Below are 57,671 nucleotides of genomic sequence, written 5' to 3'. Positions count from 1 at the left end.
TTCTCAGCTCTTTTAGCTTGATTAACATATTCCTCTAGAAGTTCTTTTGTTTGTGGTGTTGGAATAACAGGTAATCCCCAGCAAAACTCAACTTTTGACGGAACTACTTCTTTATTAATCATGTTGTTCCCCTCCCTTTACTACTTTCTACTTTTTAAAGCAGATAATGTATTTTTCATAACCGATTTCGCTTTCAATAACTCTTTTTTATTTGTTAAATTGTTATTTACTTCTTGATTACTTAAATATTTAGCAAGAGATTTAATTGACGTATGCTCATAAAGAACAACTATAGGTAAGTCTCGTTTAAAGGCCTCTTTTAATTTCACATTAATACGAACAAGATCTAAAGAACTCATTCCTAGATCGAAGAAATTATCGTAAATTCCTATTTCTTCGATTCCAAACATATCTTTTAATAATTCGTATAATTGTTGTTCAATTTCATTAGTTGGTGGTCTATACGTTGTGGAAACATCTGAACGATTCTGCTTTAATCTATTCTTACTTCCTTTTTCCAATAGTTCATTATAATAGTTGGCACCATTTAAAAGTTTCCAATGTAAATCTATTGGAGAAACCACGACTTGTTGTTGATTTCTATTGATGATACTACGGAATACTTTTAAACCCTCTTCTACAGTTACACCATCATGTAATACACTTTCCATATCCATATTAAATTGCTTTGCCCATATTTCAGCCGACTTAAGTGACATACCCACCTCTTGCCAATCTGGCCAATTAATAGCTACAGTGAACACTCCATCATGAGCCCGCTTATAAAACGCAAATGCATCTAAAAATTCATTCGCTGCATTATAACCACTCTGACCAAATTTCATATGATACGCCACATTACCAATTGATGAACATAATACGAAGAAATCAATTGGTTCATCTTTTAATAAAGCATCGAGTACTAGTGTACCTTTAATTTTCGGAGCTAAAATTTTATTATTAGATTCTTTTTCACGATTCATCATAATACCTAGATAATCAGCGACACCTGCTGCATGAATTACGCCATTAATAGAACCAAAACGAGATTTAGCTTTATCAATTGCCTGTTTCATATCATCTTGATTGGAAACATCAGAACTTAGGATCATGTATTCTGCACCTTGAGACTCCATTGTCAACAAATCAGAAATAACTCGGCTTACACGCTCGTCTTTATTTTCTAAGTACTGTTCCCATTGATTACGAGGTGGGAACTCTGAGCGGCCAATCAATATAAGTTTGACATTTGGTACTCTATTAGCTAAATCTTTTGCAATTTCAAATCCAATTCCACCAAGTCCACCAGTAATTAAATAAACGCCACCCTCTCGTAATCTATCAATTTCTACATCTTCTTCCTCAAAAGGACTTTGAATAATCGTTTGCGCCCATCGATGACGTCCTCGATAAGCTACAACTATATCAGTAGAATCCACAAAACTCTCCATTAAACCCGCTTCTTCAAACATTTGTTGAGAATCTGTATCCATATCAATGGTACGACATTTTATATTTTGAAACTCAAGATTGCATATTTTTGAAAAGCCTAGAATTGTAGCTTGCTCTGGCTTTAAGTTCAGCTCTGTACCTGTAACTTCAAACATACGGTCAGTAAAAATGTTTAACTGTAATGCTCCCTCATAATTAATTTTCCCAATTGCTTGTGCAATATAAAGTAATGAATAATATCCTTCATCCATTGATCGTTCAATTCTCTCTTGATCGAGAATAACCTCATTAACTGGATTAAAGCTCCAAGCATGTATAATCTTATTTGGTAATAAATCTTTTTGTTCTAATTCTGAAAATAGCATTTCATAATGCATTTTTTGAGATGGACATATCGTATATAAACCGTCGGATTTTTCAGAGAAAATACCACCTGTTTTAACTTCAATTACATCATGACCTTCTCTTTTTAATTTTTCTATCAGTCGATTGAATCGATTTAGATGATCATTGAAAATAAGCCATTTATATTTTTGTTCTTTCTTTATTTGTATAGATTTTAATGTTTTGCGTTCCCAAGAAGGCAAATAAAACCAGTCTTTAATATTAGCCTGTTTATTATGGCCTCTTGTTTCCTGAGTTAAACTCTGAGATTGAGTATTAAAAAATGGATCAGCTTTAAATCGTTTTTTCATGAAAGGATACGTTGGTAAATCTAATAACCTTTTATTCTCACTGTTATTAAAAGTATTCCAATTTATAGTTCCACCTTGCATCCATAACCGTCCCATTTGCTTGCATAAATGCTCGAAGTCATTTGATTTATCCAGAGGATGACGTAACATGTTTAAAGCCAATTGATCTTTACTTCTATTTAAATGTTTTAATACAAAAGTTGATAATGCATTACCTGGGCCAATCTCAAGGCAAATTACATTTTTCAAATGAAAAATTTCAGATAATCCCTTTGAAAATTGAACAGTACTTCGTAGATGCTGTGCCCAATAAGAAGGTGATGTGGCTTGATTTACTGTAATCATTTCACCTGTAACATTAGATATATAAGGTATTTTAGGACTTGATAATTTTATATTTCCTACAGCTTGCTCAAATGCATCTAGAACTTCATCCATCATTCGAGAATGGAAAGCATGCGAAGTAAATAGACGCGTTGTCTTTACTCCATGATTTAAAAGTAATTCCTCAATCTTATTGATTGAAAGTACAGTACCAGAAATTACTGAATGTTGAGAGGAATTTACAGCTGCTATATCTACATCATCTGTTATATTGGTTTTTAATTCTTCAACAGATAAATTTACACTTAGCATAGCGCCTTCTGGTACGCTATTCATTAACTTCCCTCTAATCATTACTAAATGTAATGCATCTTCATAAGACATTACTTCTGCTAAACAAGCTGCTACAAACTCACCAATACTATGGCCAAACATGACCCTTGGATAAACTCCCCAATTCATTAGAAGCTTGGCTAATGCATATTCAATAGTGAATAGTAGAGGTTGCGTCATTGAAGTTCTATTTAACTGTTCAGTTGCTTTATCCTCTGTCTCCTTTGTAGGATACAAAATATTTTTCATGTCTATTTCTAACCAATTTGAGAGTAAGGCTAAACCTTGATCAACGTGTTCACGAAATACAGGTTCATTTTCATATAAATCTCTACCCATATTGATATACTGTGATCCTTGACCTGAAAAAAGAAAGGCTAAAGGTCTACTCTCCATTGCGTTTGTTTTCTCTAGTCCCGTATCACCAAGTTTTTCTATGGCATCCTCTATTCCATTAGCAACTACAGCAGTTCTATATGGAAATTCACGACGACCTTTTTGTAATGTATAAGCTGTATCAGATAGTGATATCTCTGGATTCTCCTTCAAATGCAATAATAGATCGTTAGTAGCTTTATCTAAGGATTCCTCTGTTTTTGCTGAAACAGTTAATAAGTTCCAAGATTGTTTTTCAAAATTCTTAGCATTGTCAGGAACAGACTCTAACACTATATGTGCATTAGTTCCACCCATCCCAAACGAACTAACACCCGCTCTTCTTACCTCTTCTTTCCATGGGATAAGTTCCGTATTTACACGAAACGGATTTTTTCCAAAATCAATGCTAGGGTTTGGGTTATTATAATGAAGGCTCGGCGGAATTTTCTTGTTTTTCAAAGCTAAGACCGTCTTTATAAATCCTCCAACCCCTGCTGCAGCATCTAAATGTCCAATGTTCGTCTTCACTGATCCAATTAAAACTCTACCTGGTTCTTGCTTACCAAAAGCTAACTTCAATGCTTCTACTTCTATAGGATCACCTAGTTGCGTACCAGTACCATGAGTTTCTATATATGAGATTTCTTCAGGCTTAACGCCAGCTATTTCATGAGCCGATTTTATAACAGCAGCTTGTCCATCAACCCCTGGCGCTGTAAATCCAGCCTTATTGGACCCATCATTGTTTACTGCAGCCCCCTTAATAACTCCATGTATTAAATTCCCATCTCGAAGAGCGTCCTCTAACCTTTTCAGTACTACAATACCAGCACCATTTCCACCCACTGTTCCTTGAGCATCCTTATCAAAAGCTCGACAATGACCATCTGGTGAGAAAATCATACCATCTTCATATAAATATCCTGTTTTTGTTGGATAAGTTATACTTACTCCCCCTGCCAAGGCTATGTCGCATCGTCCATCGATAAGATCTGCCCATGCGTTTTGAATAGCAACTAAGGAGGTAGAACAAGCTGTTTGTACTGTAATCGCTGGTCCTTTTAGATTTAATTTATAAGCCAATCGAGTAGCAAAGAAATCTTTTTCGTTTAACAACATTGCTTGGAAATCTTCTAATGTATTAGAAGATTCACTAGCAATAGAACGAAGCCAGTGGAAATTTGGTGATCCTCCAACATAAACTCCTGTATTCATATGAGAAGAATTAACCTCACCTGCTTGTTCTAGTGCTTCCCATGCGCATTCATGAAGTATTCGCAGTTGTGGATCCATCATTTCAGCTTCTTTTAGACTGTAATCAAAAAATTCATTATCAAATGCATCTACATCTTCTAAATACCCTTTAGATTTTATATAATTAGGTTTTTGAATCACTTCTTTTGGTATGCCCATCTCACTAAGTTCTTCATCTGTAAATGTACGAATGGATTCTATCCCTTGTTCTAAATTTGACCAGAATTGCTTAAGATTAGAAGCGCCTGGCATACGAACCGCCATACCAACCACTGCTACATCATTTTTATTCATAGATAAAAGATTTTCTTTCTTAACTTCTTCAGGTTGGTGTTCCATAGCATTATCATTTCTAAAGTAGGAAGCTTGATCATGAACCGTTGGGTATCGGAATAACATAGGCATTGTAAGTTCTTTTTCAAACTTGCTTCGTAAACGAGAGAACAATCGAACCATTTTTAAGGAGTTCCCTCCAACATCAAAGAAATTATCATACAACCCTACTTTTTCTACCCCCAAAACTTCCTTCCAAACATCAGCTACCGTTGTTTCAAGCTCATCTAGTAAATCATTTGGTTGTACTAACTTAGTAGGCTTAGGTAAAGCACGACGATTAACTTTTCCATTCGTAGTTAATGGCATTTCACTTAAAAGTACAAAATACATAGGTATCATATACGAAGGTATTTTGTCAGTAAGATAATAACGTAATTCATTTTGAGATATATCTTGATCAGTTAGTATATAAGCACACAGTTCTTGTTCCTCTCCAAAAGCAATAGATAAAACTACCGCTTCCTTCACATCCGCATGCTGTTGTAAATGATGTTCTATTTCTCCTGTTTCAATTCGATAACCACGTATCTTCACTTGATGATCACTACGACCTATATACTCCATTTCGCCATTTTCAAGAATACGGACTAAATCTCCTGATCTATATAATCTTTCACTTGGATTATAAGGATTCTGTATAAAACGTTCACTGTTTAGTTCAGGACGATTTAGATATCCCCGCGCAACTCCATATCCTCCAACATAAAGTTCCCCTTGCATTCCCTTAGGTGTAGGATTCATATGTTTGTCAAATACATAGCAGGAATACGTAGGAAGAGGCACGCCTATAGCACTAAGATTACTGTGCATTTCTTTTTCTCCAATTTCCTTATAAGTAACATGTACTGTCGTCTCAGTTATTCCATACATATTTACTATGACCGTATTAGGTGAACGCTTAAACCAACTTTGCAGTAAACCTGGCTTCAGCATTTCCCCTCCAAATGTTAGTAACCTGATTTTAAAAGCAAGTTTAGGCATCTCTTCAACTACTTGTTGAAAAACATAGAATGCAGATGGAGTTTGATTCAATACCGTTACTCCCTCATCTGCAATCAACTGAGCAAGTTTATACGTATCACGGATTGTTTCTTTTGTTGCCAGGACAAGACGTCCACCATAAGTAAGTGATCCAAATATCTCCCAAACTGACATATCAAAACAGAAAGAATGAAATAGTAACCACACATCGTTACTGGAGAATTTAAAACTATTTGGTTGATGCATGACAAGTTGTATTACATTACTATGTTCAATCATAACCCCTTTAGGACGTCCTGTTGTTCCAGAAGTATAAATGACATATGCTAAATTATTTGGGGCAACATCTACTCTCTCGAAATCTTGCATCGGTGTCTTATTAAGTTCTTCAATAAAAAGTATTGTGCTATCAAATTTAACTTTATCCTCAAATAAATTTGAGGTTATTATTACATTTGAACCACTATCTTGAAGAATAAAATCAATGCGTTCCTGCGGATAATCAGGATCAATTGGAACATAAGCCCCACCTGCTTTTAAAATACCAAGTAGAGAGATAATCATATTAAATGAGTAATCCAACATTACAGCTACTGGTGAATCTAAAGTTACACCTTCTTTTAGAAGAGCAAATGCCACTTTATCCGCACGCTCATTCAATTCTCCATAAGTCATTTCACTATTCTCAAATGTAAGTGCCACTCTCTGAGGATGCTTTTCAGCTTGCATCTCAATTAATTGATGAAGTGTTGTGTGTGGGAATGTAGCACTTTGATTTTGACCACCTTGAAGCAAAAACTTTTCTTCTGCCTCATCTAACATCTTAAGAGTTTGTATTGGTTGTCCTTCATCTAAAAGCATTGAATCTAATAGTTGTATAAAATGGTTAGTTATACTGGTAATAATGGATTCATCAAATATATCTTCAGGCCACATCATTGCAAGTTTAATAGAATCGAAACACTCTATTGAGACGGTTAAATCATAGTTGGTCATTTCATTTACTTCATAACCTGAAATTCTTACACTTTCATCAATTTCTTTCAGCTGTTCTATATCAAGAGGATAATTCTCAACTACCATAATAGTGTCAAATGACACGTTTAAATCAACAATTGGAGTCGTTTCATATTCAGTTCTTCTTTGGACATCACTTTGAATTCTTTGTAAAAGATCTGAAACAGTCATTCTCCCATCAGCACTTACACGAAGTGGTGGTGTATTTATAAATAAACCTACCATTTCACTCAGACCGTGCATTGGAATTGAACGCCCGGATACTGTTGTACCGAATATTACGTCCTCTGAATTTTTGTACCTTTGTAATAATAGACCCCAGGCTGTATAGAATAATGTAGCCAATGTTACACCTTGATTACTTGCAAAACTTCGAAATCTATCACTTTGCTCTTTATCTATCTCTTTTACATATGTTTTTGCTTTTTTTAGTTGATTAGAATTTTTATTGGATAAATTTATTTGTTCAGTTAATTCATTTAAATATTGTTCCCAAAAAAGCTTTTGTTTTAATTTATCTTGTTTTTGTTGCCATAGTATATATTCTTTAAATTTCTTTTTATTTATAGATGATGGTACATCTCCCTTTATTAACTCTCGATATACCTTAATAAACTCTTGTAAAATAATACTATTACTCCAACCATCAAACAAAATGTGATGATGACGTAAAACCATTTCATATTCGCCTTCGTTCAAATGGCACAGTTCGATAGAAAAGGGAACTGTTTGTAAATCAAAGCTTTCTGTATCATTAGATACTTTGCCATCACTATAAATAATGTTCGGAGTATGCTCTTTTAGTATAAGTTGTACAGGTTGTTTAACTTTTTCCCATCGAAAAATTGTACGCAGCATTTCATTTTCCCGCGTTACATAATTCCACGCCTCTTCAAATTTTGGAATATTAATTTTTCCAGTTAAGCAAAGTCGAAGTTCTTCATGATATAGCTTTCCTTCGGGTTCTTTCAAATAATGATAAAGAATACCTTCCTGCACTGGTGTAAGGGCGATTACATCTTCAATATCTTCTTTATGAATCTTTACTGCTTTCCTCATTAACAGAACCTCCTACAAGTGTGGTATGGTGTGAATATTTATCGGAACCTAATAAGGCAAGTGCTTTTCTATCTATCTTTCCGCTATCCGTTAATGGCATTTCATTTACACGTACAAAACTGTTAGGTATCATATAATCTGGTAAAAATAAGCGTAGATATTTTTTTAACCTCTCTAACTCAATATCATTTTCTGACTCATAGAAAGCTATTAACTTAACTACCATCTCAGATTCTTGTCTTACAATTACCGCACATTGTAAAACTCCTTCACAAGACATTAAACACGATTCTATTTCCCCTAACTCAATACGAAGGCCATTAACTTTAACTTGAAAATCAATTCTTCCATGAAACTCAATATTCCCATCCGATCTTATTAAAGCTAAGTCACCGGTTTTATATATACGGGTATCAAGGGAATATTGTACAAACTTTTCTGCCGTTAATTGCGGCCTATTTACATATCCACGTGCTAATCCTATACCTGAGATACATAATTCTCCTATATGGCCTTCCGGAAGTTTATTACCATGTTTATCAACAACAAACATCTCAATATTCCTAATTGGTCGCCCTATTGGAACGCTCCCTTCTGTAATCTCATGTGTCGGACAATCATAAGCAGTCACATCAATGGTTGCTTCAGTAGGTCCGTACAGATTAGTAAGAAGTGTACCATTAGAGAAATTTAGCAACTTGTTAAAACGGTTTACATGTTGAGACAGTAGTGCCTCACCACTAACAAATACTTGTTTCAACGATTTTATTCGGTTAGTTTCACCTGTCACATCAAGATAGTGTAAAAATGCACTTAACATAGATGGTACAAAATGCATAATTGTCACGTCATTACTTTCAGTTGTCTCAATAATAGCCTGTGGAAACTTCTCCATCCCCGGCGCAAGAATACATACTTTAGCTCCAACTATGGCCCACCAGAACATCTCCCATACGGATACATCAAATGTATAAGGGGTCTTTTGTAATATAGTATCCTTTGAACTAATTGGATAAGCCTCTTGCATCCACTCAATTCGATTTATTAAGGCCGAATGCTCAATCATAACACCCTTAGGTTTCCCGGTTGAACCGGAAGTGTATATTACGTACACAAGATCAGAGGGTTTGTTAATACACTCTAGATTTTCACCCTTTCCTTCGTAGGAAATCGAATCTAAAGCCAACATATCAGCTTTCAAACTATCTTGAAAACGATGTAGGATTTGCTTTTGCGTAAGTATTAATTTAGCACCGCTATCTTCTATAATGAATTGTAATCGTGATGGTGGATGATTCGGGGAAAGCGGAAGATATGCTCCGCCCGCTTTCAATATCCCGAAAATTCCGACAACCATTTCGATAGATCGCTCTACCATAATACCTACAACTGTATCTGGACCAACTCCATCTTCACGTAAAAGACGAGCTAATTGGTTACTTTTTTCATTTAATTCCTTATAGGTTAATGTTTCTTTTTTAAAGATAACAGCAACCTCATCTGGCGTACGGACTACTTGTTCTTCAAACAGCTTTTGTATACATGTACTCATCCGGGTTGTATCACTCCTTTAGTTACAGGTATTTTTTCAATGGCACGTTTCGCTTTTTTAGCAAATCCCTTACCAAGTAATAGCTGATGAATCTGATTACTCCCCTCAACGATCTCCATTGTTTTAGAATCTCTAAAGCACCTTGATATTGAATAATTATCATTACAACCAAGTGCTCCCATAATCTGTACAGCATTCGTTGAATGCCTTGTACCTGAGCGCGATGCAAAATATTTTGCAATCATAATCTTTTCAGTAGCATCAGCTCGATGTTCATTTTTGGCCTTACAAGCTTCTAAACTAAGGAGTATAGAAGCTTCTAAATCTACTCCCATATCCGTAACCATATGTGAAATCATGCCATGATCAATTAGAGAGTTACCAAATGCGCTTCTATGTAATACATGATTCCCACAGATTTCTAAACAAGTACGTAATACACCAAGAGCAGCAAAGGCAATTGAAATACGCCCAAATTCTAAAGCATACGGTGCAAGGTAAGTAAAAGCAAACCCTGGTCTACCAATGATATTTTCTAAAGGTATTTCTACATTATTGAATTCAATTTCTGCCAAATATGCAGCTTTAAATCCAAGCATGTCTCTTATATGAGTAACATTGACACCCATACTATCTTTTGGTACTAAACAGGCAATTGGTTGTTCACCATTAAGCTTTCCAAATACAAAAAACACATCAGCAGCTGCACCAAAAGTGATCCACTTTTTCACTCCGTTAAGTATTAATTTATCCCCGTGTTGATCGAAGTTCGTTTTAATCATATTTAAATCTGATCCTGCTCCAGGTTCAGTAAGAGCTAATGCAGCTATTTGATTACCAGATGCAAGTAATGGTAACCACTGATTTTTTTGATTTTCTGTTCCCCATTTTAAAATCGTTTCTGTTACCATCGTATGGACATTAAATAATCCCGAAAGAGAGACACTACCTCTTGCTATTGCTTCAGTAAATAACCCATACGTTACATAATCCCATTCTAATCCACCATACTCTGCTGGAAGTGTTCCACCTAAATAACCATTTTTAGCACAAGTCTTTATTATGTCTGATGGAATGCCCTGTTCAATCTCCCACCTATTAGCGTGAGGTTCTATATTTTCACAAACAAAATCCAAAAAATTCTGATACATTTTATATTGAGATGGCTCTAAGTATTGTTTCATGTCCATTACCGAACCATTTGCTTATTTCTTATAAAATTACCAATAGAATTTACAGACTTATAGTTATCCATATCTAAATCATCCATAGTTACCTTTATGGCAAATTCTTTTTCAAGAAAAGTCATCAATTGGATTGCAAATAAAGAATTAACTAGTCCTTCTTCAAAAATCTCAGTATCATCATTAAATTCAATACCTACATGATCTTGAATATACATATGAATAATTTGTTCTAAATTTTTATCTTGCATTTTATACACCCCTATTTGTAATTTTTAATTTTAATAAGCGTAAAAACCTTTACCACTCTTTCTACCACATTCACCTGCATCTACCATCTTTTTAAGTAATGGGCAACATCTAAACTTTGGATCTTGATATTCCTCATAAAGTACATTTAATGAATGTAATACTGTATCTAACCCAATTAAATCTGCTGTTTCTAATGGACCCATTGTGTGTCCGAAGCATTTTTTAAATATATCGTCTACCTGTTTAGGTGTTGCTACACCATCCATTACAACCCAAGCTGATTCATTCATGAATAAGTGGGAGATACGGTTAGAAACAAAACCAGTCTGATCATTAACAACAATTGCATCTTTATCTAATTGTTTGAGGAAAGATTGAGCTTTCTCGACCGTTTCATCTGAAGTTAAATGCCCTCTAATAACTTCTATAGATGGTTTCATATATACCGGATTCATAAAATGCATTCCTATTATTTTATCTGGACGCTTTGTTACTCCTCCTACTTTTGTTATTGAGATACAAGACGTATTGACTCCAAAAATTGTATCCTTTTTACATATCTCATCTAATCTTCTATAGATCGGCTCTTTAATTTGCCAGTTTTCTGGAACATTCTCTACTATATAATCACATTCAGCCACTTCATCAAGATTAGTCGAGCTACTTATTAACGAAAGTACTTCTTCCTTATGCATTCTAGGAAATGCTTTATTAATCAGGGGAGCAAAGCGAACTGTCTCTAATATTTTCTCTTCCGCTTTTTCTAACTGCTCTTCTGTAACATCAATTAATACCGTTTCTAGACCATGCAGCACTAAATCTACTGCCATGCCGATCCCCATTGTTCCAGCACCTACAATACCAATTTTCTTGAACATTTATCCATCATCGCTCCCTTAATATATTTGTAATTTATATCTAAAAACTTTTACATTGAAGAACTCTTTGCAGGTAACGTTTTTGTTCTCTCTCTTTAATCTGTTTTTCAGTAAGTGCTGTTTTCATCATTTGGATTGCTTCTTCTACATCACTTTTCTCCACTGAATACCCCGAATTAATTTTTTCTTCGAATTGACTCTGGACCTTTTGAAATGGGCGTACTACCTTTTTCTGATACTCACTTAAATCTGTATTATAATTTTTTGTACTTACAACTACAGTTAAACACCCTGATATTACTTCTTCATAATCAGATTCTTGTAATGTAAAAGAATTTTTTGTATTTAGGATATCTTTCTCCCTTTCATAATTACATGTCGATATAGCAGGGTTAATAGCTTGCAGAAGATACTTCAAGACTTCCTTTGGTCCCATTTCAATAGCTTTCATCGACCCTTGATTCATTAGATAGTGAATCATGTCCAACCATTTCACAGGCTTTATTAATTGTAAGTAAAGGTTTTCTCTAATATTTTCTACACCTTTATACATTGAACTATCATGATTCGCTATGACAGGTACTAATGGCTGTTTCATATCTATATTTTCTAGTACACTCTTATATTTTTCAGCAGCAGGTTGCATCATAGGAGAATGAAATGGCCCACTTAATTTAAGGGGGATTGCAATTCCCCCATGCTCTACTACCATTTCACAAGCTAACTGAACCGCAGAGTTTGTACCAGAAATTGATGTTTTATTTGGAGTGTCATAAGCCGATATATATACTTCCTGTCCCTTGGTTAACAATTCTGAACAAATACCTTCAACAATTTCTGGAGCAAGATTGTTAACCCATGCCATAGTTCCATCTATAGTCAATGCATAGCTACTCAAAATCGTACTACGTTCTTGTACTAATTTTAAGGTATCTGAAAATGCAATTGCTCCAGAAGCACATAGAGCTGTATATTCTCCCAAAGAATATCCAATCATTGCCTCTGGTTTATTGCCTATTTCTTGTTCAAAAACTCGAAAAGCTGCCATGCTAGTTGTTACTAAAGCAGTCTGTGAATTTTGTAACTTTTCAAGGTCAGCTTTGTATATCTTCTCCATACAAAGGGAAGCCATGTCTATTTTTAGAGTGTCACTTGCTTCTTCAAATATCTCACGTGCTACAGGGAAGTTTTCATAAAGGTACTTACCCATTCCAGAATAATGGGATCCTACGCCAGGAAACATAAATACAATATTCATCTTTTTATCTCCCTTATTTTCATCTTAAGCTATCTTCAACTCTATCTAATAAAGCTCGTCCCTTTTCAGTTTTTCTTAAATTCACTAAATCAACTACATAGCGAATATCTGATACATCATTCCATCCTAGATCTAGTGCAAGATTCATATGTTTTAACGAAAGATCGATTCTATCAATTAATGAATAACCACATGAAAGTAAAAAGTGATGCCATGCATTTAAATCTCCTATAGTACGAGCTTTTTGTACAAACTCACTAGCTTTATTAAAATTTGAATAGTATCTTAATTGATGGTACGCGGTAAAAATGAAATTATCTAATTCGTTATAAGGAAACACATAAGCTGTATAGGTTTGAAGATTTGTGAATCCAACTTTTCCCGCTAGTTTAATAGATGGAATACGAAAATCCTCCGTCTTCCAATGTGGTGTTCTTCCTTGTTTTAAACAGTCATCCAAAAATGCTCTTGCAGCCAACCAAGCATACCCTTTACCTCGCTGGAATAAATCATAAGTATTAATTCCAATTTCCACATCAGTATCTGTTGCAAAAACCGATAAGCAACTAGTTACAACTTGTTCATGTACCATTACTACATAACCAAATCCATTTTGGATGAAATCCTGAGTTGACTCCCAAAAATCAACAATATCATCCCGTACCATTGCGAACTTTTTATCTGATAGCATGTCGATTGTAATACGTTCCACCGTTACCTCTTCAGGTATATTAGGTTTAGATAACTTATTATAAGACTCCGGATCAAAAGTAAATGTTACTCGAGTGTAAGGTTTAGGAATAAACATTTGCAATTGTTCCTCGACAACCTGTTTCCATTTTGATTCGGGTAATAATTCAACCTGAAAAAAGTCATCCCCTATCTGCTCAGCCTCAGGTGCAATTACTTCTTTAATAAAAGTTGGCAGACTTGAAACAAAATTATTTGTAGGATCACCTAGTAAATAAAAAATTTCTTGTTCTGCCCATACAAGTGCACATCTAGGGTTATTAGGATTATCCACATAAATATGTCCCTTATTGTAACCATGAGCTATACCGTTAAGTATTGGATGGTTCTTATAATCAACGAGAAGTGGAGCTATTTGTTTGAATTCATCCTTTTCTTTTACCAATTCATAAATCATATTCTTAAAAGTCCTCCCTTTTGAGAACAAGTGTGAAGTGCATGCTGCGCAATAATTGGCTGAAGTACCTGCGAGGTACCTTCAATAATTTCTAAAACCTTTGCTTCCCTAAATAAACGCTCAACAGGATATTCTCTTGAAAATCCGTTTCCACCAAACACTTGGACAGCGTCTGTGGCTACCTTCATAGCCATCTTTGAGGCAAAATATTTTGCAATGGTTGTTTCAATTACAGCATCAGTATGTCTATCCTGACGCTTTTTCCCAGCCTCTTGGCATAACGAACGAGCTGCTTTTATATTTACACTTGCTTCTGCTAAAATTGTTTGAATTGCTTCATATTCACATATATATTTATTTCCTTGTTTTCTTCTTCTTGAATAAGCTACCATTGCTTCTAGTGCTTCTTGAGCAATGGCTACTCCCGCCCAGGCAATACTATATCTACCATGATCAAGAGCTGTGTTAACTACATAACTCCATCCACCCCCAATTGGTCCTAACAAATTTTCAGCTGGTACCTTTACATCTTGCAAATGAATCTCAGCTATATGAGAGGAATTACTTGCTAACAGTTTACTCATTTTATTTGTAGAAACACCCGTCATTGACCGTTCAACAATAAAGGCACTAACTTTTCCTTCACTGGACGCAAAAACCAAAAAACAATCTGCAATGTCTGCAAAAGAAATCCATTTTTTGTGCCCATTAAGAATAAAATGATCATCAACTTGTTTATAGGAAGTTCCAACGGCTTTTGCATCAGAACCAACCTCTGGCTCAGTTAAGGCAAATGAAAATAATAGGTTCCCCGTTGCCATCTCAGGTAACCATTTTCTCTTTTGCTCTTCAGTCCCCCACCTTTTAATTGACTCCCCTACTAAAGATACATGAACTGTAAGTAATTCACGAACCGAATTGCAAGCTTTACCAATGATTTCAGTAAGACGACCATAATCTAAAGAATCGAGAGAAAGTCCACCATATTCTGTTGGTATCGTTGCACCCAATACACCATAACTTGAGAGTTCTTGTATTACATCATAGGGAAGCTCTTCAGCACTTTCAAACTCACTTGCTCGAGGCCGAAGCTTCTTTTCCGCAAACTCATCAACTACTCCCAGAATCTCTTCTGCATTATTCATACTGTGAAATTCCCATTCTTCTTTTTGTTAATTAGATCAACCATATTATTAATAGTAGAAAAGTTAATAATATCAAGTTCATCATTATCTACTACTATATCAAACTCCGTTTCTATGAAATTTAACATTTGCATAGCAAAGAGCGAATTTACATAACCTTTTTCAAATATGTTGTCATCATTAGCAACAATAGTTTCCTCTGCATTAAAAATAATAAGATTTTTTTTAATGTATTGACGTATTTTTTCATGATTATCCATGTAATTACTCCTTCTGAGACCTGGGAAATTAATTAACCTATATCCCAATTAAAATCAGTCTCTATTTTTATTTTTTCTTTCTCCTGAGTCGCAGATAAAACAAGTTCTTTTTCCTCACTTGTTAACATTTGAATATCTTTTAGACTAACATTAGGATGAGTTGTTATTTCTTCTAATAGAAGGTTAAATCGCCGTCCAAATTCTACTATTGTTGATTTATCAAATAAAGATGTAGCATATTCAAAAGTGAATTCATATATATCTTTATTTTCTTCAGCAATAAGAGTTAAATCAAACTTACTTGTTAGTGTATCTGTGTTTGTTTCCGTGCTAATTTCTAATCCATCCACAACTGTATGTTTTTCATCCGAATTTTGTAATACAAACATGACATCAAATAAAGCACTTCGGCTTAAGTCTCTAGAAAGATCTAATTTTTCCACTAACTGATCAAATGGATACACCTGATGTTCGAAAGCTTCTAACGTATCGTTTTTCACTTTTTTCAAGTGATTAATAAAAGATTGATCTGGATTTATTTGATAACGTAATGCAATTGTATTTACAAACAACCCCATAAGAGGTAACAGATCAGCATGCGGCCTACCTGCAACTGGTGATCCTATAATGACATCCTTTTGTTCCCCATGCTTGTACAGAAAAATAGTGAAGGTAGCCATAAGTAACATAAAAGGTGTCGTATCAGTTTCTAGTGCTATTTTTTTTATTTTCCGAGTAATTTCCTTGTTTACTTGGAAATTATATTGTTCACCCTCAAAACTCTTTACAGGTGGCCGACCTCGATCATATGGTAATTCAAGAACTGGTATATCCCCTGAGAATAATTCTTCCCAGTATTTCTCATGGATCTCAAATTCTTTAGAAGATAATAATTTTTGTTCCCACACAGCATAATCTTTATATTGCAAACGATTTTCCGGCAATGTTTCCCCAGCATATAGGGCCTTAAATTCATGCATAAAGATACTTAAAGACACGCCATCTGTTATGATGTGATGAAGGTCAATTACAAGTAAATAACTATTATCTTTTAGCTCCTTTAGTCCAGCCCGCATTAACGGAACCTTAGAAAGATTAAATGGTTGCAACCATTCTTTATACTCTCCCTTTATCATTTCTAGCTCAAAAGTTACCTGTTCTAATACTCTCTGTACTAATTGATCTCCCTGCCACTCAAACTGTGTTCTTAGTATTTCATGGCGTTTAATAAGCTTTTCAAAGACTAATTCTATCCTTTTCCGGTCCACCGTTCCTTTAAGAATAAAACAACTTGGTACATTGTATGTCATTTGTACCCCATCCATCTCTTGTAATAACATCATTCTTTTTTGAGTCGATGAAACCGGGTATACCTCAGATTCCGGTACTATTTCTATCTCTTGCAACCTATTTTCTTTTGAATTTTTAATAAAATGACTTAAAGTTCTTATTGTTGGATACTCAAAAAGATTTGCTAATGATAATTGCACATTAAATTCTTTCCATATTTTAGCGTTGATTACAGTAGCATGAAGGGAATGACCACCAAGTGCAAAAAAATTATCTTCCACACCAATACAAGGATTACCTATAACTTCTTTCCATATTTCAACTAGCTTTCTTTCCATATTATCGAGCGGTTTTACATAATTAGTAGTCTCTTCTATCGATGGAGAAGAATCTATGATTACATTCTTTGTATTACCTTCTATAACAGAAATAAGAAATGTCATTATTTGTTCAGCTAAATTTTGCTCGTATTCTGCAGCATGGTGAATTTTATCTGAAATATTTACTATTCCTTCTTTAGTTACTGATTTTGTTAAGTGCATTTTTATCAATGATCCACGAATTACTCCCCAATTGGCAGCTGCTGCCTTCATAGATTCAGCGATAGTTTGGAATTCCGAGTGATAATGCTCACCAAGAAACGAAAGCATTTTTGAAAACTTTACTCGGCCATCTACAACTTGACCCAAATGTGAGAATAACGGAACATCATTAAAGTCTAAATATCCATCGGTCTCTTTATTCAAATCAAACTTACTTATTAGTTGCGTAGCAAAAAGGTGCATTTGTGAAAAAATATGTTTTTCATCTTTTATATGTTTTATCCAATTTGACAAATCGGTTGTAATCGATTGTATGTCTGTGATCTCATCTTCAGTAACTTTTAAAGTACTTACTTTTTGATAACCCTTATGAAAAAGTTCTGTTGAAAGTTGTGCATTTTTAACCATAAAATATGGATCGGTAATAATTAAACAGTCTTCTTCGGGCTCATATCCTACAATAACAAATGAATGAACAATATGATTTTTTAGATAATTCTCATCCCAAGGAAGCCAGTACGCATTCATGGTTACCACCACAGGAAATCCCGAGTATAATTGTTCTAATATAATTTCAAATCCTTCATCGGATGAATCTGTATCAAATATAGTACTTTTTATACCATGATATTTTTCTAAATCACTTACAAAATAACCAGACTCTGTATATAAACCATCCCCTAAATTTCCCTTATCCACAGGAGAAAAACCAAAACCCCATAATCTAGCGTACATTAAATAATGTTTACGCTTAAACCAATTAGCTAACGTAGCAATTACATCATCAATACAATTCTGTTCAGAACTCTTACAAGGCTCAACATCATATAAGATTGAAGAAGTATAATTTCCCATTTACTCACCTCTATATTTTTACCAACAGGAAAAACTATTGTAATTTGGTTATTTCTCTATACTAAGTTGACAGAGATATGTATATCTTCTTTAAAAAGCTATCAATTATTATTAATACATTTCATATGAAGAATCTTATTTCTCGAATCACTTTTTTTATTTTAATCATTCTAAAATAGGGAGGAGAATTCCCTAACTCATAGTCACCAGAATAAACACTAACATTCCAGAAAGCTAAGAGGGAAAGCTCCTTTAATCCCACAGTATAGCAAGTGTAAATTTAAACTCTTAAAAGTCGGGTTTACAATATAAAGTAATACTAATTATTTTTCTTTTCTGCTATATAAGCCGCTAGTTGTTTAATATTTCGCTTTGTATATGCGACTAAGTCATCCGTATTAAGATTCTCGTTTTCTAAAGCAAGATCAAGCTCAATAGCTAGTAGAGAATTTCCTCCTAAGTCAAAGAAATCATCCTCTACACCGACAACTTCAATCTTCAATATACTTTTCCATATTTCAACCAAACGAGATTCTAACTCATTACTAGGAGACATCATACTCTCCTCCTCATTCTTAGGTAAAGATCTAGGTGAAGGTAAGGAATGTCGATCAACCTTTCCACTTGGTGTTAATGGTATGTTTTCAACTTCAACAAAGAAAGTAGGTATCATATAACTCGGAACTAATTTCGCAAGATGCAATTTCAAATCAGAAATGGATACAAGTGATTTTGCTACGAAATAAGCTACAAGTTTTTTCTGCCCATCTTCATCTTGAATGTCTACTATCACTGCTTCTTTAATTGCATGGTGTGAAGATAAAGCATCTAAAATTTCACCTGGCTCAATTCGATATCCTCTAATTTTTAATTGTTCATCATTTCTACCGAGGAATTCTATATTCCCATCAGGTAACCAGCGTGAAAGATCTCCTGTCCTGTACATTTTCTCCCCTTTTACAAATGGGTCTGGTAAAAACTTTTCTTCAGTTAATCTCATTTGATTTACATATCCTCTTGCAAGCCCTTCCCCCGCAATATACAGCTCTCCTACCGCACCAATAGGCTGAAGTCTCTGTTTTTGATTAAGTATATAAAGCCTTACATTCGGAATAGGCTTTCCAATAGGAATAGTATTATAGTTTTCACTTTCTTGAAGTGAAAACGTACTTGCGATAACTGTCGCCTCAGTAGGACCATACATATTTTCTATTTGAGTCGATAGTCGATGCTTTTTAAACTTATTAACCACCTCATGTGTCAAAGCTTCACCCGCAAGTAATATATACTTTACTTTATTTAAAACCTGGCTATTTTCATTATTAAGTGTATTTACGAATGCTCTAAACATAGACGGTACAAAATTTAATAATTTTACATCATATTTATCTATAACTCTTAAAATTGCCCTTGGGTTTCGATGTTCCCCATTTTTCATTATTACTAATTTACTACCTACTATGGTCCACCCAAACAACTCTAGAACAGATACATCAAATATATAAGGTGTCTTCAGTAAATACGTATCTGATTCATCCATAGGATATAAATGAGACATTGAAAATAAGAAATTCACAATACTACAATGTTCAATCATGACTCCTTTTGGTCTACCTGTAGAACCGGAGGTGTATAAAATATAAGCTAAGTTATTTGGTTTTCCAGTAACCTCCAGGTTGCTTGTATCACCAACGTACAAATTTTCTTGCTTTAAATCAATAATCTCTCCTACAAATGGAATTTCACCTACGTATTTAGATTCTGTAAGTACCAATTGAGGATTACAATCCTCTAAAATATGTTCCATTCGACGCTTTGGATATTCAGGATCAATTGGTACATATGCAGCTCCAGATTTTAGCACAGCAAATATAGCTATAATCATTTCTACGGATCTTTCCACAACGATACCAATTCTAGTTTCCTGATCTACCCCTTTTTGTCTAAGAAAACGAGCAAGCTGATTTGCTCGATTATTGATATATGAATAACTGTACAATACATCATTTGAAATAACTGCGATTTCTTCTGGTTTATTTTCAACCTGATCCTCAAAAAATTGATGAACTAATTTACCCTGAATAAAATCTAATTTTGTATTATTAAGTTCATTTAACATCCTTGTGGATTCACTTTTACTTAAAACATTAACATCTTCAATTTTCGCTTCAGGATTAGCTACCATCCACTCTAGCGTATTTATAAAATGCATCATAAACCGCTCTATAGTTTGCTGATAATATAGTCCTGTCGCGTATTCCAATTCTAATCGTAGACCCTCTTCTTCCGGAAATACTTCTATACTCATATCTACCTTTGAAGCTTGGTGCTTAATTTCGTAAGATTTAAATGTAATATCTTTTATTTTTTCTGATGTTCTTCCGATATTCTGCATCACTAACATGACATCAAATACAGGATTCCGGTTAGTATGATAAGCCATGTCTAACTTATTTACTAACTCATCAAATGGGTATTCTTGATATTGAAATGCTTCTAGCGCATTTTCTTTTACTTCATTTAAGAATTGAATTATTGTCTTTTCCGCTTTAGGATGATTTCTCATAGGTAGTGTATTTACAAACATACCTATGATAGGCTCAAGATCATGATGAATTCTTCCTGCAATTGGAGAACCTACTATAATATCTTCCTGTTGTGTATACACATGCAATACTATATTTAGTGACGAAAGAAGTACCATATATAAAGTAGCTTCTCTTTCATCCGCAAAGGATTTTAATTTATTAGAAAGTTCAGGTGTTAGATGGAATACTAATCTATCACCTTCAAAAGTTTGATTTAGCCCACGTGGCTTATCGGTTGGGAACATAAGAATTGGTAACTCACCTTTAAACTTATCTACCCAATACTCTTCAATTTCTTTCAGCCCTTCATCGTGTAAACGATTGGTTTGCCAATTGGCATAATCTTTGTATTGTATTTTAATAGGCTCTAAGGCTTTGCCTGAATATAAATCTATAAACTCTTTTTCTAACTTCGCTAAAGATACTCCATCTGCTATTATGTGATGAAGATCAAATAGTAGCAGATATTGATTGAATTCTAATTTCATTAAACCGACGCGCATAAGTGGAGCTCTATCTAGCTGAAAAGGACGAACAAATTCCTGTATTAACTCTTCAATTGTTAATCTATCAGATTTATATAAATGTTCAATTCTAATATCTAAACTATCATGAATAAATTGAACTGGTTCACCTTTAATAAATTGGAATGAAGTTCTTAATGATTCATGACGTTCCACTAATTCTTTGACACATTGTTCTGCCTTTATAAAATCAAACTCACCTTCAATTAACATTGCACCTGGTATATTGTAGGCAGTTCCTATTCCAGCAAAGCGGTTTAATATATATAATCTTTTTTGTGAAGAAGAAGCTTGATAAAATTCTCTATCAGGTACAATCTCAATTTGAGAATAATTTTTCTTCCCTTCATATTTCTCTATATACTCCGCTAATAGCATAATTGTTGGCCTTTGAAACATTTCACGTATAGGTACATCTACACCTAAACGTTTATATATGTGAGAAACAACAGAAGTAATTTGTAAAGAATTACCTCCTAATTCAAAAAAGTTATCATTTACACCTATTTTCTCTATTCCAAGTACTACTTTCCATATCTCAGAGAGCATTTGTTCAATTTCATTGCGTGGTTCAATAAATAAAGCTGTGGATTGCTCCCAAATTGGATCTGGAAGAGCTTTCCGATCTATTTTACCGTTTGATGAGATTGGAAACTGCTCAATCGGGATGATGTATGCAGGAATCATATAAAAAGGTAAATACTCCCTAAGGAATTGGCGTACCTCTTCTACTTTAGCTGAAGAATTCATAACAACATATGCACATAAAACCGGAGCATCTTCTCCCTCTTTTTTACGTGTAATTACAATAGCTTCACCTATTTCAGGATATCGTAATAGTTGCTTTTCTATTTCTCCCAATTCAATTCGTAATCCACGAATTTTGACTTGATCATCCATACGGCCTAAATATTCAAGATTTCCATCTGGTAACCAGCGAGCCAAATCTCCAGTACGATATACCTTGTCATCTATAATAGAAGAACCCTCTTTGTTGATTTGTATAGGAACAAATTTGTCCATAGTTAACTTAGGTTGATTTAAATAACCTCTTGCTAATCCTTCTCCTGAAATACACAATTCCCCAGGAATTCCAACGGGTTGTAATTGTTGATTATCACCCATAATATAAACTTTTTGATTAGCTAGAGGTCTTCCTATTGGTAATTGATTCATAAATTCTAACTCAGCGTGCTGAACATGATAACATGTAGAATCTACAGTTGTCTCTGTAGGTCCATAAGCATTTGTTAAATTTGGTCGGCAGTTTTCATTAAATAAACCAAGGAATTTCCGTGCTAATTTCGGTGGTAATTCCTCTCCAGCAATAATAAAATGTTTAAATGCATATTCTATTTCTTCATCTATAAAATTAGTTAATAATCGAAGATGCATCGGCGTTCCATCCGCGATATTTATTTGCTTTTCTTGATAAAAATTAATTAGCTTCTGCCCATCAGTTCTTGCTTCCTCAGGTACTATAAATAAACTATTTCCTAATAGAAGCGCACCAAACATGTTTTGTACTGAAGCGTCAAACTCAAAAGGTGAAACTAACCCGATCCGCATAGAAGAACTATATTTATCATATATTTCATTTTTTAACCCAAATATTAAATTTACAACACTACGATTTTCAACCATAATTCCTTTAGGATTACCTGTAGTTCCAGAGGTGAAAATAACATATGCCAAATCGTAAGGTGTACTTACTGAAGGGAAACTAACCAACTCTGTTTCAAGTAGTTCATTAAAGCTCACCATACTACAATCCTGGATTTCTCTTGTAAAATCTTCACTAATAACCTCTGGTTTTACTATACAAAGTGGAGATTTACATTCTTTTAGCATCGCCTCTATCCGTTTATACGGCAAATATATGTTAATAGGTAAATAAGCAGCCCCACTTTTTAAAATACCTAGCATTGCAATGACTGCATCAATGGATCGATCCATCATAAGACCAACAATGTGTCCTTTTCCAATTCCTTTTTTATGTAGAGAACTGGCAACCAGATCTACCTTTTCTTTTAATTGAGCATATGTTATTTCTCTTTTGTCATCAGAAACAGCAAGTTTATTTGGATTATGCATGACTTGTTCTTCAAATAACTGTATCACCGTTAAATGATGCCGGTAATCTAACTCAGTTTGATTAAATGTGATTAACTCTCTTATATCATTATCACTAACCCAATCTAAATCTATATGCGGCGTATTCGGTTGTAGTAAAGCTTGCTCTAACAAGTCTATAAAATGATGACCAAATCGCGTAACAGTAGATGTTTTGTATAGATGTTCATTAAAATGCATATCACCTTCTATACACCCATTCACTTGACGGAAAGAGAATATAATCTCCGCATTGCTCTCACTTAAATAATTTAAATCTTGAATTTCCTCTAGCAAAATTGCAGTACGGAATGGATAATTACGCCCCTCTGGAAGGTAGTTACTCAAAACCGGTTGTAAACTTTCCAATGGGAAATTTTGATGTTCTAAAGCATTAACCATTACTGTACTAACTTGCTGGAGAATTTGTCTAAATGTCATATATTCCTCAAGACCATGTCTTAAAACTAACAAAGTATTAATAAGGTTAGTATCACTGTCTTGTTTTAAAACAGGTGTACCAATGCATATATCTTGCAATCTAGTATATTTATTTAACAGCAAAGTAAGTCCAGCAGTAAGAATCATGTGCAATTGAAGATCTGATCTATTTGCTAACTTTAAAATCTTCTCGGACAATTCCTCTTTTAGTTTTATGCTAACATTTGATAAATTCACCTGTTTATTTGATGTCCGGTAATCATAAGGGAAATGGCAGTCAGCCAGTTCCCCTGATAAGTTTTCTAACCAAAATTCTCTTTCCTTTATTCGTTCATTTGCGGCAATTACTTTATCTTTATTCGCTATTCGTTCAACCATAGTTACTCACTCCTGACAATAATCAATTAAAAGTTAAAATCCCCAAAATCTACTGATACCTTAACTGGTTGCAGTTCTTGAATTTCTTGTTTAAATGAAATATCTTTTAATAAAATTTCAGGATGATCTACAATTTGTTCAAAAATCTCAACATAACGCTCACATAACTTTTGAACCGTGTCCCTAGTATATAAAGAGGTTGCATATTCCATAGTCAGTTCAATTGTATCTTCCAATTCAACCACTCTTAGCAATAAATCCATTTGTGCGCGCTTAAAGTCGTGATCATATGTCTTTAGTTCTAAACCATCGATAAACATATGATCTGCATCCATATTTTGCATAACAAATGAAACATCGAAAAGTGGGTTCCTATTATACGTTCCTTGAAGTCCTAATTGATTAACCAGGTCCTCATATTGACATTTTTGATGTTCAAACGCTTGTAAGACCTGTTCTTTTACTTCAAATAGGAACTGAGTAAACCTTTGTTCAGCTCTTGGATAGTTCCTTATCCCTAACATGTTTACAAATACTCCTATAATATCTTGTAAATCCGCATGTGGGCGACCAGTAATTGGTGAACCAATTACAACATCCTCTTGGCCAGTATATTTACCTAGCAAAATATTATATACAGAGAGCATTAGCGTATATAATGTTGTTTCTTCTTTTGCTAATAAACGCTTAATTTTCTTGGTAACATTTGAATCAATAGTAAAGGATATTTTACTACCTTTCAGATCTATTATTTCAGGTCTTGTATAATCTGTAGGCATATTCAAGACAGGTACACCATCTTTAAACTGCTCTAGCCAATACTGTTCATGTTTGAGAGCAATTTCTTTTTCTTTTTCACTCTGCTGCCATTCTGAGTAATCCTTATACTGTATTTTTAAGCTTGGTAATTTCTCTCCAGAGTAAAGCGCAAATAGATCTCTAACGAAAATATCATAGGAAACTCCATCGGTTACTATATGATGTAAATCAATAATTAAAATATGTTTTTGTTCTTCCAATCTAATTAACCCTACACGGAAATATGGAGCATTATTAAAATTAAATGGGCGAATAAACTCATTAATTATTTGTTCCACTTCAGATTCAAAGCCCTCAATTTGAGTAATATGGAAATCAGCATGATCATGAATAATTTGTACCGGTTTATCATTTTTCATTTCAATAGTAGTTCTAAATATCTCATGACGCTTAATTAATTGAGTGAACGCCTTTTCTAAACGTTCAATGTTTAATTTTCCATTCAAAAGAATAACGGAAGTATCATTATAAGCTGTACTTTCTGGATACAATCGGTGTAATACATAAAATCTCTTCTGAGCTGAAGAAAGCTGATAATGAGATTTAGGTTCAGCTGGAACAATAACATCAAATTCACTCTTATCTGCCCTTGAAATATAATTTGCTAGTTTCTCAATATTTGATAGAGTAAAGAGTTCTTTAATAGGAACTTCAACATTAAACTCTTTATGAATTTTTGAAACAATAGTAATAGCCTTAAGTGAATCTCCACCTAGTTCCAGAAGATCATCATGAACACCAACTTCTGAAACTTTAAATATATTTCTCCAAATTTTTGAAAGCTTTTCTTCTACCTCATTGCGAGGTGCTACATATTCAGTCAAGAGTTGTGGTCTAGAATGGTATAACGTAGAATCTAATTCTTCTTCCTTCTCATCATTGAAAGAATTTAATAACACCCATTGATCAATACGCGCTTGCAGTTCTCCTGGAGAATGAATCAGTACTTCCCCTTGTTTCCATGACAGTGCTATATTAAAGGCCTGAACTCCTTCTTCAGGTGTCATAGATAATTCATGTACACTTGCACCTATCTGCATATCTTTTTCTTCATCTTCCCAGTATTTCCAATCACTCCAATTGACGCTTATCCAAGGCAGATTGGAATAACGATTTATATATTGTGCAAAAACATCCATGTATATATTTGAAGCAGCGTATGAAACATACCCTAATCCACCTAAGACCGCTGAAATAGAAGACATTAGAACACAAAAATCTAAGTCTTTATTTCGTAAGCATTCTTCTAAATTGAGAAGACCATAAACTTTTGCAGAAAATTGTTCCTCACAGTCCCCTTTTTCAAGTTCCTGAATTAAATTAAAAGTCTTTCCACCAAGAATACCTGCACCATGAATTACACCATTAATCTTTCCAAATTTTTGTTCTGCCTTATGAATTGCTTCGTATAGTTGTGATTGATCTGTAACATCAGCAGCAAGTACAGAAACTTTAGATCCCGTTTCTTCTATCTCTAAAACTTTACGAATTCTGTCCGAATACATCGTATTTTCCTTCAAATGCATATCCCACTCATCACGATTTGGCAAACCAGTACGTGTAAGAAGAACTAAGTTGGCTTGTACAGTTTGAGCTAAATGTTTCGCAAGAATTGTACCAATACCTCCGAGCCCTCCTGTAATAAGGTAAACTCCATTTTTTCGTAAAGGCAATTTCTCTTTAGCTGGCTGTTCTAGTTGTATAGGCTCATAAGTTTGAACAAATCTTTTATTTCCTCGATAAGCAATCATTTTATCATTCGTATTTGAAAGACATTCTTCTACTAATTGATTTATTAGCCTACTCTTCAATTCTTTGTTTAGAGGTAAAACAACATCAACACTTGAACAAGAAAGATAAGAATACTCTTGCGGAACAACTAATGACGTTCCAAGTACAGTTGATTTTTCTGGAATTAATTCTTCATCACCAAACACTTGTTGAACACCATTTGTAATGATTCGAATTGAGATTGAATCAGAGATATTCTTGTCTCCTAGTGCCTGAGTTAAGTAAAAAATTGAATAGAATCCTAAGTTTTGTTTACAATTTACATATTCAATTGAGGCTTGTCTTTCCTCATCCGTAATTCCCCACATATGAACTATTCTTGTAGGTAAACCACATATTTCTTGTACTTCATCCAATAACTTAACGTAATCTGTACGTTCTTCAGGATTTATAATGAAGCGATCGTTAATCTCCTTATTAAAACCAAAGCCAGGTTCTACTGTAACTACTCTCTGCCTTTTATTTAATAAGTCCTTAACTAGTTCATTACCTAATCCTTCTTGATCTACAAAAACAATCCATGTCTCATTCACATCATGATTTGGTTCAAACAATGTAGAACTTTTCCATTGTGGCGTATAGAACCATTCAGAAATGTTGTTATTCTTACTAATTTTAGATTGCTTACTATTAAGCTTTTGACCTAAATCATACGGATTACCTTGTAATTTATAAGATATTTTATTGAAAGAATACATTGGTAATGGGATACGTCTTCTCTTCTCATCTTTATAAAATTGTTCCCAATCTATAGAAATACCTGTTACCCACATTCGAGTGATGTGACTAAATAAGAAATACATATCTGATACATCTTGTTGAACGGATCGAACCGTATTAAATATTCTTTCATTACCATTTTCATAATCTAAAAGGCGACTAGTAAGCCTACTAAGATCATTTCCAGGACCAATCTCGATGAATAGACTTGTATTGTCCCTATTCAACTCTTGAATTCCATCAGAGAATCGAACAGTTCCACGCATGTGTTTTACCCAATAAACTGGGTTTGTTGCTTCTTCAGGTCGTATCCAAGTACCAGTCAAGTTTGACAAATAAGGTATTTTAGGTTCTCTGAGTGTTAATGTACTAACATAGGAAGCATACTCGTCCAGAATTGAATCCAGTTCGTGTGAATGTGCTGCTCCTTCTATTGTTACTCGCATACACATTAAACGCTTTTTCTTTAATTCATTTTCAAAATCTACAATTGCTTCTTCTGTCCCAGAAACTATACAAGCTGGACCATTAACTACTGCTAAAGAAATGGTATGTTGATATTCTTTTTCAAAAGAATTAATCAAATGAATTAATTCCTCTTCTGGAAGTGGAACGCTAAGCATTACTCCTGCAGGAAGACTACTCATTAGCTGACCTCTTTTTACAACCAATTTAAGTGCATCTTCCAAAGTAAATACTTCTGCTAAACAAGCAGCCACATATTCACCAAATGAATATCCAATCATTGCTTCAGGTTTAATTCCCCAACCCATTAATAGTTTCGCAACTGAGTATTCAAACGCGAAAAGAATTGGTTGACTAAATTCCATTCTTTTTAATTTTTCCGTCGCCTCATCAATACTCAAAGTAGTTGGGTATAACACTTCTTTCATGTTTACATTCGTAACAGATTGAAGGATTGCAAAGCATTCATCCATAGCTTCACGGAAAATTGCCTCTTGTTCGTATAATTCTAACCCCATGTTTACATATTGCGACCCATTCCCAGAAAACAGGAAGTTAACTTTAGGATGTTCCTCTTTTACATTTACATATTGTACTCTTCTTCCTTCTGGCTGGTTTAACAGTTCAATTCCTTCTTGAGTACTGGAACAAACTAAAGCTCTCCTATGCTTGAATTCCTTACGTCCAATTTGCAATGTATAACTAGCGTCTGCCAAATTCACATGAGGATTCTCTCCAAGGTGATTTCCTAAATTCAAAGTCATACGATCCAAAGCATCTTTCGATTTTGCCGAAATCATTAACATCTGGTATGGTCTACTATTTGAGGTTGCTTCAAGCTTTGGTGCCTCCTCCAAAATAATATGTGCATTTGTACCACCAATACCAAATGAACTAACACCTGCACGTAATGGTTTATTATCCTCTTTCCACTCATTTAATTGTTGATTTACATAAAAAGGTGTCTTTTCAAATCCAATTTGCGTGTTTGGTTTTGTAAAATTCACACTTGGCGGAAGAACCTGATCTTTCATCGCAAAGACCGTTTTAATTAGACCAGCAACACCAGACGCTGCATTTAGATGGCCTACATTTGCTTTAACAGATCCAATTGGTACAGATTGTTTTTCATTAGAGTTAAACACTTCACTAAGCGCCTTGATCTCAATGGTATCTCCTAGTTTAGTAGCAGTTCCGTGTGTTTCAATATAGGAAATGGACTCAGGTTCTACATTTGCTTCATGTTGCGCCATTTTAATAACTTCTACTTGGCCCTCTACACTAGGTGCAGTGTAACCAATTTTCCGATTCCCATCATTATTAATCGCCGTTCCTTTTATTACTGCATGTATAGTATCCCCATCATTTATAGCTTCCTGTAAAGGCTTCAGAACAACAATCCCAACACCGTCTCCAAAAAGCATTCCATTTGCATTTTCATCAAAAGGACGACAATGACCATCTGAAGAAAATAGCATTCCTTCTTGGTAGGTATAACCTGCTTTTTCAGGTTGAGTTAATGTAATTCCCCCAGCTATAGCAATATCACAATGCCCCTGTAATAATGCTTGGCATGCATTATGAATAGCCACCAATGATGTTGAACATCCCGTAAAGATATTCATACTTGGTCCTTTAAGGTTAAATTTGTAAGAAATTTGAGTACTAAGCGAGTCTTTGTCGTTAAGTAATGAAATTAAAAATTGCCCAGCTGGTTCATTTGCCTCTGAAAGAGTAGATAACACTTGCCAATATAAGTTAGGAGATGCCCCACTATATACACCAATTAGGCCCGGGTATGTCTCGATATTATATCCAGCATGTTCAAGGGCAGACCACGCACATTCATGAAATACTCGTAGTTGCGGATCCATTAACGATGCATCTTGAGGTGTATAATCAAAGAATGGAGCATCAAAATTATCAGTTCCCTCTAAATACCCTTTCGCTTTAACATAATTAGGGCTTTTTACTTCCATAGGATTTACACCAGATTCAATTAACTCTTCATCTGTAAAAAATTGAATAGACTCTGTACCAGACTTTATATTATTCCAGAATTCATTTACATTCTGTGCTCCAGGAAAACGTCCATCTATTCCTATAATTGCAATATCGTTATCTTCTTTCGTTTTTCGATTAAATCGTTTTGTATGTTTAACTTGATTCTTTTGTTTATCTCCACTTAAGTATTTCGCTAAAGAACGAATACTTGGATACTCAAACATAACTCCAATTGAAATATGTTTTTCTAATCTATTAATTAATCTCTCATGAATTTGAATTATATGAAGTGAAGTTGCACCAAGATCAAAGAAATTTTCATTTACATTTACAGTATCAACACTGTAAAAATCTTTCCAAATCCCTATAATTATTTCCTCTACTTCATCTTGATTTCTGAACTTATCTCCCGTTTTCGTTTGAGTTTCCAATTCAGAAATTCGTTTGCGAGAATTCAAATTGATCCATTGATCAAAACGTTTATTTAAATCTCCTGAAGAAATAATTACCTGATTTAAACCACTTAAACCAAGCACACATTGGAATGTTTTTTGTCCTTCCTCAGATGTCATTTCAAGTGCTTCTATACTGTGAGCATTGAATATTTTATTAACCTGTTCAGTTCCCGTGTACTGCCAATCTCCCCAGTTAATACTAGTCCATCGATTATTAGATGTATTACTCACTTTGTCTGAAAAACTATCTAAGTAAAGGTTTGCTGCTGAATAGGCTACAAATCCTAATCCACCCAAAATAGGTGAAAGTGATGAAACAAGATAACAAAAATCAAGATCATAATTACCAAATAACTTATCAAGAACTAGCACACCATGTACTTTAGGAAGAAATTGCTCTTCACATTCAATCCTACTTATCTTTTCCATTGGACACTGAGCTGATTTAACACGTAAGACACCTGCTGCATGAATTACCCCATTTATGTGACCAAAATTAGCCTCAGCCTGATGAATCACGTTTCTCATCTGCTCTTCATCAGCTACATCTGCAACGGCTGTCATTACTTTTGCTCCCAATGACTCCAACTTCTGAATATGGTTAATACGTTGACATAATTGTTCATTTTCAATCTGTGATTGAAGAATTTGATCCCATTCTTCACGATCAGGAAGAGCTGTTCTACTAACTAATATTAGTTTAGCCTTTACTGTACGCGCCAAATATTCTGCTAATTTAAGGCCTACTCCTCCCATTCCACCAGTAATTAAATAAACTCCTTCCGATCGAATATTCGGAATTTTTGAAGCTGATTCATTTTCATTTATTACTAGCATTTCACTTACTTTTTCATCAGGTATAGGCTCATAGATTCGAATGTAACGAGTGTTATTTCGAATTGCTATTACAGTGTCAATAATGTCCGTTTGAATCTCAGAATATAAGTTTGATATTAATGCTTCTTCATTATCAGACAACATAAAATCTACACTACGGCATCTAATATTTGGATACTCTTGCGGAAATACTTTTATAGGAGCCAAAAGAGTAGATTTTTCTGCAATAATAGACTCGTCTCCTACTACCTTTTGCATATTATTCGTCATAACATTTATATTGATAGGATAAAGTAAATTAAATTTACTAATTGTCTTTGCAAGTGATATTAATGAATAGAATCCAGTATCTAAGGTCTCGATACCTAAATCCTTATTATCCACATTCCATAGATGAACAATCTCCTCTGGTAAACACTCTTGTTTTTGTAGCTCATTAAATAACTGATAATAATCTTCTTGTTCAGTAGGGCATATTGTAAATTCATTTAAACTAATCTTTTTATATGAAGGACCCACACCGACTGTTATAACACGATGTCCATCTCTTTCAAGTTTTTCTTTAAGAGCTAAGCCTATATGCTCGTTGTCTAAAAATAACAACCAACTTTTAGTAGATCCTTTAGTTACATCTACAATTTCTTTTTCCGTCCAACCTGGAGTATAGAACCACTCAGCTATATTAGAACGTTTCTTTATCGATGTTTCTTCACTATTAGTTATATTTTGCTGTTCTGCTGGATCTATCCAATATCGTTTTTTCTCAAAAGGATAAGTTGGTAAGGCAATACGTAATCTATATTCCTCTTCATACAGTTTACTCCAATTAATTTCTACCCCTAACTCCCACGCTTGTCCCAATACCTCTAACAAGTCGTTCTGTAAAATAATCTGATTATTATTAATTTCAGAATTTAATAACTCTCCAATATGTACAATCACAAAATTAGGATCTACATCCTTAACTTGTGTTAGAAGTTCTACTTTTTCTCCATGCTTCCATTCTGTCTGTAACTCTATATAGTTCTCAACTAATGGATTCAGGACATCTTCTGGCTTAAGAGATTTATTATAAATATCTGAAACCATTCCAGCTAAGCCTGTACCAATAATGTTAGAAGGACGTACATCACATTCAATTAATACATCAATAATCGATTGCAAGCAGACGAAAAAGGTTAAATCTTCAACCAAGCTATCATCTGTTCCTTTAAAGAATGCTTCTTTCAATGCCTTTCCAGTATACATTTGGGCATCAGTCATATTACGCTCAAATACTTGTAAGAATAATGGTTCCTTTTGGTATAGTTCTTTTACATTCTCAATAATTGATGAGTATTCGCTAGGTAACACAAATACCAAATCTGGATTTTCTTGCGTTTTTACGTGAAAATCTTTAACTGTTTTTAAATTGTCTATAGCGCTATCTATATCCTTACATAAGACCGCTCTTCTATACGGAAATGGTCGACGGCCAGTTTGCAATGTGTATGCTACATCTGCTAATTCAACATTTTTATTAGATTCCAGATATTGAACCATATTTACTGTAGCATTATTTAAAGCTTCTTTTGATCTAGCAGAAAGAACCATTAACTTTTTTTCTCTAGTAGAAGCAGAACTTTTAACTTTAGGCGCTTCTTCTAATACAATATGAACGTTAGTTCCACCATATCCGAAAGCACTCACACCTGCTCGAAGAAGATCATTATCTTCACTTTGCCAATTTACCAAATCAGTATTGATATAAAATGGGCTATCTATAAAATCAATTTTCGAGTTAGGGCGCTTCACATTTAAAGTTGGCGGGAGTTGTTTATGTCTCATAGATAAAACTGTCTTTATAAGTCCGGTCACCCCTGCAGCTGTATCTAAATGACCTACATTACTCTTAACAGAACCAATTGCACAAAAAGATTTCTTGTCCACATCTTGAAACGCTCTCTTTAGTGCCTCTACTTCAATAGAGTCCCCTAATGGCGTTGCCGTCCCATGCGTTTCTATATAACTAATAGTAGAAGGATCAACTTCAGCAAAACTATGAGCTGCTTGAATTACTTCAGCCTGTCCCTCAACACTCGGTGCAGTATAGCCTACTTTTCGACCTCCATCATTATTTGCTGCTGATCCCTTAATTACACCATAGATTGTATCCCCATCAGCAATCGCATCTTCTAATCTCTTTAGTATTACCATACCTACACCATCACTAAAAACTGCACCCTGGGCTTCTGCATCAAAAGTACGTACTTTGCCATCCGGTGAACTTGTCATTCCTTCATGGTATTTATAACCATTCTTTTTAGGATACGTTATAGATACTCCACCTGCAGCTGCAATAGAGCATTCTCCAGTTAACAATGATCTACATGCAAGATGAATGCTCAAAAGAGATGTAGAGCATGCTGTATATAATGTAAAACTCGGTCCCTTAAGTCCCAGCTTATAGGATGTAAGCGTTGAAATTGCATCTTTATAGGAAAGAGTACCTGCCTCTGAAAACTCAACCACACTATCACTGTTTAATAATGGCGTGTGCTTCATCCAATTAAAATTAGTAGATGCTCCTACGTATAACCCTATTAATCCTTCATAATCAAATGGATTATAACCTGCCATCTCTAATGCTTCCCATGTTGTTTCCTGTAACATACGGATTTGGGGATCCATTATTTTCGCTTCTCTAGGTGTATAAGCAAAAAAGGATTCATCAAAATATTCTACTTCCTCCAAATACCCTTTTGCTTTCACAAAATTAGGATGTTGTAAAACATCTAAATTAACACCTTCTTTAATTAACTCATCTTCAGTAAATGTAGAAATTGAATCAACACCATTTTTTAGGTTATCCCAGAATTGGTTTATTTCATTTGCACCTGGAAATTTACCTGCCATTCCAATAATCGCTATTTCCAAACCAGTTTTACTATCATCTTGATGCTTCATTTTCACTTTCCTCCTATTTTGTTTAATTCGGATTTTCTATGCTTTACATACTCTTAGCTACAATACTTAGAGCTAATACTCCTATTTCATAAACTTAAGCAAAAGAAAAAACACATGAAATTACCCATAAAGTAGCTAAAGTGATTTACATACCTGACAGAAAACAAAAAATTTTAATTACGATTTCTATTCCTGGATTTCAATGATATTTTGAGCAATCATTTTTATTCTAAAAACCTAATACTTTGGTAATAATTCTGTTAATATTACACTTTATGTAGTTAGTAACATATTCACAAGAAGTTTTCTTTAAGAAATTAATTTGTAGAGTAATAATTTTGTAGGGGTTTTATGTTATAAAATTAAGCATACTTTTTCCAATATCATATAGAAAAAAACAAAAAAGTGACATACAGTGAATATTGAGAAATAAAATTCATTTATTCCATATCTAACCAAAATAGAACGAATTTTCAATTTTAAATTAGATTTTCTTGCATTTATAATTGCATTCTCTATAAATCATCTATGGTGAGCTTTTAAACTTTAAACATAAATAAAATTATATGTGAAGTTTTTTAATTTAGATGAGGATCTATAAGTGAATCCATTCCAGAGGAATAACATATGCTACAGATTTAATATTCTTCATAAAGTTATATACATAAACTAAATTCCTTCAAACGTTTTAAGAAAATATTGAGGATGAACATCGTTAGTGGAACGCTTCCTACCGAAGGCAAACTTATCTCTAGGATTGCTGACTTACAATTTTGCATTGTACGACTCCTAAGACAGACCAAATAAGTTCATATGCTACAGTACTGTTTATCCTTCCGTTCATGTTTTGATATGTACATACAATATTTTTATCTTATACCCATAACTATTGTCCTACAGACACTTTATATTATCTTCAAACCCACTATTTCACGAAACTGTAAAATTAAAACCACTAAATTTCCGAATAAACTGAAAACTAATGAGAAATTGACAAGAAATCTCAATAAGATCTTTTCAATATATCTTAACTTCAATCTCATGGAATCAGGACTCAATAATGATGCTATACAGGTGAGTATTCTATTAAGTAGAATTACAGAAACGATTCTGCTTATGCAGGATAAATTAAAAATTTTCCATTGGATCCTTTAACCTTTGTAAAAATTAGGTATTTAAATGTTATAAACAAAAAACGTAGGAATATTTAATTCCTACGTTTTTCATAAATAAATTTAATTTATTTATACAATTCCTCAAATTCGTCAATCTCAGCTTTACGCTTTAAAAATAGTTCCATATCTTTATTTTCTCTTTCTATTAACCCCAGAGCATGTGTATCATCCAAGGCTAACTCCTTATATCCCCATATATAATCTATAGTTGTATCTTTAACCTGTTTGTGTTCTGCACAATACCATTCTAAAGGTTGTAACGCATCGGATATTTTAAATAATTCTGCTGGATACCATGATGGCATATTTTCACGTTCTCCTAAGATTAAATATGTTAACTCACCACTTTGTAATTTACATATTCCATAAACAATATACTCTTTTTCAATGGTTAAATTAAATGTTTCCTCTGTTATCTTAGATAGGGCATTGCCGGTATTATATAAACAAGTTACTTTCATAACATATTCCCCTTATTTATTTTTATCTTTAAACTTAAAATTCAACCGTTTCACCTGTCCCCACATCAAATGCTTGATAATAACAAGCATAGCGTTTAAAAAGAAATTCATAATATTGTAGAGGTACAGAAACGAGTTGAGATATAAAGAATCAATATGAAAGAAAATCAAATTGATATAATATAAACCGCAGGAATTAAATATTTCCACAGTTTTATGTTTATCTAAGGTCCGTTTAATTATTTTACAACAATATAGAATTTACTTAGCATTTTTTCTTCTGCAAATACTTATCTTTCAATTTTTATATCCTTACACCATATTTCTAATTCCATAGGAGGCATAATTATATTACAGGTATATAATTTCAAGCCCTCTTTTTCTACTTCACCGATTTCAATATCATGAAGAAAATATGGTAACTGTTCATATGTAAATGTTTTTATTGGCTTTTCTTTTACATATCCCATGCTATGTTTGAAATCTATTCTATAGCAACCGCTAAATTGAAAATCTACGTCCTCATTTTCATCCTTATAAGTTAGGTGTACCTCATCACCAAAATAGTCGCATACTAATTTAGTAACCCATGCATCACAATAGTGTAACTTTTCAAATTCTGCTTGTATTCTCTGTACGTTCATTTTCGACCTCAATTCTTACTTTTTATATGGAATATGAGCATCTGGACTTTTAGCATCTACTATACTCCCATTTACATCTAATGGATTTTTATTCTCATCATATAAATGTACATGATCATATTTTGTTACTTTATCTGGTGGATCTATTCTCATCCTTATTGTACCATTACCATCTCGAACATGAACAAACCCATTATTCTCTGTGTATTTCCATCCTTCAGGAAGTTTTTCTAGTATTTCTTTTTTAGACATATTGGGTATATTTCGAGCATTTATTTTACCAAAAGCATTTGTGTACTTTGCAGCCGCCTCTAATGCTTTACCTTTCTTTTCAAGGTCACCAATCTTCCCTACAACTTTACCGATAACCCGTGTTGTACCACCAGATACGACGGCCAATGTGCCCCATGCATAATCGTCTGGACCGTATTTTTGACCTGTTACTAAGTCTTCACCTTTGATAAGTTGTCCAATTTCTTTTCCTGTACCAATTATTGGTGTAATACCCAATACGAATGATAAATCCCCATCATTCGCACGATTATAAATACGAGATGGATCTCCACCTAAATCACGCAATGCGTTATTCAAATTAATATTCCCAATGTTAGCTGCCGCTGCAGGGATATTATACTTATGTTGGGCAATTTTTGAAGCTGTTCCCATAAACGCATTTCCAAAGTCTAATCCTGTATTAACATCATTATAGATACCTGGTACTCTTTCTTGAAATGCTTGTAAATCTTTTGCTATAACTGGAACATTTTTTCTTGTTACTTGTACAAGTTCCTCCATCCCAGGTTTCGCCGCATCTATAGAGTGTTTTAATCGAATCGTACTTGTTGCAATGTTTCCTAAATCCTCAAATGTACCATTGTCGTGTAATACTTGCTGAATACGCTTATGACTCTCTGCTAATTCATGAAACGCATCTGTAGTTTGTTTTAAATACACATTAAATTGATCCTGGAACTTTAATACGTTTTGTGTATCTTCCATGATGACTGCATAAATTTGATTATTAAACTCTACCATTTGATCAAGAGATTTTACCACTTCTTGCTGGAATCGAAGCATTTCCTTAGACCCTCTAAGGATTAATTCTGAAAAATGCTTTGCTCGGTCTTCTGCATATTGTCCAAGATCATCACCATAAATTCCAGCTCTTTTTGCATCAGCCTGAAACATTTCTATCAGTTGTCGCATCTCTTCTTTTGTTAAGTGGTCCCAGTCATTCTTAATTTTTTTTCCCAGGACTTTCATTTTTTGATCAAATTCTAGTATTTGTTTTTTCTGTTCTTCTAGGTCATGTTTCGCATCTTCAGCGTCTTTTGCAACATTATTCATCAATTCAATTGAATCAGTGGTACTATTTTCTAAATCTTGTAGAGTTTTTAATGTATTATTGAGTAAAGGCTCGTCACTTTTGATGTATTTAAAAACACCTTCAAAAATTTTCAATTTACCATTTAATAAAGATAACGGTGTCTTTGCTTCTTGGTCAAAAATAATGGCATCATGGATACGTACATACCCTTTTTCACCTTTATATTTTACTTCATACCAAGAACCAACTTTTCCTGTTACTTCTATTAATTCTCCAGTATTTACTCGCTTTGCTCGTAAAACTTTCTTTAAGTCTGGTTCTGGATATACTTTTTTTACAAGAGATTCTAACGTGATCCAACCTTTTATCATTTCTCCATCATTATTAAAAGAGAAAACCTTGTCTTTATAGGTAAAATCTCCTGTTTGTAAGGCACCATTTGGATGTAACAGATACCAATCATATTCTAATTTCATCCAACCACTTTTTGGTTCACTTTCATAACTAAAGTAGTACGGTTTTCCATCTACTTGTTGCATACCTCGGGATAAGATACCACTTTTATCAAAATAATGCATTTTACCATCAATATACTGAATACCTTTTTGTAACGCACCGGATTTATTCGCATAATATTTCGCGCCACCTATATCAACCCAACCGGTTTGCATAAAGCCATCAGGTCCAAAATAGTATTGTTTATTATCAATAGTCTGAAGGCCTGTTACACGACTTCCATTTTTTAAATAATACGTCCATTTCCCCTCTTCTTGCACCCATCCTTTTGCATTATCAAATAACAACATAGATTTTAATTGTTGGAAATCATAATACACATTATTTACGTTCTCAATTAACTCGTGAATTTCTTTCTCCTGGTTTTTAATTACATTTGGAGGAAAGTATTTTTCTGGATCTTTTTTATACTCCGTTAGTATAAATCGCGTGAGGCTTGTTCCTTCTTTTACAACATCCCAAGAACGTGTGGGATTTTCTCCTATGACTACGGATTCAAATATTCTTACATACCCTATTTCTCCTTGGTATTTTACTTGATACCAAATACCTTGTTTACCAATAACCTCTAATATATCTCCGTCTTTTACAGGCTTTGATTCCAATAAAAATTTTGTTTCTGGTTTAGGATACATTCTTTTAATTTTAGAACGTAATGTAATCCATCCTTTTTCCATTTCCCCATATTTATTAATTTCAAATTGTTTCCCTTGATAGGTAATAACACCTGTTGCATATTTCCCATCACGTATATAACTCCAAGCTGTTCCTGAAAAACTCCATCCGGTTTGTAATTTTCCAGGTTCTTTATAATGAAGCCATTCATTTCCGACTTGTTTTTTCCCTTCAAACAACCTACCATCTTTGAAGAATTCATATTCTATTCCATCTAATGTGATTGTTTCTGTTCTTTTACTGCCATCTTTTTCATAATAATACCAATTCTCTTTCTCCTTCACCCAGCCTACTTTATTTAAGACTTCGGCTGCTGCTGTAAATGTTGGTGCATAGGTAGAAAATAATAAAAATAATGATACAATAAGTCCTATGACTTTCTTCATACTCGCATCTCCTTATCAATTCATTAAAAACTTTTTAATTATATATTAGATTTTAATGTTATTAAAAATATTCAATATAAATATGCATAATTGCATATTTATATTCTTGATAGTGCGATCCCAATCATACTGGGAAGGATTTCTTCCGTATCCCTAAATTATCTTTACCCCAAAAAAAGAACCTGTTTTCCATAGAAAACAGGTTCTTTTTCATTATTACTTCTCCGCTATACAATCTTTTATTTTTTGTACTCAAATAATTAAGATTTTTAAATAAAAAGTTTCGAAGTGAAACCCTTCTTTTGCTCAAAATAGATAGAGTATACTACAACAGTATTGGTTCTTTAATTAATGGTAAATACTCTATACTCATAGCATAATTTAATAACAAATTAATATACTCTTGATTTGGCTCTAAACAATGTATGTTCTTCAAATATCCTTGCGTGTATAAACAAGATGGTATAGCTACTGATAGCTCTTCTACAGATTCTAATAAAGGCATTATGAGCTCTAAAGCTTTCTGTTCATCAGTAGTTAGATTCGTATTAAAAAACTTCTCTATATACTTCTCTTGTTTCATTAACAGGATCTCGTACCCAAAAGCTTGTAAACAATTAATAAATTGATCCCATTTAAGCTGATTTGGATTACAAATATGCATGGTTTTATTTACTGTATTGGCCTTATAAGATAATTCAGTAATAGCTAAACTTCCATAGTCTACAGGCGTTAAATCTACATACGTATTGACATCAGGAGCTATGCTAGATAGGCATATCCCTTTTAATAATCTATAAAATGCGTTTTCATTAATATTGTATTGAAATTTACCCGTTTTAGAGTTACCCACTAAATTCCCCACACGGTATATCGTGGCACGAACTCCTTTTTCCATTGCTTCTCTGACCATTTTCTCGCCTTGAAACTTACTTTCTAGGTACAGATTATCCAAATTTTGCCCTCTATCAAAATTAGACTCAAAGAATTCAAATTCTTTTGGATCGCTTTCAGCCTGACCTACTACACTTAAAGTCGATATATAATGAAAACGTGCATTTGTGTTCTTAGCTAATTCCAATAAGTATTTTGTAGACTGAACATTTACCTTTTGAAAATGCTCACGTTCTCCATAGTGTCTAACTTCTCCACCACAATGTATGATTGACTCTACCCTATTCTTTAAATGGTCCAATTGCTTTGAATCTAGACCTAGATTCATCAAAGATAAATCCCCTTCAATTAATTCTACTCTCTCCTTCAACTTTTGGAGGATTTCTTTACCGAAATAAAACTCCATTCTTTCTTTTAACTTTGCACCAATTACTTGATCCTCATTTTTTCTTACTAAACAGTAAATAGTCGTAGATGGCAACTGTAATAACCTTTCTAAAATATGTGCTCCTAAATATCCTGTTGCCCCTGTAAGGAAAACTGCTTTTGGATAATTCACCATATCTAACTCACATTCTTCTAATTTAGTTGTTTCATAAACAGGAGTCGTTTTCGTTTCATTTTCCATACATGCTACATTCATATTTTTCTCTTTCTTGAACGACATATCTTCCATCTCTTCAATATGAGAGGCTAATTTTTCTATTGTTCTATACTTAAAGAAATCTTGAATTTTCAAGTTAGGGTATAACGGTTTTAATTTGACTAATGCCGGCATAACTTTTAAAGAATGTCCACCCAAATTAAAGAAATCATCTTTTAACCCTATAGATTTTACGTTTAGAACTTCAGACCATACCTTTGCAATGTCTTTTTGCACTTTAGTTTGAGGTTTAAGTTTACACTCATCTTTTTGCTCATAACCAAACTCTATTTTTGGCAGCTTTTCAAAATCAATTTTACCGTTCGCCGTTATTGGTATTTCTAACACATGAGAGTAATATTTAGGGACCATATATTCTGGCAATACATTTGATAAATGTAAAGCTAACTTATTTTTCTCTATCCCTATACCGTCCACTGTTTTATAATAAGCTTGCAGTAACATTCCATCTTCCGTTTGTGTTACTACAGCCTGACTTATCCCCTCAAGTTGTAACATTGCATCTTCTATTTCACCTAATTCAATTCTGTGCCCTCTAATTTTAACCTGCTTATCTTTTCTCCCCATAAATTCTATATTTCCATTTGGTAACCACCTTGCTAAATCACCTGTTCGATATAATCTTTTACTATTGTCTTCTGAAAATGGGTTTGAAATAAATGCCTGTTTTGTTTTTTCTTCCTGCTTCCAATACCCTTGGGCCAATCCTAAACTCTCAATATATAATTCGCCCATGCTCCCTACCGGACAATGTTGCATATATGAATTCAAGATATGAACCTTTGTATTAGAAATAGGAATACCAATTGGTATGCTTCCTAAAAGATTATTGTCGCCTTCTAAAGCTGGTATGAAATAATACATTGTTGAAACGGTTGCTTCAGTAGGGCCATACTCATTTACCAGCTGTACTTGGTTTTTAAAAGTATTTTGCCAACTTCTAATGGCATTTGTTGATGCAGCTTCCCCTCCCATTATTATAAATCTTAAAGAACGTATCTTTTCGCTATCCAGTTTCGTTAATGAAGTCGATAATTCATTGAAAAATACTGTTGGTAAGTCAGAAATAGTTGCTTGAATTTCTTGAATGGCTTGAGCATATGCGACAGTTGAATAGCGCTGTTCATCACTTAATACATATAGTTCTGCCCCATTTAACAAGGTAGAAAAAATTTCTGATACTGAAGAATCAAAACTATGGGAATAAAACTGTGTTACTTTATCATTTGGAGAGATCTGAAATACTTCATTTCTCCATTCAACTAAATTTAATACTCCTTTATGCGTTAATAATGTACCTTTTGGTTTTCCTGTTGAGCCTGAAGTATAAATTACATATGCCAAGTCATCTGGTTTATTTAAAATTTTCACATCATCATTTATAGTCGTACGATATATATCCTCTATTATTGAAACCTTATAATCACTTACATTCAAATGACTTTTGAATTTGTTACTCGTTATAATTCTACATGCCTCACTGTCACGAACTATATAATTTATTCTATCCTCAGGGTATTTTACATCGATTGGTATATAGGCAGCACCGGCTTTTAATATTCCAAGCATAGAAACGATACTATTCATACTTCTATCTAAAAATATGGCTACCTTATCACCTCTTTTTATACCTTTTTCGAGTAAATGTTGTGCTACTTGATTAGAGCTCATATTTAATTGTCTATATGTTAAAGATTCCGTTGCAGTCGCTATAGCAATCCGATCGGGTTGTCTATCTACTTGCATATGGAATTGCTCCTGTATATTTTGAAAATAAGGATATGGTCTTTCTGTATGATTTACCTTTTTATATATAGATTCTTCTTCCTGTGATAGGAATGAAAGATTTTCATATGCTACTGTTCGTTGATGAATAAAGGCGTCCAGTATAGTAAGTAGATTTTGAGTAAACCTATTAATTGACTCTTCCTTGAAAAGATTAATATCATACTCAAATGAAATCCCTACATAATCCAATCCTTCTTCAACAGCTAAAGAAATGTCAAATTTACTAATATCTTGTTTATTAGGTAACAACTGAAGCTTATACGCATCATGTTGCTGCAGAATATCTTTCTGATAACTAAACATAGTAGAAAAGATCGGGTTATTTCCAAAGCTTCTATCAGGATTTATTTGTTCAATTACTTTATCAAATGGATATGATTGGTTTTGGAAAGAATTCAAACATTTTTCTCTCACTACTTGTAATAGCTGTGTTAAATTTTTCACATCATTTAATTGTGTTCTAATTGCTAGGGTATTTACAAAAAATCCTTGTATTTGTTCAAATTCTTGATGATTCCTTCCAACAACCGGTGTACCTACAATAATATCTTTTTGATCTGTTAGATAATGTAACAATTGAATATACGCTGCTAAAAATAGCATATACATAGAAACATTCTCTTGTTCACATACTTGTTTCAAAGACTCTTTCATTTTATTATCTAACTTCATTTCAAATACTGTACCCTTATTTGTACTTTGACGATTCCTACTAAAATCTAAAGGAAGATTTAGTATAGGAAGAGGTGCTGAAAGTTCAGCCATCCAATAAGATTTTTCCGTATCCCACCGACCTAAATTTAACTGCTCCTGTTCCCACTCAGCATAATCTACATATCGATTAGAAATAGTTGGCAACTCAGGATTTCTACGTTTAGCAAAGGCACTATATACCCTCATTAATTCATCTAATAAATTCCTTACACTCCACTCATCTGTAATAATGTGATGTAAATTGATATATAAATAAGACTTTTTCTTATTCAGATTAAAAATTCTAATTCTAAAAAGAGGGCCCTTTTCTAAATCAAATGGTGTATGATCCGTTTGATTTATTGTTGTACGTATATATTCTTGTTGTTCTTTTTTAGACATGTGTTCAATCTCATCGTGAATCAAGTCAATCGCAATTGAGTTTAAAATGACTTGTCTAGGCTCCCCATTTCTTTCAATAAACACTGTTCGTAGCATCTCGTGTCGTTCAACTAAAAATCTTATGGTGTCTTGTAGAATATCCTTATTTAAACTCGGCTCAATATATATGTGTAGTGGTGTATCATATACTCTATTAATGGCGTTATACTTATTTAAAAACCAGATTCTTTTTTGAGCACTTGATAACTGATAACTTTCCTTATCTGCGACTTTTAATACTTGCATCTCCTGTTCTTCCCTATCATGATTTACTGCCATTAATTTATCGATGTAAGCAGATAGACTAGCAATCGTTGTATGCTCAAAAATATCTCTAATTTCAATTTTTAGATGAAACTCTTTTTGGATTTGATTTAACACTTGCACAGCAATTAATGAATGTCCCCCAAGTCCAAAAAAGTCATCCTCTCTGCTGATTCTATATTTCCCTAAATTTAAAATCTCTGCCCATGTTTTTGCTAACCTTTTTTCCGTTTCACTTATCGGTGGTACATATTGCTTCTGCATGTTTTCAAGTAAAGATGGGATTTGTAATTCTAATTTTTTTCTATCTAGTTTCCCGCTTGGCGATACAGGAAAACTTTTAAGATGAAATATATAATTGGGCATCATAAAATCTGGTAAACTTTCACTTAAGAATGTTTTTAATTCCTCTTGTTTTAGTTCTCTATTGTCTTTTGATAAATAAAAACTAACGATTTTATCGTTTTGGTAAGTAAATACTACAGCATCTCTCACCTCTGGATGTTTAAATAATGTTCCTTCGATTTCATCAAGCTCAATTCGATACCCACGTATTTTCACTTGATTATCTTTCCTTCCGATAAATTCCAAATTTCCATTCGGTAAAAGACGTACTAAATCTCCAGTACAATACATCTTTTTATCATGATTATAGGATTTATCGAAAGAAATAAATGCCTCTTTTGTTTTTTCCTTTTGATTTAAATATCCGTTGGCAACTCCATCACCGCCAATAAATAACTCACCTACTACACCTGACGGACATAATGTATTGAACGGACTAACCACGAAAACTTCACTATTAGCAATTGGTTTACCTATTGGGATATTAGAGATTTCTTTTTGTATCTCACCATTTACTTCATACATGGTTGCACATACAGTAGTTTCAGTAGGACCATATGCATTAAGAACTGGAATCTTTAACCCTAGTTTACTTTGCCATTTACGAACTGATTCAGCAGGTAAAGTTTCCCCTCCTACAAATACACGTTTTACAGAATTTAATTTAAGTAACATTTCTTTTGGCATATCAGCTATTAATTTAAAAAACGCAGTTGGTAAAACCACATTTGTAATACCATTCTTTTGAATTACATTTATAAATTCCTCTGCTGAACGTTTTTCGATTTCAGAAATTAAATGCATTCTTCCTCCACATAGCAAAATCGGAAATATTTCCATAATGGAGGCGTCAAAAATGATCGTTGCAAATTGTAAAAACACATCTTCTTTTCCTAAATGAAATGTATTGATTACTGAATATGCTAAATTAACTACGCCTTTATGTGGTACAACGACTCCTTTTGGCAAACCTGTTGAACCTGACGTGTAGATAATATAAGCTGCATCTTCTATGGTATGTGTAGACGCAATATTTTCTATAGAATTAGCGTAATGAAAATCTTCTAGATAAATTGTATGAATCGCAAACCGTTCAACCAATCCCCTGTATTCTTTCTTCGTAATAATCATTTGACTTTCGCTATCTTTTAAGATGTATTCTATTCTTTTTTCAGGAAACTTTGGATCAATTGGTACATAAACTCCACCTGATTTTAAGATGCCTAGAATCCATACAATGGTATCAATCTCTCTCTCCATTGTAATACTTACACGTTGTCCCTTTTTCAAATCATTTTCACATAAATAATTCGCTATTTGATTTGACCTTTGCTGCAATTCATAATAGGTAATGGATTTATCTCCCATTGAAATCGCTATTTGATTTGGCGATTTTAATGATTGTAGATCGATTAATTGATCTAGTGTTTTTGAATGAGGATATGTAAGAGCATTTGAGTTCATTTCTTTGTATAGACGATGATCTTTCTCTAAAAGTAAATCCAATGAATGGATAGGTTCGTTCACATTCTTCATTAGTTTTTGTAACAAATATATATATCTTTCGACTAAATCACTAATACTCTCTGTTTTATATAATGCTGAGTTATAGTCAACCTCAATTTTATTCTCTGTTTCCCCTTCATATCTCATTATTCTCCAGGTCATATTAAAAGGATTTACTCTTTTACAATCTGTTAAAACTGTTGACTCAATATCAGGAATTTTTAATTCTGGTATCTTCATCGTATTAAATGCTGTGGAATATACCATATTATGATTTGTATTTAGATTTAAATCCTTTACTATATGTGAATAAGGATTATGTTTATACGTAATAGCTAGATGAATAGATTTATTCACTTTATTAAGTATTCCCTTAAATGTCTCTCCCTTTTCTATTGTTATACGTATAGGTACTGTATTAACAAAATAACCAAAAGTATTTCGTTCTTCTGTATGTGGTCTAGTATTAATTGGAATACCAACAATTATCTCTTCAGCATTTGTCATTTGATGAAGCAAGGTACAATAAGTACTTAACATTACTCGATAAATACTTATATTATTTTTTTTAGCAAAACATTGTATTTGATAAAATAAATCCGAATTAATATTCTTACTTATATTTTTATCTGTATATCTTTTTTCATTCATTTTATTAAAATCAATAGGAAAATCTGTAGGAGTTAATTCACCTTGTAAATAATCTTTCCAATACGATGATCCATCTTTATATATTGCACTATCAATAAAACCCTCCTCATACTCTACGAGGTTCTTATAAGGAGATTCAAATTCTACATTCGTCTTCCCTTGAAGTAATTCACCATACGTATTGGATAATTGTCGGATGAAAACTCCTAAACTCCATCCATCGTAAATAATGTGATGAAACATTAAATGTAAAATAAATGTATCTTCACTGAATTTAATGATGTGGAATTTAAACAAAGGCCCCTCCTCTAAACTAAATTTCTCATTCACTATAGATTCTAAGAAATTTTTAAAAATAGATTTTTGTTCTGTGTTTTTAAAAGCAGTTAAGTCCTTAATTGGTATATCAAATTCTACATTCCTTTGAATTAATTGCTTTATTTTTTCATCCCTCTTCTTAAATATTGTACGTAGCGCCGGATGTGATTGCACTATCGTGGTAAGCGTTTTCTTTAAAACCTCTATTTGAAGATTTCCTTTTAACTTTATTATAATCGGTTCATTGTTCATTCCTTTTTCTATTTCCATTTGATGAGCTATCCATAATGCTTCTTGACCTACTGTTGCATCCAATTCTTCTACAATTTCATATTTCTTTTGTATTTCTTTCATATGAATTTCTCCTTTTATAAATATTTAAAAACGGATAATATTTACAGTTACAACTATATGTACATATTCTGCAATTTGTAAATCTATATTTTCCGACTAAATTCAACATTTATTTCGCTTATTGCATAGTTATTAAAATAATGAATAAAACTCATATTTATACTTTAACGGTTCATACTTTTATTCAATTTAAGCATAAAAAACCATTTCACTAATAATTCTAATTTCTTTTTATACAGTAATCTTACATATTTTATTAAAGGAAATAACCTAATTTATACCCCAAAAATAAATTCAAGAATATTCCAACTGGTCGCTATATATATTTCTAATAACATAAACTGTAAAGGAGGAGTCCGTACATAATGGAATATAGATTATTAGGTAACACAGGATTAATAGTTTCAGAGATAGGATTCGGTTCTTGGGCAATTGGTGGAGATGAATGGGGAGCAGTAAAAGATAATGAATCCATTGATGCAATTGAAAAAGCAATTGACCTAGGGGTCAATTTTATTGACACTGCTGATGTTTATGGATTAGGTCATAGTGAAACACTCGTTGCAAAAGCCATAAATAATCGCAGGCAGGATATAATTCTTTCTACAAAAGGTGGATTAATTGGTCATCATTATGACCCAAATCAACCAGCCGTTTATGGAGATCCTCAAAAGATCATTGATGCGTTTGAGGCTAGTTTACTACGGCTTAAAACGGATTATATAGATGTGTACTTTTGTCATATTTGGTGGGATAAACCAGAAGAAACAGAAGCCTTTCTACAAGCTTTCCAAACCTTAAAAAAATCTGGAAAAGTGAGAGCTGTTGGCGTTTCTACTAATGATTTAGATTATATAAAACATTTTAATCAGAATAATGATTTAGATGTCGTACAATTCGATTATAGTATTTTGAATAAAGAACCTGAAAAAGACATCCTTCCTTATATTGAAAAACATAATTTAGGTGCTGTGATAAGAGGTCCACTTAAGATGGGAATTTTAACTGGGAAATTTAATCATGAAACTCAATTTCCAGACGATGATTTAAGAAAAGATTGGCCAAAAGAAAAGTGGTTTAAAGATAGCTTAAACACAGTAGAGAAATTACGTTCACTTGTACGTTCAAATCGAAGTTTAGCGCAAGTTGCTTTACGTTATGTTTTAAGTCACCCAGCCGTTTCAGTTGCTATTCCTGGCGCAAAAAATTCTACTCAGGTTGAAGAAAACTCTTCACACTTAACTCGTCCATTATTATTAGATAATGAAATAGAATTCATTAAAAAGCTTTAATCAAATCATTATTCACCTACAAAAATTATGCTGATTCTTCTGCCAAATCCATACTACTACTTCTTCCCAACTAGAACATATCTTTAGCACTTCCACCCTATTTTTTATCTTTCCCCAACAATTTCTACAGTTTATAAGGTAGTTGAACCCTTTTATTCAACTACCTTATAATACGTTTTACATTATATTAAAATATCTACTACATTAGTTAAATACATGCTATGGTAACATGAAAACCAAATAAATAATTAATTCAGAAATATTTTTAGAAACTTTATTATCTCACAATTACTTTTTTTAAATAAATCAAAAAAATTTTCTTTACTTTAAATTCCATAGTTCATATAATCTTCTATGGAATTACATTTTTTTCTAAAAAGCTCCTCATTTCTAAGTATTCGAAAGGGAAATTACAAATTATTATACCCTTATGTTTAACCAAGTAAAATAAAAATCCAGTTTTTCACAAGGAGAAGTGACTGCATGCAAGATATTTTAAAGCTATTTCCGAGCGTTGACGGAAATGAAGAAAAACAACAACTTTTATTAGAATCTATGCAGAAAATAATCAAAAATCTTGACCGATTAAAAAATGAAGAGCGAGCTACTTTAGGTAAATGTGAGGAAAAATCAGAAGGATACTACAATAGCTTAATTCACCAAAGTCATATTCCACTAGCTGGCATCAATATGTCTGAGGTTATAGAAGAACTAAACCAATTTATGAATGGTCATCCTTATCCAAATAAATATTACTTGTCTAACGCTGTACCACTACCAAGTATACCTTCTCTATTAGGTGTAATAACCATGGCCCTTTTAAATGGTAATGGTGTTTGGGATGTATACGGTCCAGGGGCAGCAGAAGCAGAAGTAAAAGTGGTATCCATGCTTTCAAAACTGATAGGTTATAATCCACATAACAGCGGCGGCTATACAACATGGGGTGGACAAGGATGCGTGTTTTCGAGCTTGCGCTTAGCAATTTCTAAACAATTCCCATCAGCAAAAGAATATGGTGCTCCACAAAATGTATATTGCTTTGCTTCTGAAAACGCACATTATAGTTTATTAAAGTCAGCTGAAGCAACTGGCATTGGGTCAAATCACTTAATAAAAGTGAAAACTGATCCTTATACAAACTCTATGGATATAGAAGATTTAGAGAATAAAATGATACAAGTTATTGAAAATGGCGGTATTCCCCTTTATATTCTAGCTACTATGGGGTCAACAGATACTTTTACCATTGATGATATAAAAAAAATTAAAGAGAGTGCTGAAACAATACAGGAGAAATATAAATTAAAACCTATTTATATCCATGCTGATTCTGCAATGGGCGGATTCTATAGTTTCTTTAATAATTATAGTTTTGAAGAAAATTCACTCTCATTTGAACCTAATGTGAAAAATGCCTTACAATACGTACAAGATAAAATGCAATATATGTCCCTTGCAGACAGTGTATGTTTTGATTTTCATAAATTAGGACAAACACCTTATGCTTCAAGTATTCTAATCGTAAAAAATCATACTGATTTACAACTGATGGACATTGAACAAGATGATACACCTTATCTTGGTAATAGATCATATGGGAGTTATCATACAGGCTATACCTTAGAATGTTCTCGAGCTGGTAGTGCTATTCCGATGTATATCAATCTATTAGCCTTTGGAATTGAAGGATATCAAAAATTATTAGCAAACTATATTCGTGTAAATCTATTATTTAGAGAGAAGTTGCGCAAGGCCCTCCCTCAAGTCGCAATCACAAATGATTTTACATATGGACCAATTACAACTTTCCGTTTCTATCTGAATGGAGATGGCCAAGAAAATTGGGAAAAAGAACGAATAGGACTTGCAACAAAGGAAGAAATTGAGGATACAAACCGATTAAATATAGAACTATTTAATTACCTAGGAAAAAATCGCGATCAAGTATTTTTTGGTGATACAACTCGTTCTTGTGTAGTAGATGTAATAAACAGTTATGATAGAAATCCGATTTCTACATTAAAGTTCTTTTCTATCTCTCCATATACAACTGTTGAATGTATAGATGATATCGTAGAATTTCTTTATAAACATATTTCGATTGCTACTAAACAGATTCATTCATATGTTTAATAACCATTTTTGTTAGCGCTTTAATAGTTAAACTTAACTAAATGAAATAAAATTTTTAACCCTTTTAATTACTATTAACTATATCAGGAAAGAGGAAAAACATATGAATATAGAGCTACTTGATACACACCACGTAAAAGATGCAGCACATTTACTTGCACATTCTTTTGTGAATAATGAACCGCTTGTAAGCAGTTTACAAATTCCTTTTGCTCCTTTTCACAAAATGTGCGAAGAAATGATGAAACAAGCTGTATCTCAAGCTATGTCATTTGTAGCAATAGAAAATTTTCAAATTGTTGGAGTTCTTTTAACAAAAAAAGTAACCCAGCCACTAATAGATACAGAGAAAGCGATTGAACTATGCCCGCAAATGGAACCTATTTTTCAACTTTTAGATACATTAGAGACAGAATCTGTTGAGTTTTCTCATTTAGATAAAGAAAAATTGGTCTATCTAGATATGGGCGCTTGTCATCCAGATTGGATGGGAAGTGGTATAGTCACTACCCTTCTTTCACATGCCATTCAAGAAATAAGTAAAAGAGATTATGATTTTATTGCTGCTTGTACAAATAAAATTTCTCAAAGAATCCTAAAAAAACTGTGTACGACCTATGAAATGAATGAAATAGTGTATAGTAATTTTCTTTATAAGGAAGCATACCCATTTGCTAATACAACAACTTCCTTAACAGCTCAATTACTATATATACCTCAATCTCAATTCGTCATCAAGGCCATATAAATTTGTGAAGAAGACTAGCTGTACTTGAGTGCAGCTATTTTTTATACAGAATAAGTTAGTAAAAGATATTCAAGTTAACATAAGTGTCACCTTTCACAATTTTACCAAATCATTAAAGGAATCTCCTTTCCCCTATCGAATTATTGTAGAGGAAAGGAGAGGAATACATGGAAATTCTAGGATTAGATCCTCGCGCATTAGCGACTTTAGGTGCACTTGAATACACCAATCGACGCAATAAATTAATTGAAGACTCGGAGAATAACATATATGAGTGTAAAGAAATAAAAGAAATACTTCAATCACTCCCTAAAGAGAAGCAGATTGAGGTTCTTGAGAATCAAGCTCACTTTGAAGCTGTGGCAAAGATGATTGAACAAAACAATTTAATTCTTTTAGAACAGATGAAAGCTCTACAGCTAATTCAGAAATAACAAACTTATGATTAATTAATTCTACATATGCTTCCATAAATAATGTATCTTTATTTATACCATCAGCCTCTGTTTTTACAGGGGCTTTTGTTATGCGTTGATTCATATTTTGAATTTGAATAGTTTCTTTCACATGTATGAATAGGTCTTTTAGTAAACCTGGTGTCGGCTCTAATTCTTGTTTTTCAATTTCCTCTGTTACGGCACTTATAAATTCCCATAGTACCTTTGCACCTAACAGTTCTGCTAAGCGTTTTTCACGCATTTCAAATCTTTTTATATTCACATTAAACACTTCCCTTATCTAATATTTTCTTAAAAATAACTAATAATTTATTTCGTTTTAGGAAAAAACTATAGAAACATAACTTATCACGTTTCTAATTACACAAAACGTGACATTAATCTTCAAAAAAAAGAGTCCAATCAAAATTTAGTACCTTAGCTATATTCTTTGCAACAGGAACACTTGGATTTCTTTCACCACTTTCAATCATTGCATACATACTTCTAGATATTCTTGCCTTATATGCAATATAATCCTGTGTTTTCTGTCTATATTTGCGTTTTTCCAATAACCATAACCTCATTGTTCCCCTCCTTTTATTGTCACAAAATGTGTATCTAACAATCACATTACATGAAAAAAATTATAAATTCAACATTTTTTACACATTTCGTGTATTTTATCAAATGTTACATATTGTGACGTTATAATTGATATAGAAAACATCTAAAAGGAGGTAGCATATGTTTGGCACAAGACTACACACTCTTCGAAAAGAACGCAAACTGCGTCAAGAAGACATGGCAAAACAACTAGGGATCGCCCGAACTACATATGCAATGTATGAACAAGGAAATCGTGAACCCGATTATAATACATTGATAAAATTAGCCACTTTCTTTGAAGTATCAATTGATTACCTCCTCGGTACAACTAAAATAAAACAAGTTACAGACATACAAGATCCTGCCCTTTACCAATGGTTTAAAGATATAAGCAATGCGACTCCTCAAAAACGTGAGGAATTAAAAAAGTTTTGGGAGTTTATAATACAAAGAGAAGACTAGATTATTTAAAAGACCTCCACCTTGACAGGGTGGAGGTCTTGAGTTCGAGCCTCTCCGGGGGCATAGTTGTAGAAACCGTATCAAATTAGTATTTCGTGCGAACTTCTAGTTGTTAAAAAAAAGAGTAGTTTGTCACTACCCTTTTCTTATAGTATCACTTGTAAATTGTGGTTACTATTTGATATATATAATTCAGTATAAAGGCAACGAAGATCAAAGCAAACATTAAATTAGGTTCGTTGAGTCTCTCTCTCCATGTTTTAGTTTTTTTGTTTATACGAATGATATTACCACCAACAATTCTGCTGGATAATTCTAATTTATCATAATCACCTACAAGGAGCTTTACAGTTAATTCATCTTTTGGATTTAACAACAAAGGTTTGATTCCCAAATTTTCTCCAGAATTATCGTTATAAATGATGCATTGTAAATCATTTGGACTCTTCTTATATATTTCTGCATCAAACACTTTGGCTGTTCTATAGTAGTCTGTAAAATTGATTAAGATATCCGTTTCAAAGTCTTCTTTTCTTATAGGTTCATTACCACTGTTTGATATTTTTAATATAACCAAATTCAAATTATGTTTAACTTCAATATCATCAATATGAATACTAACTCTTTTATGCATTTGTGTAATTAGCGGTGTCGTAGATATTTCTTGATATGATAATTCTTTCTTTTTCTTGTTCTTTCGATAAAAATAGATACTTAAGCAAATGCTCACTACCGTCAGTAAGAAAGCATTTTGCTTTATAAAATTCAAAATTTCCAATAGTACACTCTCTCCATTCTTTTGTTGTAAAAAGTAGTAATTCTTATTTTATTGATATATACGATTATCTACTGTTTTATAATCCATAACCATTTATTCAAAATTTATTCTCTCTTTTCCGTTAGATCACCAATATGTAAATCTATTACTTCTCCACTCGAATATTTTCCTACAATTCTCATTTTTAGCTATTTCTCCTAGTCATTAATTATATCTTTAGTAAACCCTATGATCTCTTGTTTTGCTTAAATAAAAACCAATTGTATTTCTTCCTTTTGAACCACTAACACGATATAGGAACGTCCATTGATCTTTGACTTTCACATACGCATCCTTGACTCGCAAGAACCATTGGTTGATAAAAGTGGCTTTATCCGTGCTTATTTAATCTTCCCCCCATATAGACTGATAAAACTCTTTCCCTTCCCTTGATATATCGATATTCTGTATTAAATCCTTATTATAGTTGAAACTATTCTGTGTTTCTCTATGTAAAATAGGAAATTCAGATATATCATCTATAGAGAGTGCCTGCCAAACCTTTTTTATAATTTCTCGATTCTCTACATCAATAAATTTATAATTGCTCATAATTGGTTGAACAGTTGATAAATGTTGATCATCCTCTTCCCAATTCACCCATTCAGCAATGACACCAATAGTATTAAAATCAGGATCTTGGGGTAAAACTGACAAAATAATATCTTGAATTTGTATAGGCAAATCTTCCATCACACCTTGTACCATATTTCGTACAACCATATGATCTAAAACTACAATAATCACTCCCTTTTTCCCAGACATTTCTATTTGTTTAACGGCCTTTATTATGTTCTGTAAAAGCGCTAACTTAGAAGCAGGTGCCTTTACTTCTACTACAAATGTCCCCGTGTTTAAAATAAAATCGGGTTCCCCCTCCCCCCCCTCATTAAAGCTTAGACCACCTTCGAGTAGTCTTACTGCAATGGCTAATTGCAGTTCAAAGTTTCTAAAATAATTGCCAGTTTCGCCGGACTGATAGGCACCTGTTTCGCCAAAATCTCCACCAACCACCATATTTTTAGCAATGGTATCTGCTAAATGACCGTTTTCCAATTTATCCAATGCCCATAAAGTATATGCAGTTTCACCAAAAGATTTTAATAGGGGCTTATTCTCTGCAAACTTTTCATTTGCTATAATCTTTTTCACATAACTGAGCAAACCATTTATTCCATCTATACCATTCAAATTATTTCTAATACAGAATTTTTCTACAACATCCACTACAAAATTAATGTCTTTTGTTCTCCACTCATCTAATAAACCTTCAAATAGCATTGAATGCTTCATCTCCTTTTAGTTAAATCGGTAGCTAAACTTATGAATCTTTTCGCTTCATAATAGAATTCGTAAATTTATTAACATACCTTTATCATATTAGATAAATATATCATAAACTTTTCATAACATCATGCGTGGCTCGCCCAATTCTTTAAAAATGTTTTCTAATTACATTACTAACAATTTCTGCTATTCATTGTTCTGTTGCAAAGTTCCCTAAAAAACAAACAGAAACATAAAAATATGCGGAAAGATTATATGATTATTAGAAATTGTTGCAATTCATGATACACAAAAAGGCGGATTCTGTTTGGGGTATTCATCTTTGTTTATATAAGGCATGAAGCATAACGAATTCATTAAAGTTCTACTGAATTTGAAAATTAACACTATGCATGTCAGTGCTCCTGCTCTATAAGATTGATTAAACATTTGATTATGTAATGAGTCGTATGTTTTCAGAAGCCCTTTCCCATTAAATCCTTGATTGAATATCTCCACATAATGTTATGAAAATACTTAATCTCAATTTTAGAAAGGATTTATGCATAGCAGATACCTAAATATTAATTAATCATGATATAATAATTAATATTTCAAACCATCCCAAAAGGAGGATTTATAAATACATGTCATTTAACGAAATTGCTGACATAGCTAAAATTGTAGGTGCAGCTGTAGGAGTTTGGGGGATTGTAAAAGGATTTAGTAACCTCTATCTTGAAGCGTCTACAACCAAAGAATTTGATCAATTATTTAAAGATAAAACTAAACGTAAGCAAATGGATATTTTTACGTTTGTGCAAAGTATAGCCCTTTCAGGAATATTTGTTTTTATTCTCCCTGCACTTTATTTTAAATTTTTCATTCCTAGCATACCAAATAATTATTTTTTGATTTTAAAACCATTACATAAAGGGATTGAACTCTCTTTTTATTCCTTATTTCTAATACTGGTAATAATAACAGCTATTCTGCCCTTTATTAAACCTAAAAAATACGGTCTATTCTGTAATGCTATTAGATGGCTTGCCATACTCAACATGATCAATTTTATGATTTTTTATTGGGCTTTTTTCAATATTAATTTCAATATAATACAAAATAACAGAGAAAATTTTATATTATTCGTTATATTCATTCCTTTATTTATGAGCTTTTTTTATAAATATCTTAATCAACAACTGATAGATAAACATAAAACACAATATCTTGTAGAAAATTTAAGTGAAGAACAAATAGAAAAGTTGAAATTAATACACAATTTTATTATCGATGATAAAAGAAGTGTACTCCATGAAAAGTACAAAGAGGAAGAGGGAACTTTTTATGTTTGCGATTTTTCATCCAAAGTGTATTTAAAATACTCAAAAATGAAAACAAGAAAATCCTCTTCTGATTAGAAGTATACGACCAGAACCAGCATCCATTATGGGTGCTTTTTCATTTATATTAAACCTAAAGTTATCTAATATAACATAAGTCGAAAAATCTGCCTTCTCAAGTCAATACTTAAAAAGATTGTTTTTAAGAAAGAAAATCCTCGGTATAAATTCTCCCCTCAGACATTATATCCCAAACTCCTAAAGTAAGCTTGTACATATTTTAAAAGCTTCTATTACAAATTCAAATGATAGTCAAAATATTAGAGAGTTTCTCTTTTAGACCAAAATCTATACCCGTAATTTTCTTAATTTTCCTAGCCCTTTCTTGTTTTTTATAGTATTAAAATATGCAATTGAAATATGCCTAATAATGTAATTAGTTTTAAACGTGGCTGATACAGAACTATCTATTTTTCAAACGTTAATCTTAATATCTTCAATAATTCAATGACTTCATTCTTTGTGAAATTATTAATATTAAAAGATGAAAAATCTACCGCTTGTGCAGATAATCCCAAAAATAAATTTAGGTATGCTACTTGCTAGATAATTAAATTTCTAAAGTCAAGTTAGGGTATGATGGGTTATTTACAATAGAAGACAAAAACTATATTCAAGTAATAGGATTAGAATTTCGCAATTTAAAATCAGCGAAAGTTAACGCAACCCCTATTGGTATTTATATCACTGGAACAGGAAGTTATATTGATATTAGAAATAATTATATTCACCACATTGAAGCAAATGTAAAGAATGGAAACGCACATGGCATTGCTGTATACGGTACTTCATCTAGTGCACAAAATAATTTAAATCATATTGTCATCGATAATAACGAAGTAGCAAATTTGAAATTAGGATTAAGTGAAGCCATTGCTGTGAATGGGAATGTGGATTCTTTTGAAGTTACCAATAACAAAATATATGATAACAACATTAGAATTGTTCTGCTTGAATATGAAGGAGTATCTCTAGTAGCCACTTTAGATCATCACAATGCATCTATCAATAATCACTATGCATATCAATGAAATTGAAAAAGATGACTCCTGTTGAATGGTCTTACCCCTGTCAAGTAGACAGTAATAGATTAGGTGTCTTTTCATTAAGCAGCCTTAGTTCCAAAT

General features: G+C 33.0%; 26 protein-coding genes and 2 pseudogenes (1 of these 28 running past the window's edge). 6 read left to right on the top strand and 22 right to left on the bottom strand.

Features of this window, described 5'->3' with window-relative positions; all coding sequences use genetic code 11:
• The 17 genes from QO049_RS20820 to QO049_RS20740 form a co-directional block, all read right to left on the bottom strand.
• Positions 1–122 carry the 5' end (the start) of an LLM class flavin-dependent oxidoreductase gene (locus QO049_RS20820; protein WP_000608549.1) on the bottom strand. It extends 955 nt beyond the left edge of the window, so the window shows 122 of its 1,077 coding nt (coding positions 1–122); its start codon is at positions 120–122; the stop codon falls past the left edge of the window.
• An 18-nt stretch (positions 123–140) separates the two neighbouring features.
• A complete protein-coding gene (locus QO049_RS20815) occupies positions 141–7,829 on the bottom strand; it encodes a non-ribosomal peptide synthetase/type I polyketide synthase (RefSeq protein WP_284489430.1) in 7,689 nt (2,562 codons plus the stop codon).
• The gene (gene zmaJ, locus QO049_RS20810; RefSeq protein WP_284489429.1) at positions 7,804–9,381 is read right to left on the bottom strand and encodes a zwittermicin A synthase ZmaJ; all 1,578 of its coding nucleotides are present in this window, start codon (positions 9,379–9,381) and stop codon (positions 7,804–7,806) included. The genes QO049_RS20815 and zmaJ overlap by 26 nt, the downstream gene beginning before the upstream one ends.
• Positions 9,378–10,571: an acyl-CoA dehydrogenase family protein gene (locus QO049_RS20805; RefSeq protein WP_089607888.1), complete on the bottom strand. Its 1,194-nt coding sequence runs from the start codon at positions 10,569–10,571 to the stop codon at positions 9,378–9,380. The genes zmaJ and QO049_RS20805 overlap by 4 nt, the downstream gene beginning before the upstream one ends.
• The gene (locus QO049_RS20800) at positions 10,571–10,816 is read right to left on the bottom strand and encodes an acyl carrier protein (protein WP_001152970.1); all 246 of its coding nucleotides are present in this window, start codon (positions 10,814–10,816) and stop codon (positions 10,571–10,573) included. The genes QO049_RS20805 and QO049_RS20800 overlap by 1 nt, the downstream gene beginning before the upstream one ends.
• A 30-nt stretch (positions 10,817–10,846) precedes the next feature.
• The gene (locus QO049_RS20795) at positions 10,847–11,695 is read right to left on the bottom strand and encodes a 3-hydroxyacyl-CoA dehydrogenase family protein (RefSeq protein WP_000473350.1); all 849 of its coding nucleotides are present in this window, start codon (positions 11,693–11,695) and stop codon (positions 10,847–10,849) included.
• Positions 11,696–11,735: 40 nt separating this feature from the next.
• A complete protein-coding gene (locus tag QO049_RS20790; RefSeq protein WP_063549854.1) occupies positions 11,736–12,953 on the bottom strand; it encodes an ACP S-malonyltransferase in 1,218 nt (405 codons plus the stop codon).
• 19 nt (positions 12,954–12,972) lie between these two features.
• On the bottom strand, positions 12,973–14,100 hold the full coding sequence (locus tag QO049_RS20785; protein WP_089607890.1) for a GNAT family N-acetyltransferase: 1,128 nt from the start codon (positions 14,098–14,100) through the stop codon (positions 12,973–12,975).
• The gene (locus tag QO049_RS20780) at positions 14,097–15,245 is read right to left on the bottom strand and encodes an acyl-CoA dehydrogenase family protein (protein WP_284489428.1); all 1,149 of its coding nucleotides are present in this window, start codon (positions 15,243–15,245) and stop codon (positions 14,097–14,099) included. The genes QO049_RS20785 and QO049_RS20780 overlap by 4 nt, the downstream gene beginning before the upstream one ends.
• Positions 15,242–15,505 (bottom strand): acyl carrier protein, encoded by a 264-nt coding sequence (locus QO049_RS20775; protein WP_000368639.1) that lies wholly within the window; start codon positions 15,503–15,505, stop codon positions 15,242–15,244. The genes QO049_RS20780 and QO049_RS20775 overlap by 4 nt, the downstream gene beginning before the upstream one ends.
• Before the next feature lie 32 nt (positions 15,506–15,537).
• Positions 15,538–18,192, bottom strand: a complete 2,655-nt coding sequence (locus QO049_RS20770; RefSeq protein ID WP_284489427.1) for a condensation domain-containing protein — start codon at positions 18,190–18,192, stop codon at positions 15,538–15,540.
• Between the two features lie 319 nt (positions 18,193–18,511).
• Positions 18,512–24,235 carry a non-ribosomal peptide synthetase gene (locus QO049_RS20765; protein ID WP_284489426.1) on the bottom strand — a complete coding sequence of 1,908 codons (5,724 nt, stop codon included), beginning with the start codon at positions 24,233–24,235 and terminating at the stop codon, positions 18,512–18,514.
• A gap of 26 nt (positions 24,236–24,261) precedes the next feature.
• Positions 24,262–34,272, bottom strand: coding sequence for a type I polyketide synthase (locus tag QO049_RS20760; protein ID WP_284489425.1), 10,011 nt, complete (start codon positions 34,270–34,272; stop codon positions 24,262–24,264).
• Between the two features lie 1,240 nt (positions 34,273–35,512).
• Positions 35,513–35,908, bottom strand: a complete 396-nt coding sequence (locus QO049_RS20755; protein ID WP_000868983.1) for a hypothetical protein — start codon at positions 35,906–35,908, stop codon at positions 35,513–35,515.
• Between the two features lie 290 nt (positions 35,909–36,198).
• Positions 36,199–36,552, bottom strand: coding sequence for a hypothetical protein (locus tag QO049_RS20750; RefSeq protein WP_001102753.1), 354 nt, complete (start codon positions 36,550–36,552; stop codon positions 36,199–36,201).
• A gap of 15 nt (positions 36,553–36,567) precedes the next feature.
• On the bottom strand, positions 36,568–39,456 hold the full coding sequence (locus QO049_RS20745) for a pre-toxin TG domain-containing protein (protein ID WP_061663544.1): 2,889 nt from the start codon (positions 39,454–39,456) through the stop codon (positions 36,568–36,570).
• Positions 39,457–39,781: 325 nt separating this feature from the next.
• Complete coding sequence (locus QO049_RS20740) at positions 39,782–47,374, bottom strand: non-ribosomal peptide synthetase (RefSeq protein WP_284489424.1); 7,593 nt, start codon at positions 47,372–47,374, stop codon at positions 39,782–39,784.
• 365 nt (positions 47,375–47,739) lie between these two features.
• Here QO049_RS20740 and QO049_RS20735 point away from each other — a divergent pair, with 365 nt between their 5' ends.
• From QO049_RS20735 to QO049_RS20725, 3 genes are all read left to right on the top strand, one after another.
• Entirely contained in the window at positions 47,740–48,666 is a 927-nt protein-coding gene (locus QO049_RS20735) for an aldo/keto reductase (protein ID WP_277510178.1), read from the top strand.
• A 483-nt stretch (positions 48,667–49,149) separates the two neighbouring features.
• Entirely contained in the window at positions 49,150–50,802 is a 1,653-nt protein-coding gene (locus tag QO049_RS20730) for a pyridoxal phosphate-dependent decarboxylase family protein (protein WP_284489423.1), read from the top strand.
• A 103-nt stretch (positions 50,803–50,905) separates the two neighbouring features.
• Positions 50,906–51,550 carry a GNAT family N-acetyltransferase gene (locus QO049_RS20725; RefSeq protein ID WP_284489422.1) on the top strand — a complete coding sequence of 215 codons (645 nt, stop codon included), beginning with the start codon at positions 50,906–50,908 and terminating at the stop codon, positions 51,548–51,550.
• 309 nt (positions 51,551–51,859) lie between these two features.
• Here QO049_RS20725 and QO049_RS20720 read toward each other — a convergent pair whose 3' ends face one another.
• A complete protein-coding gene (locus QO049_RS20720) occupies positions 51,860–52,270 on the bottom strand; it encodes a hypothetical protein (protein ID WP_284489421.1) in 411 nt (136 codons plus the stop codon).
• A 115-nt stretch (positions 52,271–52,385) separates the two neighbouring features.
• The gene (locus QO049_RS20715) at positions 52,386–52,574 is read right to left on the bottom strand and encodes a helix-turn-helix transcriptional regulator (RefSeq protein WP_284489420.1); all 189 of its coding nucleotides are present in this window, start codon (positions 52,572–52,574) and stop codon (positions 52,386–52,388) included.
• A 160-nt stretch (positions 52,575–52,734) separates the two neighbouring features.
• Between QO049_RS20715 and QO049_RS20710 the strand changes: the two genes are divergently transcribed.
• The gene (locus tag QO049_RS20710; RefSeq protein WP_284489419.1) at positions 52,735–53,058 is read left to right on the top strand and encodes a helix-turn-helix domain-containing protein; all 324 of its coding nucleotides are present in this window, start codon (positions 52,735–52,737) and stop codon (positions 53,056–53,058) included.
• A gap of 154 nt (positions 53,059–53,212) precedes the next feature.
• Here the strand turns inward: QO049_RS20710 and QO049_RS20705 are convergent, their stop codons facing one another.
• The 3 genes and pseudogenes from QO049_RS20705 to QO049_RS20695 all read right to left on the bottom strand — a co-directional run bounded on the left by QO049_RS20705 (position 53,213) and on the right by QO049_RS20695 (position 55,156).
• Complete coding sequence (locus QO049_RS20705; protein ID WP_201039922.1) at positions 53,213–53,836, bottom strand: hypothetical protein; 624 nt, start codon at positions 53,834–53,836, stop codon at positions 53,213–53,215.
• 225 nt (positions 53,837–54,061) lie between these two features.
• Positions 54,062–54,178, bottom strand: a pseudogene (locus tag QO049_RS20700) (DDE-type integrase/transposase/recombinase); the annotation flags it as partial.
• A 42-nt stretch (positions 54,179–54,220) separates the two neighbouring features.
• Positions 54,221–55,156 carry a hypothetical protein gene (locus QO049_RS20695; RefSeq protein ID WP_284489418.1) on the bottom strand — a complete coding sequence of 312 codons (936 nt, stop codon included), beginning with the start codon at positions 55,154–55,156 and terminating at the stop codon, positions 54,221–54,223.
• Positions 55,157–55,788: 632 nt separating this feature from the next.
• On the opposite strand from QO049_RS20695, the gene QO049_RS20690 reads away from it, so the two are divergent.
• A complete protein-coding gene (locus tag QO049_RS20690; protein WP_284489417.1) occupies positions 55,789–56,562 on the top strand; it encodes a hypothetical protein in 774 nt (257 codons plus the stop codon).
• A gap of 539 nt (positions 56,563–57,101) precedes the next feature.
• A pseudogene (locus QO049_RS20685) lies at positions 57,102–57,557 on the top strand (DUF5123 domain-containing protein); the annotation flags it as partial.
• Positions 57,558–57,671 lie beyond the last annotated feature (114 nt).

Origin of the sequence: Bacillus sp. RB3, from assembly GCF_030164735.1 — a bacterium.
GTDB lineage: Bacteria > Bacillota > Bacilli > Bacillales > Bacillaceae_G > Bacillus_A > Bacillus_A cereus.
The sequence above is the reverse complement of the archived record's forward strand: the minus strand, read 5'-3'. Positions and strand labels throughout refer to the sequence as shown.

What these genes read in the sequence shown, in the direction of transcription:
- QO049_RS20815 (WP_284489430.1), bottom strand. Translation starts at nt 7,829, where the DNA reads ATGAGGAAAGCAGTAAAGATTCATAAAGAAGATATTGAAGATGTAATC.
- zmaJ (WP_284489429.1), bottom strand. Translation starts at nt 9,381, where the DNA reads ATGAGTACATGTATACAAAAGCTGTTTGAAGAACAAGTAGTCCGTACG.
- QO049_RS20805 (WP_089607888.1), bottom strand. Translation starts at nt 10,571, where the DNA reads ATGGACATGAAACAATACTTAGAGCCATCTCAATATAAAATGTATCAG.
- QO049_RS20800 (WP_001152970.1), bottom strand. Translation starts at nt 10,816, where the DNA reads ATGCAAGATAAAAATTTAGAACAAATTATTCATATGTATATTCAAGAT.
- QO049_RS20795 (WP_000473350.1), bottom strand. Translation starts at nt 11,695, where the DNA reads ATGTTCAAGAAAATTGGTATTGTAGGTGCTGGAACAATGGGGATCGGC.
- QO049_RS20790 (WP_063549854.1), bottom strand. Translation starts at nt 12,953, where the DNA reads ATGAATATTGTATTTATGTTTCCTGGCGTAGGATCCCATTATTCTGGA.
- QO049_RS20785 (WP_089607890.1), bottom strand. Translation starts at nt 14,100, where the DNA reads ATGATTTATGAATTGGTAAAAGAAAAGGATGAATTCAAACAAATAGCT.
- QO049_RS20780 (WP_284489428.1), bottom strand. Translation starts at nt 15,245, where the DNA reads ATGAATAATGCAGAAGAGATTCTGGGAGTAGTTGATGAGTTTGCGGAA.
- QO049_RS20775 (WP_000368639.1), bottom strand. Translation starts at nt 15,505, where the DNA reads ATGGATAATCATGAAAAAATACGTCAATACATTAAAAAAAATCTTATT.
- QO049_RS20770 (WP_284489427.1), bottom strand. Translation starts at nt 18,192, where the DNA reads ATGGGAAATTATACTTCTTCAATCTTATATGATGTTGAGCCTTGTAAG.
- QO049_RS20765 (WP_284489426.1), bottom strand. Translation starts at nt 24,235, where the DNA reads ATGGTTGAACGAATAGCGAATAAAGATAAAGTAATTGCCGCAAATGAA.
- QO049_RS20760 (WP_284489425.1), bottom strand. Translation starts at nt 34,272, where the DNA reads ATGAAGCATCAAGATGATAGTAAAACTGGTTTGGAAATAGCGATTATT.
- QO049_RS20755 (WP_000868983.1), bottom strand. Translation starts at nt 35,908, where the DNA reads ATGAAAGTAACTTGTTTATATAATACCGGCAATGCCCTATCTAAGATA.
- QO049_RS20750 (WP_001102753.1), bottom strand. Translation starts at nt 36,552, where the DNA reads ATGAACGTACAGAGAATACAAGCAGAATTTGAAAAGTTACACTATTGT.
- QO049_RS20745 (WP_061663544.1), bottom strand. Translation starts at nt 39,456, where the DNA reads ATGAAGAAAGTCATAGGACTTATTGTATCATTATTTTTATTATTTTCT.
- QO049_RS20740 (WP_284489424.1), bottom strand. Translation starts at nt 47,374, where the DNA reads ATGAAAGAAATACAAAAGAAATATGAAATTGTAGAAGAATTGGATGCA.
- QO049_RS20735 (WP_277510178.1), top strand. Translation starts at nt 47,740, where the DNA reads ATGGAATATAGATTATTAGGTAACACAGGATTAATAGTTTCAGAGATA.
- QO049_RS20730 (WP_284489423.1), top strand. Translation starts at nt 49,150, where the DNA reads ATGCAAGATATTTTAAAGCTATTTCCGAGCGTTGACGGAAATGAAGAA.
- QO049_RS20725 (WP_284489422.1), top strand. Translation starts at nt 50,906, where the DNA reads ATGAATATAGAGCTACTTGATACACACCACGTAAAAGATGCAGCACAT.
- QO049_RS20715 (WP_284489420.1), bottom strand. Translation starts at nt 52,574, where the DNA reads ATGAGGTTATGGTTATTGGAAAAACGCAAATATAGACAGAAAACACAG.
- QO049_RS20710 (WP_284489419.1), top strand. Translation starts at nt 52,735, where the DNA reads ATGTTTGGCACAAGACTACACACTCTTCGAAAAGAACGCAAACTGCGT.
- QO049_RS20695 (WP_284489418.1), bottom strand. Translation starts at nt 55,156, where the DNA reads ATGCTATTTGAAGGTTTATTAGATGAGTGGAGAACAAAAGACATTAAT.
- QO049_RS20690 (WP_284489417.1), top strand. Translation starts at nt 55,789, where the DNA reads ATGTCATTTAACGAAATTGCTGACATAGCTAAAATTGTAGGTGCAGCT.